At 35.8% G+C, this 57671-nt stretch carries 51 protein-coding genes (1 of these 51 only partly in view); 18 read left to right on the forward strand and 33 right to left on the reverse strand.

Annotated elements, in window-relative coordinates; translation table 11 throughout:
- From argB to ilvD, 16 genes are all read right to left on the reverse strand, one after another.
- Positions 1-704, reverse strand: the 5' portion of a protein-coding gene (gene argB / locus JJL45_RS00250; RefSeq protein WP_068601562.1) for an acetylglutamate kinase. It extends 79 nt beyond the left edge of the window; only the first 704 of its 783 coding nucleotides appear in the window; the start codon lies at positions 702-704; the stop codon falls past the left edge of the window.
- Positions 697-1635 (reverse strand): acetylornithine carbamoyltransferase, encoded by a 939-nt coding sequence (locus tag JJL45_RS00255; protein WP_068601560.1) that lies wholly within the window; start codon positions 1633-1635, stop codon positions 697-699. The genes argB and JJL45_RS00255 overlap by 8 nt, the downstream gene beginning before the upstream one ends.
- 4 nt (positions 1636-1639) lie before the next feature.
- A complete protein-coding gene (gene proB, locus JJL45_RS00260) occupies positions 1640-2404 on the reverse strand; it encodes a glutamate 5-kinase (RefSeq protein ID WP_068601558.1) in 765 nt (254 codons plus the stop codon).
- A gap of 90 nt (positions 2405-2494) precedes the next feature.
- Positions 2495-3691, reverse strand: a complete 1197-nt coding sequence (locus JJL45_RS00265) for a glutamate-5-semialdehyde dehydrogenase (protein WP_068601556.1) — start codon at positions 3689-3691, stop codon at positions 2495-2497.
- Between the two features lie 11 nt (positions 3692-3702).
- Complete coding sequence (locus JJL45_RS00270) at positions 3703-4869, reverse strand: aspartate aminotransferase family protein (RefSeq protein WP_068601555.1); 1167 nt, start codon at positions 4867-4869, stop codon at positions 3703-3705.
- Between the two features lie 240 nt (positions 4870-5109).
- Complete coding sequence (argC, locus tag JJL45_RS00275) at positions 5110-6087, reverse strand: N-acetyl-gamma-glutamyl-phosphate reductase (protein ID WP_068601553.1); 978 nt, start codon at positions 6085-6087, stop codon at positions 5110-5112.
- Positions 6087-7265: an argininosuccinate synthase gene (locus tag JJL45_RS00280; RefSeq protein WP_067144778.1), complete on the reverse strand. Its 1179-nt coding sequence runs from the start codon at positions 7263-7265 to the stop codon at positions 6087-6089. Before JJL45_RS00280 ends, argC begins: the two co-directional genes overlap by 1 nt.
- A gap of 31 nt (positions 7266-7296) precedes the next feature.
- A complete protein-coding gene (locus JJL45_RS00285) occupies positions 7297-7869 on the reverse strand; it encodes a GNAT family N-acetyltransferase (protein ID WP_202664204.1) in 573 nt (190 codons plus the stop codon).
- A 1-nt stretch (position 7870) separates the two neighbouring features.
- Positions 7871-8518: a GNAT family N-acetyltransferase gene (locus tag JJL45_RS00290; protein ID WP_067144780.1), complete on the reverse strand. Its 648-nt coding sequence runs from the start codon at positions 8516-8518 to the stop codon at positions 7871-7873.
- A gap of 477 nt (positions 8519-8995) precedes the next feature.
- Positions 8996-9499 carry an azurin gene (gene azu / locus JJL45_RS00295; RefSeq protein ID WP_068601547.1) on the reverse strand — a complete coding sequence of 168 codons (504 nt, stop codon included), beginning with the start codon at positions 9497-9499 and terminating at the stop codon, positions 8996-8998.
- Between the two features lie 144 nt (positions 9500-9643).
- On the reverse strand, positions 9644-11236 hold the full coding sequence (locus tag JJL45_RS00300; RefSeq protein WP_068601545.1) for an NADP-dependent glyceraldehyde-3-phosphate dehydrogenase: 1593 nt from the start codon (positions 11234-11236) through the stop codon (positions 9644-9646).
- 163 nt (positions 11237-11399) lie between these two features.
- Positions 11400-12662 (reverse strand): threonine ammonia-lyase IlvA, encoded by a 1263-nt coding sequence (gene ilvA, locus JJL45_RS00305; protein ID WP_068601543.1) that lies wholly within the window; start codon positions 12660-12662, stop codon positions 11400-11402.
- Positions 12663-12673: 11 nt separating this feature from the next.
- The gene (ilvC, locus tag JJL45_RS00310) at positions 12674-14149 is read right to left on the reverse strand and encodes a ketol-acid reductoisomerase (protein ID WP_068601541.1); all 1476 of its coding nucleotides are present in this window, start codon (positions 14147-14149) and stop codon (positions 12674-12676) included.
- 17 nt (positions 14150-14166) lie between these two features.
- Positions 14167-14700, reverse strand: a complete 534-nt coding sequence (gene ilvN, locus JJL45_RS00315) for an acetolactate synthase small subunit (RefSeq protein WP_068601540.1) — start codon at positions 14698-14700, stop codon at positions 14167-14169.
- Between the two features lie 106 nt (positions 14701-14806).
- On the reverse strand, positions 14807-16537 hold the full coding sequence (gene ilvB, locus JJL45_RS00320) for a biosynthetic-type acetolactate synthase large subunit (protein WP_068601776.1): 1731 nt from the start codon (positions 16535-16537) through the stop codon (positions 14807-14809).
- A gap of 68 nt (positions 16538-16605) precedes the next feature.
- Positions 16606-18288, reverse strand: coding sequence for a dihydroxy-acid dehydratase (gene ilvD / locus JJL45_RS00325; RefSeq protein WP_068601538.1), 1683 nt, complete (start codon positions 18286-18288; stop codon positions 16606-16608).
- A 628-nt stretch (positions 18289-18916) separates the two neighbouring features.
- Here ilvD and metK point away from each other — a divergent pair.
- On the forward strand, positions 18917-20170 hold the full coding sequence (gene metK / locus JJL45_RS00330) for a methionine adenosyltransferase (RefSeq protein WP_068601536.1): 1254 nt from the start codon (positions 18917-18919) through the stop codon (positions 20168-20170).
- Positions 20171-20261: 91 nt separating this feature from the next.
- Here the strand turns inward: metK and JJL45_RS00335 are convergent, their stop codons facing one another.
- From JJL45_RS00335 to JJL45_RS00385, 11 genes are all read right to left on the reverse strand, one after another.
- Positions 20262-20807, reverse strand: a complete 546-nt coding sequence (locus JJL45_RS00335; RefSeq protein ID WP_068601534.1) for a hypothetical protein — start codon at positions 20805-20807, stop codon at positions 20262-20264.
- Positions 20808-20880: 73 nt separating this feature from the next.
- Entirely contained in the window at positions 20881-21510 is a 630-nt protein-coding gene (locus JJL45_RS00340; RefSeq protein ID WP_068601532.1) for a hypothetical protein, read from the reverse strand.
- A gap of 156 nt (positions 21511-21666) precedes the next feature.
- A complete protein-coding gene (locus tag JJL45_RS00345) occupies positions 21667-22323 on the reverse strand; it encodes a hypothetical protein (protein ID WP_202664205.1) in 657 nt (218 codons plus the stop codon).
- 2 nt (positions 22324-22325) lie between these two features.
- Positions 22326-25016, reverse strand: a complete 2691-nt coding sequence (locus JJL45_RS00350) for a M23 family metallopeptidase (protein ID WP_082935839.1) — start codon at positions 25014-25016, stop codon at positions 22326-22328.
- 9 nt (positions 25017-25025) lie between these two features.
- A complete protein-coding gene (locus JJL45_RS00355) occupies positions 25026-25496 on the reverse strand; it encodes a PAAR domain-containing protein (RefSeq protein WP_067144790.1) in 471 nt (156 codons plus the stop codon).
- A 177-nt stretch (positions 25497-25673) separates the two neighbouring features.
- Positions 25674-27125 carry a TolC family protein gene (locus JJL45_RS00360; RefSeq protein WP_202664206.1) on the reverse strand — a complete coding sequence of 484 codons (1452 nt, stop codon included), beginning with the start codon at positions 27123-27125 and terminating at the stop codon, positions 25674-25676.
- A complete protein-coding gene (locus JJL45_RS00365) occupies positions 27118-30360 on the reverse strand; it encodes an efflux RND transporter permease subunit (protein ID WP_068601528.1) in 3243 nt (1080 codons plus the stop codon). The genes JJL45_RS00360 and JJL45_RS00365 overlap by 8 nt, the downstream gene beginning before the upstream one ends.
- A 22-nt stretch (positions 30361-30382) precedes the next feature.
- The gene (locus tag JJL45_RS00370) at positions 30383-31465 is read right to left on the reverse strand and encodes an efflux RND transporter periplasmic adaptor subunit (RefSeq protein WP_068601770.1); all 1083 of its coding nucleotides are present in this window, start codon (positions 31463-31465) and stop codon (positions 30383-30385) included.
- A 121-nt stretch (positions 31466-31586) separates the two neighbouring features.
- Positions 31587-31961: a hypothetical protein gene (locus tag JJL45_RS00375; RefSeq protein WP_068601526.1), complete on the reverse strand. Its 375-nt coding sequence runs from the start codon at positions 31959-31961 to the stop codon at positions 31587-31589.
- Between the two features lie 94 nt (positions 31962-32055).
- Complete coding sequence (locus JJL45_RS00380; protein ID WP_068601523.1) at positions 32056-34557, reverse strand: DUF5686 and carboxypeptidase-like regulatory domain-containing protein; 2502 nt, start codon at positions 34555-34557, stop codon at positions 32056-32058.
- Between the two features lie 64 nt (positions 34558-34621).
- Complete coding sequence (locus JJL45_RS00385) at positions 34622-35599, reverse strand: pyruvate dehydrogenase complex E1 component subunit beta (RefSeq protein ID WP_067144794.1); 978 nt, start codon at positions 35597-35599, stop codon at positions 34622-34624.
- A gap of 418 nt (positions 35600-36017) precedes the next feature.
- Between JJL45_RS00385 and JJL45_RS00390 the strand changes: the two genes are divergently transcribed.
- The 5 genes from JJL45_RS00390 (at position 36018) to JJL45_RS00410 (ending at position 41174) form a co-directional block, all read left to right on the forward strand.
- Entirely contained in the window at positions 36018-36764 is a 747-nt protein-coding gene (locus JJL45_RS00390; RefSeq protein WP_068601521.1) for an electron transfer flavoprotein subunit beta/FixA family protein, read from the forward strand.
- A gap of 154 nt (positions 36765-36918) precedes the next feature.
- The gene (locus tag JJL45_RS00395) at positions 36919-37878 is read left to right on the forward strand and encodes an electron transfer flavoprotein subunit alpha/FixB family protein (RefSeq protein WP_068601768.1); all 960 of its coding nucleotides are present in this window, start codon (positions 36919-36921) and stop codon (positions 37876-37878) included.
- 116 nt (positions 37879-37994) lie between these two features.
- Positions 37995-38618, forward strand: coding sequence for a bifunctional nuclease family protein (locus JJL45_RS00400; protein ID WP_067145570.1), 624 nt, complete (start codon positions 37995-37997; stop codon positions 38616-38618).
- 16 nt (positions 38619-38634) lie between these two features.
- A complete protein-coding gene (locus JJL45_RS00405) occupies positions 38635-40161 on the forward strand; it encodes a NupC/NupG family nucleoside CNT transporter (protein ID WP_068601520.1) in 1527 nt (508 codons plus the stop codon).
- Between the two features lie 188 nt (positions 40162-40349).
- Positions 40350-41174 (forward strand): thymidylate synthase, encoded by an 825-nt coding sequence (locus tag JJL45_RS00410; protein ID WP_068601518.1) that lies wholly within the window; start codon positions 40350-40352, stop codon positions 41172-41174.
- A 146-nt stretch (positions 41175-41320) separates the two neighbouring features.
- Here JJL45_RS00410 and JJL45_RS00415 read toward each other — a convergent pair whose 3' ends face one another.
- Positions 41321-41617 (reverse strand): isoamylase early set domain-containing protein, encoded by a 297-nt coding sequence (locus JJL45_RS00415; RefSeq protein WP_068601516.1) that lies wholly within the window; start codon positions 41615-41617, stop codon positions 41321-41323.
- Between the two features lie 302 nt (positions 41618-41919).
- On the opposite strand from JJL45_RS00415, the gene JJL45_RS00420 reads away from it, so the two are divergent.
- The 9 genes from JJL45_RS00420 to JJL45_RS00460 all read left to right on the forward strand — a co-directional run bounded on the left by JJL45_RS00420 (position 41920) and on the right by JJL45_RS00460 (position 50483).
- A complete protein-coding gene (locus JJL45_RS00420; RefSeq protein WP_068601514.1) occupies positions 41920-42840 on the forward strand; it encodes a dihydrofolate reductase in 921 nt (306 codons plus the stop codon).
- Between the two features lie 197 nt (positions 42841-43037).
- Positions 43038-43241 carry a hypothetical protein gene (locus JJL45_RS00425; protein WP_082935838.1) on the forward strand — a complete coding sequence of 68 codons (204 nt, stop codon included), beginning with the start codon at positions 43038-43040 and terminating at the stop codon, positions 43239-43241.
- Between the two features lie 314 nt (positions 43242-43555).
- Positions 43556-43816: a hypothetical protein gene (locus tag JJL45_RS00430; protein WP_068601513.1), complete on the forward strand. Its 261-nt coding sequence runs from the start codon at positions 43556-43558 to the stop codon at positions 43814-43816.
- A 277-nt stretch (positions 43817-44093) separates the two neighbouring features.
- Entirely contained in the window at positions 44094-45311 is a 1218-nt protein-coding gene (locus tag JJL45_RS00435; protein WP_068601511.1) for a leucine-rich repeat domain-containing protein, read from the forward strand.
- Between the two features lie 153 nt (positions 45312-45464).
- Positions 45465-47021, forward strand: coding sequence for an NAD(P)/FAD-dependent oxidoreductase (locus tag JJL45_RS00440; protein WP_068601509.1), 1557 nt, complete (start codon positions 45465-45467; stop codon positions 47019-47021).
- Positions 47022-47033: 12 nt separating this feature from the next.
- Positions 47034-47594: a sugar O-acetyltransferase gene (locus JJL45_RS00445; RefSeq protein ID WP_068601507.1), complete on the forward strand. Its 561-nt coding sequence runs from the start codon at positions 47034-47036 to the stop codon at positions 47592-47594.
- Between the two features lie 42 nt (positions 47595-47636).
- Positions 47637-48524: an ACP S-malonyltransferase gene (gene fabD, locus JJL45_RS00450; protein ID WP_068601505.1), complete on the forward strand. Its 888-nt coding sequence runs from the start codon at positions 47637-47639 to the stop codon at positions 48522-48524.
- A gap of 5 nt (positions 48525-48529) precedes the next feature.
- Positions 48530-49039 (forward strand): signal peptidase II, encoded by a 510-nt coding sequence (gene lspA / locus JJL45_RS00455; protein WP_068601504.1) that lies wholly within the window; start codon positions 48530-48532, stop codon positions 49037-49039.
- Between the two features lie 178 nt (positions 49040-49217).
- Positions 49218-50483 (forward strand): NAD(P)/FAD-dependent oxidoreductase, encoded by a 1266-nt coding sequence (locus JJL45_RS00460; RefSeq protein ID WP_068601502.1) that lies wholly within the window; start codon positions 49218-49220, stop codon positions 50481-50483.
- Positions 50484-50552: 69 nt separating this feature from the next.
- Here the strand turns inward: JJL45_RS00460 and galE are convergent, their stop codons facing one another.
- Together galE and JJL45_RS00470 are read right to left on the reverse strand one after the other, a co-directional pair.
- Positions 50553-51578 carry a UDP-glucose 4-epimerase GalE gene (gene galE, locus JJL45_RS00465; protein WP_068601500.1) on the reverse strand — a complete coding sequence of 342 codons (1026 nt, stop codon included), beginning with the start codon at positions 51576-51578 and terminating at the stop codon, positions 50553-50555.
- Positions 51571-52704, reverse strand: coding sequence for a DegT/DnrJ/EryC1/StrS family aminotransferase (locus JJL45_RS00470; protein WP_068601499.1), 1134 nt, complete (start codon positions 52702-52704; stop codon positions 51571-51573). Before JJL45_RS00470 ends, galE begins: the two co-directional genes overlap by 8 nt.
- 229 nt (positions 52705-52933) lie before the next feature.
- On the opposite strand from JJL45_RS00470, the gene JJL45_RS00475 reads away from it, so the two are divergent.
- The 3 genes from JJL45_RS00475 (at position 52934) to JJL45_RS00485 (ending at position 55228) form a co-directional block, all read left to right on the forward strand.
- Positions 52934-54172: a 3-deoxy-D-manno-octulosonic acid transferase gene (locus JJL45_RS00475; RefSeq protein WP_068601497.1), complete on the forward strand. Its 1239-nt coding sequence runs from the start codon at positions 52934-52936 to the stop codon at positions 54170-54172.
- A gap of 76 nt (positions 54173-54248) precedes the next feature.
- Positions 54249-54572 carry a hypothetical protein gene (locus JJL45_RS00480; RefSeq protein WP_068601765.1) on the forward strand — a complete coding sequence of 108 codons (324 nt, stop codon included), beginning with the start codon at positions 54249-54251 and terminating at the stop codon, positions 54570-54572.
- Between the two features lie 218 nt (positions 54573-54790).
- Entirely contained in the window at positions 54791-55228 is a 438-nt protein-coding gene (locus JJL45_RS00485; protein WP_068601495.1) for a hypothetical protein, read from the forward strand.
- Between the two features lie 98 nt (positions 55229-55326).
- Here JJL45_RS00485 and JJL45_RS00490 read toward each other — a convergent pair whose 3' ends face one another.
- From JJL45_RS00490 to JJL45_RS00500, 3 genes are all read right to left on the reverse strand, one after another.
- Entirely contained in the window at positions 55327-55656 is a 330-nt protein-coding gene (locus JJL45_RS00490; RefSeq protein ID WP_067144810.1) for a 2Fe-2S iron-sulfur cluster-binding protein, read from the reverse strand.
- Between the two features lie 200 nt (positions 55657-55856).
- A complete protein-coding gene (locus JJL45_RS00495; protein ID WP_068601493.1) occupies positions 55857-56099 on the reverse strand; it encodes a NifU family protein in 243 nt (80 codons plus the stop codon).
- A 4-nt stretch (positions 56100-56103) separates the two neighbouring features.
- The gene (locus tag JJL45_RS00500; protein ID WP_068601491.1) at positions 56104-57240 is read right to left on the reverse strand and encodes an Mrp/NBP35 family ATP-binding protein; all 1137 of its coding nucleotides are present in this window, start codon (positions 57238-57240) and stop codon (positions 56104-56106) included.
- Positions 57241-57671 lie beyond the last annotated feature (431 nt).

Genomic DNA, 57671 nt, shown 5'->3' on the forward strand with positions numbered 1-57671 from the left:
GCTTCAATAGCGTGGTAACAGTTTTCTAATTTAGGAAGCATCCCATCGTGAAAAACACCTTTGTGCTTTAACACTTCGTAGGTACCTGAATCCATAAAATCGATAACCGAGTTATCATCATCAACTTCCATAAGCACGCCGTTTTTCTCAAAACAGTATACCAGTTCTACTTTATATAATTTTGAAAGACCAATGGCTAATTCTGAAGCAATAGTATCGGCATTGGTATTAAATAGTTGTCCGTTTTCGTCATGCGTAATGGCACAAAAAACAGGTGTAAAATCAGCTTCAATAAGTTTATTAATGCTTGTATGATTTACCTTTTTAACATCGCCAACAAAACCGTAGTCTATCTCTTTTACCGGACGTTTTTTTGAAGCGATACTATTAATATCTGCACCCGTTAAACCGATGGCATCGGTATCCAAACTTTGCAGCTGAGCCACAATATTTTTGTTTACTAATCCGCCATAAACCATGGTAATCACTTCTAAGGTTTCGGCATCGGTAATACGACGACCATTCACCATTTGAGATTCAATCCCTAACTTTGAAGCGATGTGTGTGGCGCGTTTTCCGCCGCCATGCACTAAAACTTTCTTCCCTTCTAATTCTGAAAATTGCTCTAAAAAAGTCGCTAAAGCCTCTGGATTTTCTATAACATTCCCACCAATTTTTACTACTGATAATTTCTCTTTAGCCATTTTCTAATATTTTTTTAAGTACCAATTGTGCAGCGTAGGTTCTGTTATTAGCTTGCTGAATAACCAATGAGCTATCGCTATCTAAAACGGCGTCTTCTACAATAAGATTACGTCTTACAGGCAAACAGTGCATAAATTTGGCATCACCTAATTTTTCTTTTGTGATGGTCCAATTGGGGTCTGTATTTAACACTTTACCATAATCGTCGTAGGAACTCCAATTCTTCACATAAACGAAATCGGCATCCTTAAATGCTTTCTCTTGACTGTGAACAATAGGCGTATCTTTAGTGATCTCCGGACTTAAATTATAACCTTCGGGATTTGCAATCACAAAATCCACATCCATTTTTTGCATGGCTTGAACAAAGCTATTACCTACGGCATGCGGTAAGGCTTTAACATGAGGCGCCCAACTTAAAACCACTTTAGGTTTCTCTTTTTTGGTATGCTCTGAAATGGTTATGGCATCTGTTAAAGCTTGTAGTGGGTGCCCAGTAGCACTTTCCATATTCACCACAGGTACCGAAGCGTGCTTTACGAAGGCTTTTAAAACCTGCTCGCTTTCATCTTTAACCTTATCGGTTAAGGTTGGAAAGGCTCTTACAGCAATAATATCGCAATATTGCGACACCACGGCAGCAGCTTCTTTTATATGTTCGGCGGTGTTACCATTCATCACCGTACCATCTTCAAATTCGATTCCCCAAGCATCGCCAGAAACGTTCATCACTATTGGATCCATACCTAAGTTTAAGGCTGCTTTTTGCGTACTTAAACGTGTACGTAAACTAGAGTTAAAAAACAATAAACCTAAGGTTTTGTGTTTACCGAGTTCAACATTTTTAAGGGGATTCTGCTTTAAAGCTTTAGCTTCTTCAATCCATGTTTTGATGTTATCAATATCGTTTATGGATGTGTAATTTTTCATATTACTATGCTTTTATTTTAGTAAACGCTACTTTGTTTTCCATCGCATTAATGATGAAATGATCTTCGAGTCCGTTTACAATCCAAGTTTCTATTTTTGAGTTTTTGGCTAATGCTGCTGCTTCTACTTTTGAAGCCATACCACCACTACCATGGGTAGATTTTGAGTTTACAACCTCGGCTTTTAAAGCATCGAAATCGACAACCTCTGAAATGGTTTCTGGAGTATTATTTTCAAAGGAAGCTTTGGTATATATGCCGTTGGTATTGGTTGCTATTATAAACAAATCAACACCTAAAAGTGATGCCGTTAACGCGCCTAGTTTGTCGTTATCTCCAAATTTAATTTCGTCGGTAGCAACCGTATCATTTTCATTAATGATAGGAATGTAGTTGTTGTTAACCAAAACGTTAATCGTATTCACAATGTTTGTTTTACTTTCCTTTTTCTCGAAATCGGAATAAGACAATAAACACTGGGAACTCAACAGACCATATTCCCTGAAAATTTCTTGATAAATACGAATTAAATGCGGTTGCCCAATAGATGCTAAAGCCTGTTTAACGAATAATTCTTCTCGCTGACTTTCCAGCTTTACAAACTGTTTCGCTACAGCAATAGCTCCTGAGCTTACAATTATAAATTCGTATCGGTCTTGAAGCTGCGCGATTTGACTGGCAATATCTTCAATTTTACCTCTAGAAATATTATCGGTTTCCTTGGTAAGCGTATTGGACCCTACTTTTAATAAAATGCGTTTTTTCTTCATTTATTTAAAACTCCACTTGTGATAATTCTAAAAATTGATCTTACCACAAGTGGACGCTTATTTTTTTTTTGCTGGTATGCACAGGCATACTTATCTTATTTGTCCGTTACCATGAACATACCACTTATTGGTTACTAAGTGCTGTAAACCAATAGGGCCACGTTGGTGTAACTTATCAGTACTGATTGCCAACTCACCACCTAAACCTAACTGACTACCATCGGTAAATCGTGTTGAGGCGTTGTGATATACAGCAGCCGTATCTACATTTTCCATGAAGGTTTTAGCAACAGCTTCATCGGTAGTGATGATTGATGCCGAGTGACCTCCTGAATATTTATTAATCATGGCGATCGTATCTTCAACTCCAGCAATTTCTCCTATAACGATTTTGTAATCTAGGAACTCTTCATACCAGATATCATCAGATTCAAACTGACTAATTTCATCGTATTTAGACGTTTTTTCATCACCTAAAATTTCAACATCAAATTCCTTTAATTTAGAAATTAAGCGTTTCATGAAAGCTTCTTTTTCAGGAAGGTTTTCATCAATTAAAACTTTATCTACGGCGTTACAAGCTGAAATTTTTGCTGTTTTTCCGTTAATAATCACATCCATAGCGATATCTAAATCAGCTTTAGGATGTACATACACAAAGTTGTTTCCTCTACCACTAATAATAACAGGGCAGTTGGCATGTTTTTTTACGAAAGCGATTAAACGTTCGCCACCTCTAGGCACCATTAAATCAACTTTTTGAGTTGGATTTTCCAAGAAAGCTTGGGTTTCCTCTCTGTTGAATTGTAAATATTCTACCCAATCGGTAGAAGCACCATTGGCCTTTAAAGCCTCGTGCCACAATTCAACAATTTTTAAGTTTGAGCGTAAAGATTCCTTTCCGCCTTTTAGTAAAATTTTATTCCCAGATTTAAATGCGATTCCTGCGGCTTCAACTGTTACATCAGGACGAGATTCATATATGATTAGAACGGTTCCAAACGATGCTGTTTTATTGTAAACCTGCATGCCATTGTCGTGTTTAAAAGCAAAGCGTTCTACTCCAACAGGATCGTCTTGTGAAGCTAGATGCGTTACGGACTTAATCATTTCATCGACTTTTGAATCGTCAACTTTTAAACGATCGTACATTGAAATATCATCGCCTTTGTAAGCCTCTAAATCTTCTTTATTGATATTAATTATAGTTTCTCGTTCCTTTTCTAATAGTACGCCCATTTTAAGCAGTACTGCGTTTCTTGTTTCTATAGTTAATAAAGTGTTCATTTTCTTTTTTTTTAAATTTTTTCTGTCTGCAGTTCCTCTGCAGATTCCACCTCTGGTAACACTTCTATTAGGGCTTCAAAAAACATATTGATATGCTCTTTCCTAACGGTTAACGGAGGTAATATTCTTAATAATTTTTTGTTTGAAGCACCACCAGTAAAAATATGATTTTCATAAATCAAGCGTTTTCTTAAGTCGCCAACTTCAAAGTCAAATTCTAATCCGAGCATTAAACCTTTTCCTTTTATATTTTTTATATGCGGAATGGTTTTAGCGATTTTTATAAAATACTCAGACATCACTTGCACATTATCTATCAGTTTTTGGTCTTCAATAACCTCTAAAACTGATAAACCAGCAGCACATGCCAAGTGATTACCACCAAAAGTGGTACCTAACATACCAAATTTAGCTTCTATACTAGGGTGAATTAAAATTCCACCCATTGGGAAACCGTTCCCCATACCTTTTGCTATCGATATAATGTCTGGTGTTACATTATAATGCTGAAAAGCAAAAAACTTACCTGAACGTCCGTATCCCGATTGCACCTCATCGGCGATAAAAAACGTGTTGTTAGCTTTACAAAGTTTATCAACTTCATTGAAAAACTTAGCCGAACCTTGATCCAGACCGCCAACGCCTTGGATAAACTCAACAATAACAGCACATACATCCCCTTTTTCTAGTTCGGCTTTTACGCCAGCAATATCGTCTAACTCAAGAAAAGTCACTTCTTGTTGCGCATTAATTGGCGCTACGATACCAGGATTATCGGTCGCTGCAACGGCAGCCGATGTACGTCCGTGAAAACCATTTTTAAACGCTATAACTCTAGATTTCCCAGTTTTAAAGGATGCTAATTTTAGTGCATTTTCATTAGCTTCTGCTCCTGAATTACAGAAAAACAGTTCGTAATCTTTACATCCTGAAAGCGCTTCTAACTTATCGGCCAATTGAACCTGAAGCGGATTTTGGATGGCATTGGAATAAAATCCGAGTTCGGAAACTTGACGAGAAATAGCCTCAACATATTTTGGGTGTGCGTGCCCAATAGAGATCACAGCGTGACCACCATAAAGGTCTAAATACTCTGTTCCATTCTTATCGTAAACATAAACACCTTTTCCTGAAACTGGTGTTACATCGTACAGCGGATAAACGTTAAATAATGGCATAATTACATATTTATTAGTTGGTTTGTTTTTCAAAAGAAGTTTCCTTCTTTATTAGGAGTTATGCTAACCCCTATAATTTGTTTGGTTGTCGTGCAAAAGTAACGATTTTAGAAGGGTTTTCTGTTAATTGACTGGTTTAAAACCAACTTCAACACATCTCACAGAAAGCCTTTACTTATCATTTAAGATTTAACCCCTACTCTTTTGCATATATTTCCCTATTCTGGGAAGTTTAGCGACTTAAAAATAAGTCGCCTTTAATCCTAATCCTGTGGTTTCTTCTAAACCAAACATTAAGTTCATATTCTGAACGGCTTGTCCCGAGGCTCCTTTTAAAAGGTTATCGATAATGCTTGTTATTAAAAGCTTCCCTTCATGTTTATGCAAGTGAATTAAACATTTGTTTGTGTTTACCACTTGTTTTAAATGTAAAAAATCGTCGGCTACAAAGGTAAATTCAGCATCTTTATAATAGGATTGATACATGGCCTTCGCATCTTCTACAGAACCTTCAAAATCGGTGTAAATCGTTGCAAAGATGCCTCGTGAAAAATTCCCGCGATTTGGCATGAAAAGGATATCTGAAGCAAAATCACCTTGCAACTGTTTAACCGATTGGTTAATTTCTCCTAAATGCTGATGCGTAAAAGGCTTATAATAAGAGAAATTATTATCACGCCACGTATAATGTGTGGTCGCAGACAATGAAGTCCCTGCACCTGTTGCCCCAGTTACGGCATTAATATGCACATCGTTATTTAGCAAGTTGGCTTCCGCTAAAGGCAAAAGTCCCAACTGAATGGCTGTTGCAAAACAACCAGGATTCGCTAAATAGTTTGCGTTTTTAATAGCTTCTCTTTGTAATTCTGGTAAGCCATATACAAAGGTTTTTCCATTAAAAACTTTATCGGCTTCAAGTCTAAAATCGTTTCCTAAGTCGATGATTTTAGTCTGCTCAGAAAAGGTGTTAGCTTCTAAAAACTTCACCGAATTACCATGGCCTAAGCATAAAAACAACACGTCTACATTTGGATTTACGGTATCTGTAAATTCAAAATCTAAAGACCCTACTAAATCTTGATGTACTTTACTTATTTGATTTCCTGCATTACTGGTGCTATACACAAAGTTCATTTCAGCTTCGGGGTGATGAATAAGTAATCTTATTAACTCGCCTGCTGTGTACCCTGCGCCACCTATAATTCCAACTTGGATCATTATTTTGAATTTACTTGTTGATAGATTTTATTCTGATTACCTAGAATTTTGATAAAGCCTTTAGCATCATCAGCGGTCCATGCTTTGTTCTCCTCACCGTAGCTTCCAAATTTAGCACTCATCAAGTCATGCTCCGACTGAATACCATCTAGTGCAAAGTGGTAAGGTTTTAAAGTTACAAATACATCACCTGTAACTTTATCTTGACTGCTTGCTAAGAAAGCTTCAATGTTTCTCATAACCGGATCTAGGTATTGCCCTTCATGCAAGTGCATTCCGTAGAAACTTGACAAATATTCTTTGTGTTGTAACTGCCATTTGGTAAGCGTATGCTTTTCTAATAAATGATGTGCTTTTATAGTAATAAGCGCTGCTGCAGCTTCAAAACCAACACGTCCTTTAATACCAACAATCGTATCACCAACATGGATGTCTCTACCAATAGCATATGCCGAAGCTAAGTTATTTAGCACTTCTATATTATTTTGAGGCGCATTTTCAATACCGTTTACTGCTACTAACTCGCCTTGTTTGAAAGTTAATTTTACTTTTTCTTCCTCGGTGTGTTTCAATTGAGACGGATAAGCTTCGCTAGGTAATGCTTTGTCAGATGTTAAAGTTTCTGATCCTCCAACACTTGTTCCCCATAATCCTTTATTAACAGAGTATTTTGCTTTTTCCCAGTTCATATCGATACCATTTTCTTTCAAATAGTCGATTTCTTGTTGTCTGGTTAATTTCTCATCTCTAATTGGCGTAATAATTTTGATGTTTGGAGCCAAAGTTTGGAAAATCATATCAAAACGTACTTGATCGTTTCCTGCACCTGTACTACCATGAGCAATATATTCGGCATCGATACTTTTAGCGTATTCAATAATTTCAATCGCTTGAATGATACGCTCGGCACTTACCGATAATGGGTATGAGTTATTTTTTAATACATTTCCAAAAATCAAATACTTCACCACTTTCTGATAAAAAGTAGATACTGCATCAATATTTTTATAGGTCGTTACACCCATTTTGTAGGCGTTACTCTCTATGTGACTAATTTCTTCTTTAGTAAAACCACCGGTGTTTACACTTACGGCGTGCACATCATATTCTTTTGATAAACTTACTGCACAGTATGACGTATCCAATCCACCACTGTATGCTATTACTAATTTTTTCATTTTACTCTATTTATATAACTAATTTTCTATTCTATTTTAACTGACCTATTTCTGAAGCAAAACAGGCATTTACATAATATCTATAATTCAATTCATCACGTAATTTCCCTAATTTCTCAAGCTCTTGTACAAGTTGAGCCGACATTTTTGATAAGGTCACATGGGTCATACCAAGCAACTCATTATACTGATGAACTTTAGGGGTTTGGGCGATTGAAATGAGAAAAGTTTCACTAAAAAACTCGGTCATTCTAGCCATTAACAACAAGCCTAAATTGCAATTTCTATACGTGCTATCCACCCATAATGATGAGCGCTCATATACAAAATGTTCTTTCACCTGATGTTCATGAACAAAGATGTGTCCAATAATCTCATCATCTTTCTTTAAGATAAAACATCCGTTTTCGGCACGTTTTTTAAGCATCTCTACACTTACATAATACAATGTAGGCAATGCTTTAGATCTTTCAGAAATGATTTCTAATGATTTATTGGAAAGTTTGTAAACCAATTTGATTTCGATACCTTCTTTATCGCAAAAGGCTTCAGCCTGTTCTATAAGCTGATCGATTTCAGCATCGATATCTAGTAATGTATTCATTTTAATTTGTGTCATTGTTAGTTTGCCCTGAATCGTTATTCTTTTCAGATTTTAAAAACAGAGCGCGTTTAATTCGTTTTAATCTGGCAAACACACTATTTTTTATAGGCTTAATGTCTTTGTCTTTTGCATGGGGGTCGTATAACATACCCGTACACAAACACATTTTGCGGTTTGTTCGCGTTAAAACGTCATAGTTTTTACAAGTTTGACAACCATCCCAAAAGGTTTGATCGTCGGTTAACTCGGAAAAAACCACTGGTTTATAACCTAAGTCGCTATTCATTTTCATAACAGCAGACCCTGTGGTAATACTAAAAATTTTGGCGTCTGGAAATTTTGTTCTAGAGTGTTCAAAAACCTTGTGCTTGATAAGCTTAGCTAATCCGATACCTCTATAATCGGGATGCACAATCAGGCCTGAATTGGCCACAAATTTACCATGCCCCCACTTTTCGATATAACAAAATCCTGCGAAATTACCTTGATCTAAGGCTATGACTGCATTTCCATTTTCCATTTTAGTAGCAATATATTCTGGGGAACGTCTAGCAATCCCCGTACCCCTAATGGCGGCGGAAGATGCAATGGTTTCGCAGATGATTTCTGCGAATTTCACATGTGACTTATCGGCTATTACAACCTTCATTTCCTAGTATATATTGTTTGTCATTTATTACTCTTTTTTTTAATAGCTGAACTGGACACACCTAGTTCAAAAAATGAAATACACCCTTACGGGCGACGAAAAAAAGTACGGCGCACAGTATGAGTGTTAACTTCTACTAAATTAACCTTATTTTGAAATGCTATGAAATTATTTTTGGACACTATGAAAAAAATTAAAAACTACGTTTTGGGTTTGGGTTTACTCATCTAAATAATTAGAAGCTGCGGCGACGGCGCGCAGACAAACCGGGTGTAGAACAACGTAATGTATTTTTTAATGTTTTCATATCGTAAAATTAAAACATATTGAAGACAATAACGGACTTTCCTAATTTTAATTTTAAAAAATTATTAATATCTCTAATTTTAAAGCCTCAAAATCTCAATCTTTCAATATTTTTTAAAAAACATTAAATGATTAATTATTGAAACCGCTTAAAAACGTAAGAAAACCACTTTATTTCACTATAAATTTACCTTTCATGATCATAAAATGCCCCGGAAAGCTACATAAAAAATCATAATCACCTGATTCTGGGGCGTTAAACTCAATAGTTATAGATTCGCCACCACCAATGAGTTTGGTGTGTACAATTACATCATCTCCATCGTTAGGAATAAATTCTGAGTCGGTTGCCGTAGCAGCTTCGGTACCAAAATCGGTAAGATCCACGCCCTTTTTTAGCAAGACGAAATTATGTCCCATGACGGTTTTCGCCATTTTACCAGTATGAGTCAATGTAAGTCTTACTTTTTCACCTGCATTAACCTCAATTTTATTTTTATTGAACTGCATCCCATCGCTTGCAGTAAGGTCTATAGTTGTTATAGCTTCATCACTAGACCCTGCTTGAACTTCCGTTTGCGACGGACTCTGGCTCTGCTTTTTTTCTTTGTTTCCGCAAGCCATTAAGGTGACGCAAAAAAGAATAATCACTAAGGTATGTTTTGCTGCTTTCATCTATAATATCTTAAAAAGTTACTGCTACGCATTTTTTAAACGATTCAACCAAAGATAATCATATAATAAAAAAGCAGCATTCAATTTCAATTAAGAATGAATGCTGCTAATATTTAAATCAAGCTTTATAGGAAAGACTCTCTTTTATAAAATATAATCGGTACTGATAAAATTCGACGTTTTTCTTTCAAGTAACTCTGTTAAAATGGCATTGTTATACTCATTATCCTTAGAAGCAACAAAAGTTCTAATAGAGAAAGAACGCAACGCATCATGCACACTTAATGTACCTGAAGCCGAATCTTTTCGTCCTGTAAAAGGATAAACATCTGGTCCTCTTTGACAAGAACTATTTAAGTTTACACGACATACTAAATTCACTAAAGTATCGATAAGTGGTGATAGCGTATTAATATTTTTACCAAACAAACTCACTTGTTGTCCGTAATCCGACTCAGCCATATCATCTAAAGGCTCTTCAATATCAGAAAAAGAAATCACCGGAATTACTGGTCCGAATTGCTCTTCTTTATAAACACGCATCTCTTTAGACACCGGATACAATACCGCTGGAAAAATATAGTTCTCGGAGGTTTCACCGCCTTTTTTATTAATGATACTTGCTCCTTTTTCTAGAGCGTCGTCAATAAGTTCTTGAATGTATGCTGGCTTATCCGTTTCTGGAAGCGGCGTTAATTTCACGCCTTCTTCCCAAGGGTTTCCAAATTTAAGCTGATCAACTTTATAAGCAAATCGGCGATTAAATTCTTCAACAACCGATTCGTGAACATACAATACTTTTAATGCTGTACAACGTTGTCCGTTAAAAGACAAAGTCCCTGCAATACACTCATCTACCGCTAAATCTAAATCGGCATCTGGTAATACAATCGCCGGATTTTTAGCTTCCAAACCTAAAACCATACGCAGTCTGTTTCCTTTTGGGTGCTGTGCCTGAAGGATGTTAGCCGATTTACTATTTCCAATTAACGCCAATACATCGATAGCGCCAGATTTCATAATTGGAGCGGCTAATACACGTCCGCGACCATACACAATATTCACAACCCCTTCAGGGAAACTGCTTTGAAAAGCTTCCAATAAAGGTGAGATTAATAAAACACCGTATTTAGCAGGCTTGAAAATTACAGGATTCCCCATAATTAAAGCCGGAATCAATAAGGCAAACGTTTCATTAAGCGGATAGTTATATGGCCCTAAGCACAAAACCACCCCTAGTGGACCACGACGGATATGCGCGTAAACCCCAGAGTTTTTTTCAAATTTTGCAGAAGACCTGTCAATTTGTTTATAAGCTTCAATAGTATCATAAATGTACTCTACGGTTCTATCGAATTCCTTTTCAGAATCTGGCAAATTTTTCCCTATCTCCCACATTAAAAGTTTTACAACTTCTTCACGCTTGGTTTTCATTTGCTCCACGAAGGTTTCCATGCAAGCAATTCTATCGGCTACTTTCATTGTTGGCCACAGCCCTTTACCATGATCGTAAGCAGAAGTTGCAGAATCTAAAACTTCCATAGCCTCTTTCTCACCTAATTGCGGAATAGTCCCTAAAAGTGTTGGTTTATATTCCGATGTTGATGAAATGGTTGAGTATACCTCGGCAGTATCTCCTTCCCAACTTTTCAACTCACCATTTACCAAGTAAGTGGTTTGATGTAGAAGTGATTTAATTTTATAAGCTTCAGGAATCTCTTGAAAAGCTGTTTTCATAATAATAAGTTTATAGTAGTTGTTGTGGTTCGTTTATGTATTTGCAATAAAATCACACTTACATTTTACCTCAAAGTAAACGAAATTTACCTAAATTTAGCAGATAAACCTCTGATATTTTAAGGTATTAAAACGAAAACGATTTCGCTCCACAAAATCAATTTTAGACTAAAAACTCAAATAAATCAGGCTTATTGTTTAAATAATCTCCAAAGAAATTACGCTTTTTCATTCTAGAAATGAGTGGTTCTAGATCTTCTGAAGATTTTAGTTGTACGCCTACTACAGCCGAACCATTTTCGCGATTGGTTTTTTTGGCATATTGAAAGAAGGTAATGTCATCGGTTTCACCCAAAATATCGACCACAAATTCTTTTAAAGCCCCAGCACGTTGCGGAAAATTCACTATAAAATAGTGCTTCAAATTGGCGTATAATAAAGCACGCTCTTTAATTTCTGGTGTTCTGGTGATGTCGTTATTACTGCCACTCACCACACAAACCACGTTTTTGCCTTTTATTTCTTCAGCATAAAAATCTAAAGCCGAAATACTTAAAGCTCCTGCTGGTTCTACCACAATTGCATCTTTATTGTAGAGTTCTAGTATGGTTTCGCAGACTTTGCCTTCTGGTACGGTTACCGTATCATCGAGATTTTCTTTACATATGGCAAAATTTAAATCACCAACACGTTTTACAGCAGCACCATCGATAAATTTTTCAATCTCGTCTAAGGCTGTGTTTTTATTATTTTTAATGGAAACCGTCATGGAAGGTGCGCCTTCAGGCTCCACACCAATAATTTTAGTTTCTGGAGATAAAGCTTTAAATACGGTAGACAGTCCGGAAGCTAAACCACCTCCACCAATAGGAATAAACACATAATCGATAGGATTTTGAGCTTGCTCTAGAATTTCTAGACCCACAGTAGCTTGTCCTTCGATTACTTTTTCATCATCAAAAGGATGAATAAAGGTTTTCTCCAACTGTTCACATTCTAGAAGCGCCGCTTTACTCGCATCGTCATAAGTATCGCCAATAAGTTTGATTTCAATCAAATCCTCACCAAACATTTCAACTTGCTCTACCTTCTGTTTCGGTGTTGGTGTAGGCATAAAAATAGTGCCTTTTATCTTCAATAATTTACAAGATAACGCCACACCTTGTGCATGATTCCCCGCACTGGCACAAACGACACCACAAGCCGATTGCTTAGGCGTTAGTGAACTGATTTTATTATAGGCCCCACGAATTTTATAGGAACGGACTTGCTGAAGATCTTCACGCTTCAAAAACACCTGCGCATCAAACTGTTTAGAATACCTTAAGCTATGCCCTAAAGGCGTAACTGCCGATACGTTTTTAATCGTATCGGCAGCTACCTTTATATCACTTAACTTAGGAAAATATGTGTTTTCCTTGTTCATTGGGATAAGTTTTAAACTATTGGCTTCATAGCCGTCATAGATGATCTTAAGAATTCTCCAACTTTTTCAACTGGATGACTTCTTAATGCTTTATTAACAGCGATAAGTTTCGCGTTATCAACACCTTTACCATTATCTTTAGCATAAGCTTTACCAATCACATCGGTATTAACCGTTTTCATGAAATCAGCTAATAAAGGCTTACATGCGTGATCGAATAAGTAACATCCGTACTCAGCCGTATCAGAGATTACACGGTTCATTTCGTATAATTTCTTTCTAGCAATAGTATTTGCAATTAATGGAGTTTCGTGTAACGATTCGTAGTATGCAGAAGCATCGATAATTCCAGAGTCTACCATAGCTTCGAAAGCCAATTCAACACCAGCTCTTACCATAGCAACCATTAACACACCGTTATCGTAGTATTCTTGCTCTGTAATCTCAACATCTCCAGCAGGCGTTTTTTCAAAAGCCGTTTCTGCAGTTGCTGCTCTCCATCCCAATAAATCTTTATCATCGTTAGCCCAGTCTGCCATCATTCCAGCAGAAAAACGACCTTCGATAATATCATCCATATGCTTTTGGAATAACGGACGCATGATATCTTTTAACTCTTCAGATAATTCAAAAGCCTTAATTTTTGCAGCATTTGAAAGACGATCCATCATGTTTGTAACACCACCGTATTTAAGACCTTCAGTAATGGTTTCCCATCCGTATTGAATTAATTTAGAAGCATAACCTGGCTCGATACCTTCTTCAACCATTTTATCGAAACAAAGGATAGAACCTGTTTGTAACAATCCACAAAGAATGGTTTGCTCACCCATTAAATCCGATTTCACCTCAGCAATAAAAGAAGATGCTAAAACACCAGCTCTATCACCACCAGTTGCTACAGCATAAGCCTTAGCTTGTGCCCATCCTTTTCCTTCTGGATCGTTTTCTTCGTGTACCGCAATTAACGTTGGCACACCAAAACCTCTTTTATATTCTTCACGAACTTCCGAACCTGGCGACTTAGGCGCTACCATGATTACAGTAAGATCTTCACGAATTTGCATCCCTTCTTCAACAATATTGAAACCATGAGAATATGCTAAAGTAGCTCCTTTTTTCATTAAAGGCATAACCGCTTTAACTACATTAGTGTGTTGCTTATCTGGAGTAAGATTTAATACTAAATCTGCTTTTGGAATAAGCTCTTCGTAGGTACCAACTTCGAAACCATTTTCTGTTGCATTAACAAAAGAAGCACGTTTTTCAGCAATAGCAGCATCACGTAAAGTATAAGAAATATCTAAACCTGAATCTCTCATGTTTAAACCTTGATTTAAACCTTGAGCTCCACAGCCTACGATAACAATTTTCTTTCCTTTTAAAGCGTCCACTCCATCAGCAAATTCTGAAGTGTCCATAAATCTACATTTCGATAATTGATTTAATTTATCTCTTAACGATAATGTGTTAAAATAATTTCCCATTTTTAATTTACTTGTTATTATTGATTATTGAATGCTGAAAGCAATTCAGTTATTTTCATTTCTTCTTTGGTTACTGCAATACGTCCAGAACGCACAAATTGCATAATCCCAAAAACATTTAAATCGCGACGTAAAGATTCTATTTCATTTCTTCTACCTGATTTTTCAAGTACAAAAAACTCTTTATTTACTGTTACAATACGCGTGTTACTTTCTTTAATGATGTTTTGAATTTGAGGCTCTTCGAAAAGCAATTCCGACTTAATTTTAAACATACACGACTCGGTAAAAATCGTTTCCTCATCGGTATGGTAATACGCCTTTATGGTTTCAACTTGCTTTTCAATTTGCTTCACTATTTTTTCAGCATTGGTCTTCGTTACATTAACCACAATTACAAAACGATTAACGCCATCAATTTCCGATTGCGAAGTGGTTAAACTTTCAATGTTGATGTGTCGGCGCTGAAAAATAGCTGAGATACGATTTAGCAACCCGATATTATTCTCGGTATACACAGAAATCGTAAATGTTTTTATGTCTTCACTCATGTTTTTTAGTTAGATATTAGAAAAAAGATGATTGTTTTAAATGGCGCTTCCGCGGAAGAACACACTGGCCAGATTCATCTTTATCTTCTGATTTACATGCTTTTTATTAACTTAATCGTACATCTGAAACCGATGCTCCCGAAGGAATCATAGGAAATACATTATCTTCCTTCTCTACACAAACCTCTAAGAAGTATGAATTTTCTGAAGCAATCATTTCCTTAACAGCAGCTTCCATATCCTTACGGTTAGAAACGCGTTTCCCTTCAATATGATATCCTTTTGCAATGGTTACAAAATCTGGATTAGTCATTTCGGTAGACGCATAACGCTTATCGAAAAATAACTGTTGCCATTGACGAACCATTCCTAAAAACTCATTGTTTAAAACCACGATTTTCACAGGCACTTTTTGTTGGAAAATAGTCCCCAACTCTTGGATATTCATTTGAAAACCACCATCACCAATAATCGCAACAACCTCACGGTTTGGAGCTGCCATTTTAGCACCAATAGCTGCAGGAAGCGCAAAGCCCATAGTTCCTAATCCGCCAGAAGTAATATTACTTTTAGACACATTAAAATCGGCATAACGACAAGCAATCATTTGATGCTGTCCTACATCCGATACAATAGCGGCATTACCTTCAGAAGCGATATTAATTTGCTTAATAACTTCTCCCATAGTTAAACCTTCTTTCGTTGGATTAACATCTTTATCGATAACGCTATCAAATTCTATTTGATATAAATCTTTAAACTCCTGTAACCAAGCCTCATGAGAATTTTCATTTAAAGCGTCTAGCAACATGGCCAAACTCTCTTTAGAATTCCCTAGTACAGCTACATCAGATTGTACATTTTTATTAATTTCAGCTGGATCAATATCAAAATGAACCACTTTAGCTTGTTTTGCATAGGTTTTTAGATCGCCTGTAACACGGTCGTCGAAACGCATTCCAATAGCGATAAGTACATCACATTCATTGGTTAATTTGTTTGGTCCGTAGTTACCGTGCATACCAACCATACCAACGTTTAATGGGTGAGAAGATTCTAAAGCCGAAGCTCCTAGAATAGTCCAAGCCGATGGAATTCCAGCCTTTTCAACAACCGCTTTAAGCTCCGCTTCAGCTTCACCTAAAATCACGCCTTGTCCCCAAACAATCATTGGTTTTTTCGCAGCATTAATCAATTCCGCGGCAGCGTTAACAGCATCCTGACTCGTTTTTGGAACAGGCTGGTAACTTCTTACGCCTTTGCATTTTTCGTATTTAAAATCCAATTCTCCAAACTGCGCATCTTTAGTAATATCAACTAACACAGGCCCTGGTCTTCCGCTTTTAGCGATATAAAAGGCTTTAGCGATCGCTGCAGGAATATCTTCTGCTTTAGTAACCTGACAATTCCATTTTGTAACTGGCGTAGAAATACCTACGATATCAGTTTCTTGAAAAGCATCACTACCAAGCAAATGCGATGCCACCTGACCCGTAATACATACCACAGGGGTCGAATCGATTTGTGCATCGGCAATTCCAGTAATTAAATTGGTTGCTCCAGGACCAGAGGTCGCTAGCGCGACACCAACGCGGCCAGAAATTCTTGCAAAACCTTGGGCTGCATGCGCTGCACCTTGCTCATGACGTGTTAAGACGTGATGAATTTGATCTTGAAATTTATATAATTCGTCGTAAACCGGCATAATAGCACCTCCAGGATATCCGTAAAGAATATCAACACCTTCAGCTATTAAAGACCTTACAACTGCTTCGCAACCTGTAATACGCTGTGTTTTTTCTGCCACTTCTTTTTTGTTTAATGTTTTTGTTTCCATAGTTCCCATTATTGAGAGTTCCCATTTATTGAGATTTCCGACTTCACGGAAATGAAAAAATCTACTACTTATGCATCTGTAACACAACCTTTTGAAGCCGATGCTACCGTTTTTGCATATTTATACAAAATACCTTTTTTGTGTTTTAATTCTGGCTGTACCCATGCTGCTTTTCTTTGCGCTAATTCTTCTTCAGAAATTAACACATTAATAGAGTTATCTTCAGCACTAATTCTAATAGTATCTCCAGTTTTAATAAGTCCGATAGCCCCACCAGTTTGTGCTTCAGGCGTAATATGCCCTACCACGAAACCGTGTGTTCCACCAGAAAAACGACCGTCGGTAATTAATGCTACCGATTTCCCTAAACCAGCACCCATAATTAATGAGGTTGGCTTTAGCATTTCTGGCATGCCTGGACCACCTTTAGGTCCGACATAACGAATAACAACGACATCACCTTTAGCAACTTCACCGTTTGAAATCCCTGTATTTGCCGCTTGTTCACCATCGTAAACCACTGCTTTACCTTCGAATAACAAACCTTCGTTTCCAGAAATTTTTGCAACCGCACCTTCTTCAGCTAAGTTTCCGTAAAGGATTTGTAAGTTTCCAGAAGATTTTAAAGCCTTATCTTTAGGGAAAATCACATCCTGATCATCTTCAAACGTTAAGGGCTCTACATCCGCTAAGTTTTCCGCTAAGGTTTTTCCTGTTACGGTCATACAATCACCATGTAAGAAACCTGCATCTAATAAATATTTCATAACTGCTGGCGTACCACCAATACCATGAACATCTTCCATTAAATATTTACCACTAGGTTTTAAATCGGCAATTAATGGTGTTCTGTCACTTACACGTTGAAAATCTTCAAGTGTAAATTCGATATCAGCTGCATGAGCAATCGCTAAAAAGTGAAGTACGGCATTAGTAGATCCTCCAAGGGCGTTTACCAAAGCAATCGCATTTTCGATAGATTTTTTAGAAATGATATCTAAAGGTTTTAAATCTAATTCTAAAAGATTTTTAATCGCACGTGCTGTTCTTTCACTTTCCGATAATTTATTCGGATTTTCAGCAGGAATTGAAGAGTTATAAGGTAATGCAAACCCCATACACTCTATAGCCGAAGCCATAGTGTTTGCTGTGTACATACCACCACAAGCTCCAGCACCTGGAATCGCACTTTTTATAATTTCTCTGTATTCTTCTTCGTCAATTTCTCCGGCTACTTTTTGTCCTAGAGCTTCAAAAGCAGAAACAATATTTAATTTACGTCCTTTATATTTCCCCGAAGCAATAGTTCCACCATACATCATAATAGACGGACGGTTTAAACGTAGCATCGCAATTACGGCACCAGGCATGTTTTTATCGCATCCTACTACAGAAACCAACGCATCATAACTTTGTGCATTCATTACAGTTTCAATAGAATCGGCAATAATATCACGAGAAGCTAAAGAGTAATTCATCCCTGAAGTTCCCATTGAAATACCATCACTAACACCAATAGTATTAAATCCTAAACCTACTAGACCAGCTATATTACACTCTACTTTAACCTCATCTTTCAATCCGTTTAAGTGCATGTTACACGGGTTCCCATCATAGCCTGTACTAGCAATTCCAACTTGAGCTTTGTTCATATCCTCATCCGTTAATCCTACGGCATATAACATGGCTTGAGATGCTGGCTGCGATTGATCTTGCGTTAGCCTTCTACTATGTTTATTAAGTTCTTTCATATTTATTGCAAATAATTTTATGCTTTTTCTTAATTTATGTCACAATCCTAAGCTTTTTAGACTTTTCAATAAAAACTCTTCAAAACCCAAAATAAGATTCGAAAGTAATTTATTAAGGCCTCAATTCACTTAACCTTGATTTTTTCTAGTTAAATTCACAATCACAAAAAATAATTCAATATACTGATTTACAGCATTTTAAATCGATATTTTTATGATGTTCAAAAATGAAAAAAAGTGCATAAAAAAAGCCTTCCGTTTTGGGAAAGCTTTTTAATTTATATGTTTTAAATTATTGCATTCCCTAGCCTTGTGAAATAATCACAATAACAATAATAGAAATGACTTGTATAATTTGTTTTCTCATCTTGATGAAACAAATATTCGAAATTAATATGTAACCACCAACATATTTTGTTTAAAAAATAAAAAAGCCATGTTCATTTTCTTTTATTTTTTTACTTTTGCGGCACAAAACAACAGAGGAAAGATTTGACTGATTGCAACCTCTTTGTGTTAAACGGAATTTCATAAAATACATGAAACACCTTAACCCAAGAAAAAATGCTAAAGGCAGTGTAAACTTCCTTCGACGTTATCGTCAAATCTTACTATAATTTAAATTATTATGGCTTATTTATTCACTTCGGAAAGTGTTTCTGAAGGGCATCCAGACAAAGTAGCAGATCAAATTAGTGACGCTTTAATAGATAATTTTTTAGCTTTTGACACCGATTCAAAAGTAGCATGTGAAACCTTAGTAACAACTGGACAAGTAGTACTTGCGGGAGAGGTTAAATCGACAACCTATTTAGATGTTCAAAAAATTGCTCGTGACACGATTAATAAAATTGGATATACTAAAGGTGAATATATGTTCGACGGAAATTCATGTGGTGTATTATCTGCTATTCACGAACAATCGGAAGACATTAACCAAGGTGTAGATCGTGGTAGTAAAGAAGAGCAAGGTGCTGGTGACCAAGGGATGATGTTTGGTTATGCGACTAATGAAACGGAGAATTTTATGCCGTTAGCCTTAGATTTATCGCATTTAATTTTAAGAGAATTAGCTGATTTAAGACGTGAGAACAACGAGATTACTTACCTAAGACCAGATTCTAAAAGTCAGGTAACGATTGAGTATGATGATGATAACATCCCACAACGTATTGAAGCTATAGTGGTGTCTACTCAGCATGATGATTTTGCTGATGACGAAACGATGTTAGCGAAAATTAGAAAAGATATCGTGGAGATATTAATCCCACGTGTGATTTCTAAACTTCCAGAAGCGATCCAAAAGTTATTTAATGACGATATTAAATACCACATTAACCCAACTGGGAAATTTGTAATTGGTGGTCCTCACGGTGATACCGGATTAACAGGACGTAAAATTATTGTAGACACTTACGGCGGAAAAGGTGCTCATGGTGGTGGTGCTTTCTCTGGGAAAGACCCAAGTAAAGTTGATAGAAGTGCCGCTTATGCTACCAGACATATAGCCAAAAACTTAGTTGCTGCAGGTGTTGCCGATGAAGTTTTAGTACAAGTAAGTTATGCCATTGGTGTTGTAGAACCTATGGGTATTTTTATTGATACTTATGGTACTTGTCCGTTTAACATGACCGATGGTGAAATCGCGGAAAAAGTAAGTCAGATTTTTGACATGCGTCCGTTTGCTATTGAAGAACGTTTAAAATTACGTGCACCTATTTACAGTGAAACCGCAGCTTACGGTCACATGGGACGTAAAAATGAAACGGTTACCAAAACCTTTACCCAGCCACAAGGTGATAGTGTAACCCTAGACGTAGAATTATTCACTTGGGAAAAACTAGACTATGTGGACCAAGTAAAAGCCGCTTTCGGATTGTAAATTCGAGTAGTTTTTAGATTGATATATTTAAAAGCCCTGCAGTTATTGCAGGGCTTTTTATTTAGACATAAACAAAGCCTCCCTACAATTTTTATTGTTTTGATATTTCCCCTGATTTAGTAATTGTATACTTTGAAATATTTGCCTGTGTTATTTCTCCATACTCAATAATTTCTTCTTTAACTTTTATATTAAACTTATCATCAATAGAGAAAGTCTCTTTTTTGAAATATTCATTTTCATTACCAGGCTCATACCATTCACTTTCAATAATGAGCTTATCAACAATCTTATTACTTGCATTAATAACTTGCAAACTAACAACATTAAAATCACCGCAAATATCTTGACTAATAATAGCTTTATTTGATTTTTCAAACAACAAATAAAAATTTGGCGATTCTACTCCATCACAAACAAAACTTATAAGATTAATAGGAGCATTCGTCTTATCGAATGCTATTTTTTTTAATTTTTCATTGTAATTATTACTACCTACAATTTCTCTTTTAACCAGAATCGTATCTTTAACAAATTCATGCCCTTCTTTAGCCGAATTATCTGTAGAGGAAGTGGGACTTTCATTATTGGTTTTACACGAAAAGCAAAGAAGTATTATTAAGATTATTTTTTTCATAAATTAAATTAATTACTTTAAGAATCACTGGGGATTCAATGTTATATATATCTGAAGTTCATGAAATTTTTATTTAGTTTTCTTCCAAAATTATCTTACCACTATCATTCACTATATAACTAGACCAATCGACAACATTCACTCCAGCTTCATCAATGTTAAATTTTAATATCCACAAATAATTACCCTCTAAATAAAAGTATTTGTTTTTTTGGACTAAAGCCTCTATATAATTTTCATAGCTATATATTCTAATTGAATCTGTGAAAACGTCACCTTTCTTTAATATTAAATTTTTTATAATAAAATTATCAGCGTCAGATGTCTCTTTAGATTGCCTAATATGATAGCTTATGTTATTAAAATTTTGAATTTCCTTATCATCGATGCTATTTAAATTTTCATAGATGAATTTTATTTTAAAGAAATTACATTTGCTTTTGTAAGTGTCAGAAATTTCTAAATCCCCGTTCGAAATACATGTTGCGTTAATTTGATTTATAAAATTTCTATCCGAAATTAAAGAATCTCCAACTAATAAAGTTTTCTTTTTCTTAGAACTTATTGTGTTTTTTAATGTACTAGGAATAGTTTGACTATTAAAGCTAAGAGTAGTGTTTTCTAATTTATTGCTATAAGGCACTATGAGTGCGACCACACCAGTAATAGCTACTATAACAAGAATAAATAGAGAATTTTTCATAATTATTTTACTATTTCACGCGATCAGGAATTATGATAATTTCAACATTTTCCAATATGCCTTTTTATATCTTCCGTATTTTATTCTTTTTTATCACTAAAGAATTCAGCACTACATACTTCTTGATATTAATTTATACACATTGTAAAACATTACCTAATAATACCTTTTATTGAACCCATCTAAATAAGTAACTCTCCATGTATTATTTTCTTTTTTGACTTCCATTGGATAACTAAAACCATTACTCCATTTAGTGTTTAGACCCCAATTCCAAGTCAAACTAACCTTATTACTACCTATTACTTTAATATCTTTTATCTGTATATCATTCCAATAATAATCATTAGGTGTGTCTTGACAATGACACCACTCATTTACACCTGTACCAAAAGGAGGATATTCCCCTACTACCCAGTCATAATCGTATTCTTTATTTTTGACTTTTTCATCAATTTGCTCAAGTACTTTTCGATAAGAAGCAATAAAAATATCAGAAAACATACCGCTTTTTTTTAATAATTCTTTGTTATCTTCATAAATATCCCAATCAATACCAATATACTTTTCCCCATTTTGATCTTCAACTCCGACATCAAAATAATATGCTATATTTTTTTCATTCCATTCATAAACATTTCTGACTAGCTTCTCTATGAGTAAGCTATCATCCTTTGTGATTGCATATGATATAACTACGTGTTTATTCTCAGTTACCTCTATTCCTTTATTAACATCATCATCTTGTTGCTTTTTTTTGTTACAACAAATTAATAAATTGACTGAAATAACTATTAAAATTATTTTTTTCATAATTACCATCTATATATATTGAAACTAGGTTTAAACGCCCTATAGTCTCCTCCTGCCCAGAACCCTCTTTGTTTGAAATCTGATATCCATTTCTCTCCATCGTACATTTGAATATGACCGTATTGATGAGTCTTTATTACTCCTTGGAATGCAACAAACACAGCAATATCTCCTTTCATAGGTGCATATTCTTCTAAATTAGAAATATCATCCAACAAATAGAACTTTTTCTTCCTCAAAAAGGTGTCATAATCTTTTGCAGCACCAGGAGTCTTACCAAGTAAACCGTTTCGCTCTAGACTAAAACCAGCTTCCAGTGCGTACCTTACAAACCTCCCGCATTTCCCAAGAGGTTTCGGCTTGGCATTTTCTTGTAATTTTTTAACTGCTAAATCTATGTTATACCCAGATCGAATACCATATTTCCCAACAACCATCTTCATCTGCTCCACAAAAGCAATGGGATGAAAATGATACACTTTCGAGTCTTTTGGAAATTGTCGTTTTATACGTTTTTCTTCAAGTAAATCAAACTCCCAACCTAGTTCCATTTCCTCTTTAGTTGGCAAACCAAAATTTCTATATTTTGAACAAGTAAAACTATTATTATAAATATAATCTTGCCTACGTTCTGTAACTGGAACCAACTCTCCTGATTCAATTTCATCCCAAAAACATAAGTTGTCGATCTTATCTTTTAAAACAGAAATTTTATCTTCACGTTGCTTTTCGAGCTTTTGCTTTTTCTCAAAATCCTCTTCTTCATTAATACCTTTTTCGAAAAGACTACATAATTCTGTTTCAAATTCAGCAATTTTTTTTCTCATATTCCACTCACTTTCATGCTTACAAATCAGCTTGGATATGGATTCTAATTGATCTCTGTTTTGCATGACTTGTTGTAACTCGAAATTAGACAATACCTGATCTGCATTGGTATCGGCTTGCTGCCAAATTTGTTCTACGAAAGCATGTGGACTACTTTTCTCCACAAATTCCCCAAACATGTAAAAGTATTGATCACCAGTATTATCGAGGACCTTCCAACCGAAATCTGACCAATTATACGGCGTCTTTTCTATAAGTTCACTTTTTTTAATCCAACCTTCAAGGTCACCTGTTTTTATTTGCCACCATTCCGTGTTTTGATCATCTCTGGTGACAGCAACTTTTCTGGCTTGAGACGTTTTTTCCACGAGAACATCTTTATTCTTCAAATCGGGATTTGTGTCATAAACCTCATTAATATTCAAGGTTAAAGTCACCCATTCGCCCGTTTTACCCGTGACCATACTAGATTTCACCCAATACTTTTCACCTGATCTATTCATTTTATAAGCGACAACTCTGTCGTTACCAATGGTCTCTTTATAATACAATCTAGATTTATCATTAGGAAGTACATTTTTCATCTGAAGGTTTATTTCTTCGAAAAATTCGGGTATTACAGTATAATGATTATTGTGATACACCAAATGACTCCTTTTAATTACACCACGAACATTTTCAAATCCTATTTGAGTATAACCTCCATCAGATTCATAAATTTTCACTTTAGTGTTGGCTTTTAAAAAATTACATGGCTTGGCTGCTTGAAGAACTTTACCTTTTGCTACTTCAAAAGTCGATTTATCTTTATCTTTTGTATTATTAATAAACTCAGAAAGATTAGCATCGTCTGTAAACACTTCTAAATGCAATGCATTATAAGCATTACGGTTTTCAGAGTCATACTTTCCAAGACCTCCAATAATTTGTCCTGCCGTTATAGGCATATCGTCATTTACTACCTTATTTAATTCTACACCATCCTTTATTTTTTTTCTAATACTTGTAAAGTCTTGAGCTAACACAAAATGATTAATGTTTTTAATTTTGTACCAATTTTTATTTTTTGTGAATTCTATATCCAGTTCAACATCTTTGCATTCCATACCTATATAGTTACCTTCAATACCGTCGAACAGCATAGTTCCTTTAGAGGTTTCCGAACCAAAAACATTAAGCTCCTTTGCTTTATAATGATCTATTTTAACATACCCATCAACCTCTTCAGTTAAGTAACCTTTATATACACAGAATACTTTATTGTTATAAGAACAAAAAACATATGAAGGATTACCACACATCCAATGCTCTTCTGGAAGGCATATATCATACTCCATTTTCAGCTTGGTTCCTTTAGCAAAAAAATGGGTTTCTTTTTTCTGTTTTTCAAAAATTTCAGGGATATACTCACGAACTTTCAATCCCATTTCCCTAGAATTCAATTTTGTTTTTACAACATACTTTGCATACAAATCGGGAATGTTTTCCCCTGCTTCACTCGCTTCCATTTCTATTTTAGGCTGTAAGTGCATATACAAGCTATAAAATCGGAGTTTTACTTTTTTAGGCGTTTCAAAATCATGTTGGATGAGAATAAAACCGTTGGAGTATTTAGCATCGGTGCTATACTTTTCAAGAATATAATCTTCTGGAATGCGGTAAGCTATAATACGACCATCGGCAATGGCTCTTACTTTAGTGCCTATACCTTCAAGATGAATCCCACCATGCCAAGTATTATGAACACCTAAAGGAAAAAATCCCGCTCGGTTATAATGTCCGAAATAACGCTCTATCGTTTTGGACTTATCAGCTTCGGTAGCAGCATTGGCATACTCAGGGAGAATAGGATAATCTACTTTCATTGGGTTTTACTAAATACTAAAATCGACTTCAACTAAATAACCACGCTTCTTAGAAGCTTCCTGATTTCTCTCAGCAACTTTAAGGCTTTCACCCTGACCAACAACGACAGATTTTAAGCGGTCAATTGTGCTAATTTTAGGAAATGGAATTTTTTCGGCAGGCAAGACCTTTGATGGTTCCACCACACTGCTTCCGATTAAAATATTAGCTTCTCCCATAACCACAATTCCCCCGTGAGCCGATGAATCCCCCACGCAAGCCATAGGTTTACCATTTATCAAAACCGAGGGGTTCCCAGAAATAATAGTATCAGGGCCACCTACACAAGTACATAAACTACCCAAAGTAGCTGCAGGTTTACTATTAAACAATACATTAACCTCTCCTTTAATTACGGGTCCGCCCACATGAGGCGTCGTACCACTACACATGGGACACGTATGATGACTTCCTAAAGTTGCGGCTGGTTTTCCAGGCATGATTTATACATTTGATAGATTTGAATCGCTCAAATGTAAGTATATTTCTATAAATGTAAGATTATACGCATGTGTTTTTTTGTGGCCATCTATTTTATTGTATAAAAAAAACCCTCCTAAGCATAACACTTAAAAGGGTTTACATAAAACCAATTAATAACTATAAAGGCAAAACGTTTAGTTCCAACCACCTCCAAGAGCCCGATACATATTAACCATGGCATTCATTTGTTCTTTTTTGGTTTCCACCAATTCAAACTTAGACTCCAAAGCGTCTCTTTGAGTTAACAGCACTTCCATATAATCGGCTCTTGCCGATTTAAAAAGCGTGTTAGAAATTCCAATAGAACGGGTAAGCGCATCTACTTTCTTTGATTTTAAATCGAAACTCTGTTCTAAATTACTAATATTAGAAAGCTGATTGGCAACTTCTAAATAGGCGTTTAAAACAGTACGCTCGTAATTAAAAACGGCCTGAATTTGTTTGGCACTTGCATTGTAGTACAGTGCTTTTATTTCATTTCTATTGATTAATGGTCCGGCAATATCGCCTACCAAAGAATAAATTAAAGATGCCGGAGTTTCCAATAATAATGAAGGATCAAATGCATCGAAACCTACACCCGCTGAAATACCTACCGAGGGATAGAACCGAGCTTTAGCTACTTTAATATCTAATTTTGCAGCTTCCAATTCTAACTCGGCCTCTCTAATATCTGGACGATTATCTAACAACTGTGCTGGCACACCAACCAAAAACGTATCTGGAACCAAATCGTAAAAAGATTCTGAACTACGTTCAATTGGCTGCGGATAACGCCCTACTAAAAAATTAATTTTATTTTCAGTTTCGGTAATCTTCTGCTGAATATCGAATTTCAAACTCCTAGTATGCCATACTTCAGCTTCAAACCTACTAACTGCGAGTTGTGTTACTCGAGCTGCAGCTTTTTGTAGCTTAACAATTTCTAAAGCGTTACTTTGAATCTTGATGTTCTCCTGAACAATTGCCAATTGATTATCAAGGGTAAGTAATTCGTAATATGAATTAGCAATTTCAGCAACTAAATTAGTTACTAGGAAATTTTTACCCTCAACAGAAGCAATATAACGTTGGTAAGCCGCTTTTTTAGCATTGCGCAATTTCTTCCAGATATCTAGCTCCCATCTGGCTTCAAGTGCGATACCATAATTTCCTAATGGCTCTGGAAATTCTTTACCTGGTTTAATATCGTTATTCGCATCACTAGCACCTTGACTGGTATATCGACCAACTTTTTCAACTTCGGCACCAGCACGTATGTCTACAAAAGGAAGATATTCTCCTTTTTTAGCTCCTACTTCATTCCTTGCCATTTCAACTTCTTGCAAGGTAATATTCAACTCTTGGTTATTCTTAAGGGCTTCTTCAATAAGTGCACTCAAATAAATATCAGTAAAAACGTCATTCCACTTCACCCGTGCTGTATTTACGGTATCCAATGTTTGGTTTTTAAACTGATTAGGCACAGCCTTATGTTCTTGCATAACTTCCAAAGAAGGTACACAAGAATAAAGGCTTGTTAGCAGAATAACGCCAAGAAAAACTGTTTTTTTATACTGGCGCACCATGGCTTTTTTCTTATTCATCTTCTGATTTTTTAGTTATTTTTTTCAAAAGCTTTTTAATTTTAGAAAGCTCTGTTTTAACCTCTATATTATTTTCACTAGCACGCATAAACTCTTCTGAGACGGTTTCTACTTTCTCGTCTTTTATAAGCGTGCGTCCATCTGCCATTTTTGCAAAAATGTAGTATAACCCAGGAATAACTAATACCCCTAGAAGCGTACCTATAAGCATGCCACCCATGGCCGAACCACCAATGGTCCTGTTTCCAATAGCGCCTGCCCCTGTGGCTATCACCAAAGGAATTAACCCTGCTACAAAGGCAAAGGAGGTCATTAAAATTGGTCTAAACCTTACTTTGGCACCTTCTATTGCGGCCTCAAGAATGGTTGCCCCTTCAATCCGTTTTTGTACGGCGAACTCAACAATTAAAACAGCATTTTTACCCAATAATCCGACTAACATGATGACCCCAATTTGAGCATACACATCGTTTGCAAGCCCCATCAATTTTAATAATAAAAAGGAACCAAAAACTCCAACTGGTAGTGATAGAATAACAACTAAAGGCAACAGAAAGCTTTCATATTGCGCTGCTAATACGAGGTACACGAAGATTAGAACCACCATGAAAATATATAGCGACTCATTACCTCTTGAAGCTTCATCGTAAGACAGTCCTTCCCATGCAATATCATAACCTCTTGGCAATTTTTCTTTCGCTACTTCTTGAATGGCCTTAATCGCATCACCGCTAGTAAAACCTGCTGCCGGAAGTCCCCTTATGGCTGCCGAGTTATAGAGATTATATCGCGTAATCTCATTAGGCCCTAATGTTTTTTCCATGGTCATGAATGACGAATACGGCACCATTTCACCATCTTCATTTTTAACAAAAAGCTTTTCTAAATCCGATGGCATACCTCTATATTCTGGAGCCGCTTGTGTATAAACCTTGAAGAACCTACCATATTTAATAAATCCTTGTTCATAGGTACTACCAATTAAAATGTTAAGATTTTCCATAGCTTTCCCTATCGAAACCCCTTTTTGCATAGCCACCTTATTGTTAATTTTTAATTTATACTGTGGATAATTAGCAGCATAGAAAGTGAATAATCCCGCTAGTTCTTTACGCGCTCTTAAAGCATCCATAAACTGCGTATTGATATTCTCAAACTCATGATAGTCGGTGGAGTTTGTTTTATCAAGTAAGCGTAAGGCGAAACCTCCCGAGGATCCAAACCCTGGTACCGCTGGTGGTTCGAAATATTCTATTACAGCACCTAGGTCTTTAGTTTCCTCCTCCAATTCTTCCATGATTTCATGAACAGAATGATGACGTTCCGACCAAGGTTTCAAGTTAATCAAACAGGTTCCTGCGTTAGAACCACGACCTTCGGTCATAATTTCGTAACCCGCTAAAGAAGACACCGACTCTACACCTTCAGTCTCTTCACAAATTTTTTGAAGCTTGTGAGCCACCTCGTTGGTACGTTCTAGAGTAGCTCCTGGTGGTGTTTGCACGATAGCATAAATCATCCCTTGATCTTCATTTGGAATAAAACCTGCTGGAAGCACTTTATTGGTTAAAAATATACCTACACAGAAGGCTATTAATAGTCCAAATGTAATGACACGACGGTTTACAATAACTTTTAAAACCTTCACATATGCACCAGTCAGGGTATCAAATTTGGAATTAAACCAATCGATGAACCTGTTTATAGGTGATTTTTTCCTTGGCTTTCCATGATTATTCTTTAACATCATAGCACATAATACTGGCGTTAATGTAAGTGCTACAATGGCCGATAAAATAATGGCACCAGCCATAGTTATTGAGAATTGACGGTAGAATACCCCCACTGGACCAGACATAAAAGCTATTGGAATAAACACCGAAACCATAACCATGGTTATGGCTAGAATAGCACCACCAATCTCGCCTAAAACAGCATAAGCCGCTTTATAAGGTGAAAGGTTCTCTTCCTCCATTTTAACATGGACGGCTTCAACGACGACAATGGCATCATCAACCACAATACCAATGGCTAAAACTAAAGCGAAAAGAGTAATAAGGTTGATTGACAATCCAAAGAGCTGCATAATAAAAAATGTTCCGATAAGCGAAACGGGAACAGCAATAATTGGAATGAGGGTCGATCGAAAATCTCCCAAAAATAAGAATACCACGATGGCTACCAATATAAAGGCATCGCGTAGGGTATCGATAACCTGTTCTATGGAGGCATCTAAAAAGTTAGAAACATCATAACTTATTTTATAATCTACATCGGGAGGTAAATCTTCTTTAAGTTCTTTTAATTTTTCTTTTACAGCATCGATAACATCACTACCATTACTTCCAAAAGTTTGTTTCAACACGATAGAAGCCGATGGTTGTCCGTCGAGATTGGAATAAATATCAAAAAACTCACTTCCTAATTCGACATCGGCAATATCACCTAATTTCAAAATTTCACCTTCTTCGGTAGCCTTAATGATAATATCTTTATACTGTTCGGGTTCATTATACCGCCCTTCGTATGTTAAAACATATTCTAAGGACTGTGCTTTTTTACCTGAGCTTCGTCCTAAACGGCCAGGCCTAGCAATAATGCTTTGCTCATCCATAGCTTCAAGAACGTCTTCTGCTGAAACTTTATAAGCACGCATACGATCTGGTTTTAACCATACACGCATGGCGTACTTACGACTTCCTAGAATTTGAGCACTTGCAATACCTTTAATTCTTTGAATTTCGGGTACTATTTTAGTGTAGGCATAATTATAAAGAAATTTCTCGTCGTTATCCTTTTTCTTACTATACAGATTGACATACATTAACATACTCGGCTGCACAGGAGTGATAACCACACCCTCTCGCTGAACCAGTTCTGGCAGTAAAGGCATGACTTGATCGACCCTAGTTTTCACCCTGACTACGGCTTGATTAGGGTCTGTTCCTGGTTCAAAAATTATACGTAACGTCCCTTCACCAGCACTGGTGGCATCCGAAGCAATATAACGCATATCTTGTACGCCGTTAATTGCTGTTTCTAAAGGAATTAATGTGGATTTAACGAGCACATCGGCACTCGCTCCTGGATAGGCAATAAATATATTAACAGTCGTTGGAGCGATTTGGGGAAACTGAGAGATAGGCAATCGATTTATTGCCAATAACCCTGTAAATACAATGATTACCGATATGACAATAGCCAACACGGGTCTTTTTATAAATTTACTAAACATCTTGTTATTTTATAAGGGATTATTACTCAGCGTACATTTCTAAGTGCTTTATAACGGTATGGCCATCTTCCACTTTATAATGGATTTTTTCTCCATTTTTAACCATACGAATACCTTCTAACAAAATCTTATCTTGTACAGAAAGTCCTTGATCGACAACAAAAAGTTGAGGTAACTCACCTCGAAGTGTGATTTCTTGTTGTTTTACTGTATTGTTCTCATCGATGACAAAAACATATTTTTTGTCTAAAACTTCGAAGGTTGCTTTTTGAGGGATGATAATAGCATCTTTAAATGGCACTTCCATAAGAATACTACCGGTTTCACCATGTCGTAGAATGCCTTCTTCATTTGTAAAAACGGCTCTAAAGGCAATGTTTCCTGTTTGATTATTAAATTCACCCTCTATAGTTTCTACAATACCTTTATGAGGAAACACCCGATTATTAGCCATTAACAGACTAACTTCTTGGTCCTTATTTCGGTCTATATTGGTAATAAAATCTAAATATTCAGCTTCCGACACATTGTAATACACCCACATTTTACTGTTATCAGATAAAGTCGTAAGCAGTTCGCCTTCATCTAAAAGACTACCGCCTCTAACATGTAAATGCCCCATAATACCATCAAATGGTGCTTTAATATTTGTAAAACCTAAATGGGTTTGCGCTAAAGACACTTCAGCATTTGCTTTCTCTAGTTTTGCTTTAGCCATGTTTAACTCATTTTGAGAAATCACATCCTCATCGGCTAACATTTTTGTGTTTTGGTATTCTATCTGAGCTACATCGGCCTCTGCTTTAGCCTTTTGTAAATCGGCTTGATAGACATTCGGCATAATATCGAACATTTTTTGTCCTTTTTTAATGGACTGGCCTTCATCAACATAAATGGTTTTTAGATAACCTTTTTCTAATGCTCTTACTTCAATATTTCTAATGGAATGGATTTGACACACATAATCTTTAGTTATTGTGGTGTCTATTTTTATCGGATTTGTAACTAAAAACTCGATTTCCTTTTCGTGTTTTTTCTTTTCCGATTGGCAACTTGTGCTTAATAATAGCATACACAAGCCCGCCAAAAGAAGACTCTTTTGTATCATAATTAAAATATAAAATATTTGGGTTTTGGTTTGTTTTGAGAAATGTAAACACATCTCTTTTACCCCATAAAGACTAAATCTTATGGGTTTTAATAGACAATTAATGACTACTAAAGTTTCATAACCTATAAACCTGGAATAAGATATATCGCTTATTCGATACTTTTAGTGGAAGGATATTTGAAAAGAGTGGTGTCCCTTTTTCAAATGTGATAAATGCTATAAAGGCTTCAAACCATGTAGTAAAATCGTATTGAAGACTTGTTTTTTTACGAAGACTATTCTTGTATTCTTCAATTTCAATTTCATCAACTTTTATATCAAGAAGATGTGTTGATGAATGTGATTTTGAAAAAAGTTGTGATTCTTTTGAAAAAGTCTTTGAGGTAGATGCACTGGCCTCCTGTTGTCTTACCTCAGCAAACGAGGTACTCTGACCAACAAGTAAGAGTGCAAAAAGAAAAATGAAGTATTTAAAAAATGACTTTTTCATTACAGCGGTTAAAAGTATAGTAACTTAAATGCTTTAACAAGTAATTTATATTAAAAATTTATTAAACATACTGTTCTTAGAACTTAGCTCTATCTTAAAAACTAAATCCAAACGCGCCAGTAATACCAAATTGTCGGACATTCGGATTTTTAACTTCATCTAGATAATTGCCTCGGAAATTGAAGTCCAAACGGAAGACTTTAAAAATATTCCCGATACCGAAACTGTATTCATAATAAGGTATTTCAGACGGTGCTTGATACACTAATCCTGAAGCATTCAAGTCGATATTATCTTGGGAAATGCTTCCTATAACGGTTCTAAATCCTGCGATGGCTCTTAAATTTAATTTTTTAATTAAAGGAATTCTAGAAAACAGGCGGCCGTTAAAATTGTGTTCCACATGTACCGAAGTGTAGGCATCGGTTACAAATTCATAAAAATCAATTTGCGAGAAAGTATTATAAATCGAGAAATAACTCTGATTTCCTGGAATCACACTTAACAGACCGAGTGGTACGGTTCCAAAGGTTTTTCCCGCTTCAATGGTGGTGTAAAGTCTTCCAAAACCACCAACTTGCCAAGGTTGAACATAGCGAAATTGAAGTTTAGTATAATCAAAATTATCGTTGTGTCTACCTTTCACACCTTTGGTAATTAAAGCAAATATTTGCGCAAAATCGTCGTTCGCAGCTGTACGTTCCACCCCGAAACCCGTCATTTTTCGATTTGGAAAAAAAGACATTAATAATTCGGTTTCATATTGTTTAATTTCAGAAGAAATACCTGTTGGAGAATTGGGATCGTAATAATCTAAACTAAAGGTATCTGAAGCCGACTCCAAGGTTCTGTAACTCCCACCTAATCTCAACGTGAAATTTTTCGCAGGTTCAAGTTCGAAAGCTAAAGTGGTTAAATTGATATTGGTAAGTTTATCGTTGGTAGCGGTTGTAAATATTCCAGATGATGCAAAACTACGTCCCAGTACGTCAGTAGAATTGGTTAAACTCGCCCCTATTTGTTCGATATCACGACGGTTACCTCCTGAAATAATCAAACGCGTTTTTTTGTCTAACAGAACTTTTCCTGAAATACCATACTTAAACTTATCATCTCTAAACCCATAAGCCATAAAGCCTTCAATACGCCATAAATCGTTTCTGCCAAAATACGTACGACCACCAACACGGGTTCTAAACCCCTCAACTTCGTTATATCCAAACGATGAAAATACAGGTCCATAATCCAATGGCAGAGTATTAAACTCATAATAGCCAGAGGCCAAAACAGTACCAGCGCTATATAGGTTTTTAAATTTTTTAACCGTTTTTAAGGTATCGAGCATTTTGTAAACACCTTTTTCGTCCTTACTCAGCTGCTCCATGCGATTTTCATCCCAAAAGGCATCATCACGGTTATAAACATCCTTATCGTAGTAGTTTACTTCTTTCTCGTAAAATTTCTTATCCTTCACGATGTCGAACTCGTAATTATCAAAGAGCGTTGTACGCTTTCCGTAAAGTCCGCGAGACTTCTCCTTTTTACTCGGCGCAAAATCCGACATCATATAATCCCGTTTCACTAGGAATAACGAATCGTTAAGCACTTCAAACTCCTGCTCGATATAAATTTCTTTTACCCAGTTTATATTAGCACTTTTTGAAGCCTGCAGGTTTATTTCCTTGATAGCATACGTGGTATCGGCTACCCAAAAATCACCTTTAAAAGTGAGTTCATTTTTTCGCCTTGGGTAGTAAATAATATTATAACACCACTTATTATCAATATAAGCACTATCGGCTAAAACGTAGTTATAGGTATTAATCCCTGTTCTTGACAGCGGACTAACAAAACTTTTATCGAAAAATTTAAGGTAATTATCATACACATTGATATCAGCATACAAATCCTTTACAAAATCGATGAGACTCTGGTTATCACTAAATCCCGAGTTTTTATTCCCTTGAAGAATTTCTTTGTATTTCTTCAATACATTATCACCATATACTTTAGAAGCAGCTTCATTCACAAAAATGGGCAAATAGGTTTTTCCCGTGACTTTAGAAGTATCTACCTCTTCGAAAACAAACTCCATACCCTTAAATAATTTGCTTTTTATAAGCGCACTGTCTATGGTATTGATATCAAATTCGAGTTTTTCGTATTTGTTATATTGATATTGATTGAATTGTTTTAGGCCATTACTACGTTTATGCTCCCATATTTTGCGCAGTAAATCTATAGCGGGATTATTCTTTTTGGGCTGCTTTCCGGATACAATAAAAACTTCGTTTAACTGAGATGCAGCCTCTACTAGTGTGAATTTTAAATCGTAGTTTATTCTTTTTTCTAACTGGATTTTTAAAGTTTCATAACCGATAAAAGAAACGGTTACACCAGACCATGTTTCATCCGACTCTAAGTAAAAACGACCATCTTCATTGGTGATGGTTCCTTGAGTAGAACCACTGAAAATAACGTTTGCAAAGGCAATAGGCTCCTTATTTTCATCAAAAACATAACCACTAACTTTGGTTTGCGCATACACTGCGCAAAAACATGTAAAAAATAAAGCTAGAAAAAGTCTTATCCTCATAATAAAAAAAACTTCACCAACATAAAATGTTGATGAAGTTTATATTATTGTAATAAATTACAATTTATTTATACATCACCTTTTTTACCGCTTTGATTACCTCATCTTTGTTAGGCAACCATTCTTCCAATAATACTGGAGAATACGGTGCAGGTGTATCTGCTGTGTTTATTTTAACAACTGGAGCATCAAGATAATCGAAAGCTTCAGATTGTACTAAGTACGTAATTTCAGTAGCAACACTTCCAAAAGGCCATGCTTCTTCTAAAACAACTAATCTGTTTGTTTTCTTTACAGACTCTACAATCGCTTTTCTATCCATTGGACGTACCGTACGTAAGTCGATAATTTCACAAGAAATACCTTCTTTCTCTAATTCGTCGGCTGCTTTGTAAGCTTCTTTAATGATTTTACCAAAAGACACGATAGTAACATCGGTACCTTCACGCTTAATATCTGCAACACCTAAAGGAATGATGTACTCACCTTCTGGTACTTCACCTTTATCACCGTACATCTGCTCACTTTCCATGAAAATAACTGGATCTTCATCGCGAATAGATGCTTTTAATAAACCTTTTGCGTCGTAAGGGTTTGATGGCACAACCACTTTTAAACCTGGTGTATTTGCAAACCAGTTTTCAAAAGCTTGAGAGTGTGTCGCACCTAACTGACCAGCAGAGGCTGTAGGACCACGGAAAACTATCGGACAATTAAACTGCCCACCAGACATTTGTCTGATTTTAGCCGCGTTATTTATAATTTGATCAATTCCAACTAACGAAAAGTTAAAGGTCATATACTCTACAATAGGTCTGTTTCCAGTCATTGTAGATCCTATAGCAACACCAGCAAAACCAAGCTCTGCAATTGGTGTATCAATAACACGTTTGGCACCAAACTCGTCTAACATGCCTTTAGATGCTTTATAAGCACCATTGTACTCTGCTACCTCTTCACCCATTAAGTAAACGCTCTCATCTCTGCGCATTTCTTCGCTCATTGCTTCGCAAATAGCTTCTCTAAATTGAATTGTCTTCATTAAAGTTTATTTTTATTCGAGTAGCAAAAATAATAATTATTGCCCATACTATACTATAAAAAGCATATGTAAAATTCAGGAAAAATTATTTTTAGTAAAAAAACAGAAATAACTCACAATAAATAGGAATATATGAAAAGGCCAATCCCTTTTATTTTAATTTTAGATTATCCAATTATTAATCCCTTCAAATTTTGTATATCATTTTATCAATTCACAAAGTTTAACGGGCTTATTTTACCTATTTACTAGAGTGCCATATCAAATAATCAGAATAAAATAATTAACTTCGTATCCTGAATTTTTCAGACGATTTTACTTAAAACTTCTTAAGACGATACCTTAAATCACGATTTGTATGATTATACAGATAATTCGGGTATGACATTGAGATCTAATCATTATAAAATTTATACAAATGAAAATATTAGTGTGTATAAGTCATGTTCCAGACACTACTTCGAAGATTAACTTCACCGACGACAACACGAAATTTGATTCGACTGGTGTACAATTTGTAATTAATCCTAATGATGAGTTCGGCTTAACCCGTGCCATGTGGTTTAAGGAAAAACAGGGCGCTCAGGTTACCGTAGTGAATGTTGGTAATGCCGACACCGAGCCTACTTTACGTAAAGCCTTGGCTATTGGTGCCGATGAAGCCATCCGTGTGAACACTACAGCTACCGACGGTTTTTCAGTAGCTAAACAATTAGCACATGTAGCTAAAGAAGGAGCTTACGATTTAGTTATTGCAGGGAGAGAATCTATCGATTATAACGGTGGTATGGTTCCTGGAATGCTTGCCGGACTTACCGACGCTAATTTTGTAAATAACTGTATTGGATTAGAAGTTGAGGGTACTTCCGCGAAAGCGATAAGAGAAATAGACGGTGGTAAAGAAACCGTTTCTACGGCATTACCTTTAGTTATTGGTAGCCAAAAAGGTTTAGTGGAAGAAAGCGATTTACGCATACCGAACATGAGAGGGATTATGATGGCCAGAAAAAAGCCTTTAACTATAGTAGAACCCGTAAGCTCGGAGGCTGAAACTACCTCTGTAGCCTTCGAAAAACCAGCACCAAAAGGCGCGGTAACTTTAGTTTCCCCAGATAATTTAGACGAATTAGTAAACTTACTTCATAACGAAGCTAAGGTGATATAAACCTCCCCTAGTTCTTCTATATGAAGGTAAATGATTAGGAAGATGTTCGTTAAAACATCGAAATTATCATGAGATCCTGAAACAAATTCAGGAAAACAAAACAAAATTCATTAATGAAATTTTCGCTTTCGCGGAAATGAAAAAAAGTATATTTATGTCCGTTTTAGTATATACAGAATCAGAACAAGGCAAACTAAAAAAGGCTGCTTTCGAAGTGGCATCTTACGCTAAAGCCGTTGCCGATCAACTAGGAACAAGCGTTACAGCTATTGCTATTAACGCTAACGACACTGCCGAACTTGGTAAATATGGTGTCGATAAAGTGCTTCAAGTTAATCAATCGGAACTTGATAAATTTACAGCAAAAACTTATGCCGCTATCATTAAGCAGGCTGCAGAAAAAGAGGGCACTAAAGTAGTCGTTCTAAGTTCTAGCGCCGACAGCAAGTATTTAGCACCGTTATTAGCGGTTGGCTTGTCGGCAGGTTACGCTTCAAATGTTGTTGAAGTCCCTTCAAACACCAATCCATTTACTGTAAAACGTACCGCGTTTACTAATAAAGCTTTCGAATCCACTCAAATCAATACCGATGTAAAAATTATAGGTGTTTCTAATAATGCCTTCGGATTGGTTGAAAATAGTGCTAGTGCTTCCGCGGAAGACTTCTCGCCTGAATTACCAAGTGCTGGTGTTACTGTAGAGTCGGTAGATAAAGCGACAGACAAAGTTACTATTGCCGATGCTGAAATCGTGGTTTCTGGAGGAAGAGGATTGAAAGGTCCTGAAAACTGGGGTATGATTGAAGAATTAGCTGAAGTTTTAGGTGCTGCAACTGCTTGCTCGAAACCTGTTTCCGATTTAGGATGGCGCCCACATGGCGAACACGTTGGACAAACAGGAAAACCTGTTGCTTCTAATCTATATATTGCTATTGGTATCTCTGGAGCTATTCAGCATTTAGCTGGTGTTAGTGCTTCAAAAACTAAAGTGGTGATTAACACCGATCCTGAAGCACCTTTCTTTAAGGCTGCCGATTACGGTGTTGTAGGCGATGCCTTTGAAGTGGTTCCTGCCTTAATAGAAAAATTAAAAGCTTTTAAAGCTCAACAATAATTTATTTTTTATAAATTGTGTAGTCCTAAAGAACTGCTTAATTTAGCATTTTATACCAAATGGGTACGCTCGGTTGGTTAAGTTCTAAATTAAGCGGTTCTTTACGTTTTAAATATATGAGTTTAGTAAGATTAAATATAAAAGGAATTTCCTATAGCCAAACGCAAAATGGCGCATACGCATTAATATTAAATGAAGTTGACGGCGACCGCAAACTCCCTATCGTTATTGGTGCTTTTGAAGCGCAGTCTATCGCCATTGCTTTAGAAAAAGAAATTAGCCCGCCAAGACCCTTAACACACGATTTATTTAAAAATTTTGCCGACCGATTTGATGTGGTGGTTAAACAAGTGATTATACACAAACTTGTTGATGGCGTTTTTTATTCTAGCTTAATTTGTGAGCGCGACAAAATTGAAGAAATCATAGATGCCAGAACCAGTGATGCTATCGCTTTGGCTCTACGCTTTCAAGCACCTATTTTCACTTATAAAAACATTCTTGATAAAGCGGGAATCTACTTAAAAGTAAATCCTAAAAAAGAAGATGAAGATCAAGAAGACAGTGTTATTTTAGATGAACTTGTCGCCAATGAAATGGAACCTAATCCTAATGAGCAACGCGAAACCTATAAAGGTAAAACCATAGAGGAACTTCAAAAATTATTAGAAGAAGCTGTTGCTACAGAGGACTATGAGAAAGCAGCTCATATTCGAGATGAAATTTCCAAACGTGAGTAATCCTTATTTTTAGACTATGAAAAAGTTGTTTTTGTGTATTGTCGCCATCTGTTTATTTACGTCGTCACAAGGGTTTTCCCAAGAAACACAAAACAACATTGTTACTGATTCCGTACAACATAGTATTGCTATAGATTCTACACGTACTCTTGTAGAGCATATCAATGAAGAAATTGGACAAACAAGTACCCCCGAAGCCACAGAATCTAGTGTAAATAGCGCTATTCATCCAAGTCAAGGTTTTTCCATGAACAGCTTATGGCGTGGTATCCTAGGCATGATTTCACTTATTGTTATTGCTTTTTTATTCAGCAGTAACCGTAAGGCCATCAATTGGAAAACTGTTGGTATCGGTTTAGCATTTCAACTTATTATCGCTATTGGCGTATTAAAAGTGCCTTTCATTCAAAACATCTTTAAATATCTAGGAAAGGCTTTTAATAAAATTCTCACTTTTACCGAAGCTGGTACCGAATTCTTGTTCAAATCATTTATATCTGGCACCATTGAAAGTCCGCTTATAAATTTTGCGGTCACCATATTACCTACTATTATATTCTTTTCTGCCCTAACCTCGGTGCTATTCTACCTTGGAGTCATACAAAAAGTAGTAAAGGCCATGGCTTGGTTACTTACCAAACTATTAGGTATTTCGGGAGCAGAAAGTTTAAGTGTTGCAGGTAATATCTTTTTAGGTCAAACCGAAGCGCCTTTAATGATAAAAGCTTACCTGGAAAAGATGAATAAATCGGAAATTCTTCTGGTAATGATAGGTGGCATGGCTACGGTTGCCGGTGGTGTGCTTGCAGCTTATATTCAGTTTTTAGGTGGTGATGATATGCAACTACGTGAGTTTTTCGCCAAACATTTACTTGCCGCATCGGTTATGGCAGCACCTGGCGCTATAGTTATTTCTAAAATATTATATCCACAAACTGAAGCTATTGAAACGGATGTCATGGTTTCTAAACAAAAAATTGGCGACAATATTCTTGATTCTATCGCGATTGGAACAACCGAAGGTTTTAAACTTGCAGTCAATGTGGCGGCCATGCTTTTAGTTTTTGTAGCCTTTATTGCCATGATAAATTATGGCCTTTTAAAAATTGGTAGCCTTGGTAATTTTAACTTGTGGGTTAGTGAAAACTCACCATACGAAGCCTTGTCACTTGAAGCCATTTTAGGAACTGTTTTCTCTCCACTAATGTGGCTCATAGGGGTCGCTAAAGAAGACATTATGATGATGGGACAATTGCTAGGCATTAAGTTAGCAGCAAGTGAATTTGTAGGCTACATACAACTTAGTGAATTAAAAAATACAGCAAACGCGATCCATCTTAATTACGAAAAATCGGTGATCATGGCTACGTACATGCTTTGTGGTTTTGCAAATTTTGCTTCTATCGGCATCCAAATTGGAGGCATCGGTTCCTTAGCTCCTGGGCAACGTAAAACCCTATCTCAATTTGGCATGAAAGCTTTAATTGGTGGTACTATCGCTTCTTTAATTTCGGCTACTATTGCAGGGATGATTATTGGGTAACTACTTCATGCAAAAGCAGAAAAGGCCTTCATCCACATCAAAAATCCATAGCCCCAGGTAACTTTTAACACCTAAAGTATCTAAAACCCATTATAAAAAAATTTAATTACTTAAATTCGCAGACGAGATAAAAGCAAATCACTTTTCAAATTTCAACTTTAAAACCACCTGATTCCCAGGGCTGCATTATGAAGCAATATCACGATTTAGTTAAGCACGTTTTAGAACACGGAAACTTAAAAGAAGACCGCACAGGAACGGGAACAAAAAGTGTGTTTGGTTACCAAATGCGATTCGATTTAAGCGAAGGTTTCCCTATGGTTACAACCAAAAAGCTACACTTAAAATCGATTATTTATGAGTTGCTTTGGTTTTTAAAGGGCGATACTAATATCAATTACCTTACGGAAAACAGTGTTAGAATTTGGAATGAATGGGCTGATGAAAATGGTGATTTAGGTCCTGTTTACGGACACCAATGGCGTAACTGGAACAGTGATGAAATAGACCAAATTAAAGAGGTGATTAGTAGTTTAAAAAACAATCCTGATAGTCGACGTATGCTCGTTTCGGCCTGGAATCCTTCAGTTTTACCAGATACTTCAAAATCTTTTAGCGAAAATGTCGCAAACGGAAAAGCAGCACTTCCACCGTGTCATGCTTTTTTTCAGTTTTATGTGGCCAACGGAAAGCTATCTTGCCAACTCTACCAACGTAGTGCCGATATATTTTTAGGCGTGCCTTTTAACATTGCATCGTACGCATTATTCACCATGATGATGGCACAAGTTTGCGGTTACCAAGCTGGAGAATTTATCCACACCTTTGGTGATGCCCATATTTACAACAATCATTTTGAACAGTTAAAACTGCAATTATCACGAGAGCCAAGGCCGCTTCCTACCATGAAAATTAATCCGGAGGTCAAGGATATTTTCGACTTCAAGTTTGAAGACTTTACGCTTGAAAATTACGATCCGCATCCACACATTAAAGGTCAGGTCGCGATATAATTGTAAACCAACCTAAAGAGGCGCTCATTAAATATATTTGTCAGCTTGAACCTGTCGAATCTCATTAGGCACCTAGGTATATCACGAGATTTCGACAGTTCCAGTACGACACACCATTTACCGGTTTAATAGTCTTTTATTATATCTTACAAATTTAAAACGCTGTTTTCCGCACCTGCATAATCATTCCATGCATAGGCGTCAGCTTCGGTATCATTTACATAAACACCATCAACCAGATATTTAAACTCATACGAGTTTCCTGCATCCAAGTCGACAGTCCCTTTAAAAGTTCCATTTTTAAGCTTTTTTAAGACTGCTTTTTTCTCATTCCAGTCGTTAAAAGTTCCTACAACAGAAACTTTTTTTGCTGCTTCTGCCTCAAGCGCAAAAGTTACTTTACATACTGGTTTTGTTTTTAAATATTGTTTTTTGATAGCCATAATTAAAATTTTCTGTGTTGTTATAGCTACTAATTTATAAAGATTTTAGCACAAAAATTGATTTAGATATCTCATAGTGAAAGAATTATCATTTTAATAATTTCGGTTCAAAAAAAATAATACTTACTAAATATTTCAATCATAAATTTATCGTATTACCAACAGCTATAGCAGGTTAAAACTTTATTTTCAATAACTATTATTCCTTCAAATATTAAAACAAATTAGAAATAGTCATTATTAATTAAACATTTTAAACTCAATAAAAAAGCACTAACTTTACGGTTATTATTTTTATAATTATGTTCGGCAAAAAGAAATCCATACCAGAAATAGACAAAGAGCAATTAGAACTTATTAAAAATGCTCAAAAACGTATTAAACAAAAAAAGAGACTGTATTTCCACTTTGTTTTATTTTTAATTGGTAGTGCCTTTTTAATTCTTGCCAATACGGTATTGGGTATGGGTACCGAATTAACTCAAATACTGGGTGCCGAATGGTTTGTTTTTGCGATTCTTATATGGTCATTTATTTTTGTTTATCATGCGTTTAATGTGTATGTCACTCATAGATTTATGGGTAAGGACTGGGAACAAAAGCAATTAGCTAAGTTAGTTGACAAACAGAAAAAGCGTATTGAACAACTTCAGGCGGGATTACCTAAAGAAGAGGTTATAAAGAAAACCCCAGTGACTAAAGCAGCTATCGCACCAACAACCACGACTCCAAACCAAGAGCTTACTATTATTGTCGCTGCCGCGGAAAATAACGCTATAGGAAAAGACAACACATTAATCTGGCATTTAAGTGACGACTTAAAACGTTTCAAAAATTTAACGAGCGGGCATCATATCATTATGGGGCGTAAAACGTTTGAAAGCTTCCCAAAACCACTACCAAATCGTACACACGTTGTGATTAGCAGACAACAAGATTACGAGGTACCAGAAGGTGTTATTGTGATGAACAGTCTTCAAGAGGCTATTGATTTTTGTAAAAACGACCCACAACCTTACATTATTGGTGGTGGCCAAATTTATAAACAAGCTTTAGATTTAGCCGATAAAATTGAATTGACCCGCGTCCATGAAAACTTTGAAGCTGACACCTTTTTCCCTGAAATTGATAAAAAGATTTGGAAAGAAACCGAACACAAGTTCCACCCGACCGATGATAAAAATGAATATGAATTTTCGTTTATCACTTACGTTAGAAAATAATAACCTTAAACACTTTGGAAATAGATAAAACAGAAACTTCATTGCAAAAATTCAATTATAAATTCGAGAGAAAGCACGATAAGCTTATAGTTGAATCTGATTTTTCATTAAGAGTTATTGCCGACTTTTCTAACCCTAATAAAATTATATTATCCGATCGCTTAGTAGGTTGAAATTTCTTGAAAGGACTTATAGAAATGAGCCTTAAAACTGCCATGATTTACAATTTTATTGGCGGACTTATTCTTGTACTATTTTATATCTACATGCCTACTGTTTTTAATCATTTAACAACAAACATCCTTTGTATAGGCATCCTCTTCTGGATTTTAATTTGGACTGTGTATTATTTGATAATAGCAGAAGGTATTAAACGCACATTAACAGTTTGGAACAAATAATAATTTACCGGATTACTACTTAATATGACGAAGTTATAAATGCCCCACTAAACCTAAATAAGCTTGCAAACCTTAATGATATTCAAAATAGCGAATAACCCCTTATAAGCAGCTATAAAAATCACTCATTCATACCTGATTTCTCAAAAAAAACATTAAAAAAACATATAAGTCCTATTTTTTTTAGAATAAAATTGTATTTTTCTGAACTGGTTAACCAATTTCACATTAAACTATAATTGGTATAACTCACTTAATTTCTTAATAAAGACCTTAAATAAGCTCAAATTATAGAAAAAAAATACTCAAACAAAATGTCTAAAAAACTGGTAAACTGTAGTGAGGTCATGACGTCTTCACCTACAGGATATTTAAAATTTCCACAAGCTTACGAATTCTCCTCTGGTTACCGATATGGTGAAGCAAATACTACTGAGCCTTATGCTTATCTTAGCATGAAAGCAGCGTACTTAAAAGGTTTTCCAGACAATATACCCAAAAAAAGAATCACTCAATTTTCGCATAAATATTGGTTAAGTACCAAACAAATTATTTGTGCTAATATAAATTCATGAAAAAGCATCACCAATTTGAACAAGGTAATCCTTCTGTAGCCAGAAAAAACTAATAGCTAGCATTTCACCCTAAAAAAGGTGAGTAATACAATTTATTCTCATGATAACCAGCATAAAAACCATCGAAATAAGCATCCTTAAAAAAAATTACAACTTCTAAAAAACCAATAAAACAGAAATTTTTATAACCATCTTTTTTAAAAGTCTATAAAACGATTTTTATCACCACAAAAGATATTTTTTTAACCACCTAAACTAAATTTTAAACTTTATTATTATGAAAACAAAACTAACTTTATTAATTGCTTTTTTAAGCCTAAATGCGGTCTGGGCACAAGATTTTACTGCTGGCAGTATTAATTATAATATTACTTCAGGTACTACCGTAGAAGTTGCAAAAAATGACGTAACCATCTCCGGCGACATTACAGTACCAGAAAAAGTAACAGACCCTAATTCAAGTATTGAATATACCGTAACAGCGCTTGCAGAGGAAGCATTTAGACAGTGTAATTTAGTAACCAACATCACACTTCCTGCTAGTATTACAGCTATTGGAGACAAAGCCTTTTATTTATGTGAAATATTAGAAACTGTTAATATTCCAGATGGCATCACTGAAATTGGACCTCATACATTTTATAAATGTTACCAACTTACCGGAGTAACCTTTCCTAGTAGTGTAACTGCAATTGGAGAAAACGCTTTTGACCAGTGTTATTTATTGGAAAGTGTTAACATCCCTGATGGTGTCACTGAGATAGGGAATAAAATGTTTTATAAATGTTATGCTTTAAAAAGCATCACGATTCCAGATTCTGTAACCGCTATTGCTGATGAGGCTTTTTACCAATGTAAAGCTTTAGAAAGCATCACAATTCCAGATTCTGTAGCCTCTATTGGGGAAAAAGCATTTCAGGAATGTGTTTTAGCAACCGCCATTAATATTCCTGATGGTATCACTACAATTGGGTATAGAACATTTTATAAATGTTATGTATTAAAAAGTATAACAATTCCAGATTCTGTAACCGCTATTGGCGATGAAGCTTTTCTTCAAAGTGAAGACTTAACCGATGTTATCGTAAAAGCTGCAGATCCTACAACGATAACCTTAGGAGCCACCATCTTTAGTACAGCAACTACAGATACAGCAACTTTAACTGTGCCTAATGGCAGTCTAACGGCATACAGCACTGCATCACAATGGGCAGATTTTGTAAATATGCAAGAAGACTCTACTTTAAGTAGCCCTAATGATTTATCTATAGCTTCTTTTAGCGTGTATCCAAACCCATCAAACGGCACATTTACCTTAGACTTGGCAGGTATTACGCCTACTAACATTCAGGTTTACGATATGCATGGTCGTTCGGTAAAAACTTTACCAAATTACAGTAAGCAAATTCTAAATTTAAATATTACAAGTGGTATTTATATTTTAAATATCGAATCTACTCAAGGTGTAAAACAATTAAAAATTGTAGTGGAGTAATAAATTAAATCATACAATTAACTTAAAAACTAAAGTCCTGTGAATTTTACTATTCATAGGACTTTTTTCGATTTGGGATATATCAATTAAAAACAAAACAGATGATGCATATCATTTATTTAAACTCAAAACAATTTTCATTAATTTCGCAGTATGGTAAAAGAAATTCAACTTCGTATCACGCTAGCAGAGGAAGAGCGTAGCGATATTCTAGTGTTAAAATCGGCCGTAAAGCTTGATATAGACAGAGAAGACATTACTGGCGTAAAAGTGTTACGAAAATCCATTGATGCTCGAAAACCAAAGATCATTTTCAATTATAAAGTGGCGGTATATATTCGCGAAGCGTTACCTAAAACCTCCGAATATCAGTTTGACTACAAAGATGTTTCAAAAGCCAAATCGGTTCATATTATTGGATTTGGTCCAGCAGGCATGTATGCAGCTTTACGCTGTATAGAGCTTGGCATGAAACCTATTGTATTAGAACGCGGTAAAAATGTACAAGATCGTCGTAGAGATTTAAGAGTTATAAATCAGGAGCACTTTGTAAATGAAGATTCCAATTATTGTTTTGGTGAAGGTGGAGCAGGAACTTACAGCGACGGTAAACTATACACCCGAAGTTTAAAGCGTGGCGATGTGAGGCGTATTTTTGAAAACCTTGTGTATCATGGCGCCACCGATCAAATTTTAATTGATGCACATCCACATATTGGCACCAATAAATTACCTAAAGTGGTTCAAAACATTCGTGAAACCATTCTTAAATATGGTGGAGAAATTCATTTTGAAACTCGAGTAACAGATTTCAAAATAAAAAATAATAGCATCCATGCCGTTCAACTTCAAAACGGCGAAGAACTAGCGGTTGAAAAAGTCATCTTAGCAACGGGACATTCAGCACGAGATATCTTTTATTTACTACATGATAAATCCATCGCATTAGAAGCCAAATCATTTGCAATGGGTGTTCGCGTAGAGCATCCTCAACATATTATTGATTCTATTCAATACCACTGCTCTGGAGAACGAAGTGAATTACTTCCCGCAGCTTCTTACGGTTTAGTACAACAGGTAAACAACCGAGGAGTATATTCATTCTGCATGTGTCCTGGCGGATTTATTGTTCCTGCTGCCACAGCCAATGGTGAGGTGGTTGTAAACGGTATGTCGCCGTCAAAACGGAATAATTTATATGCCAATTCGGGTATTGTTGTTGAAATTAATGTAGACACAGATTTACCTAAGTATGAAAAATTCGGCGTATTAAAAGGCCTAGAATACCAGAAAAACTTAGAGCGATTAGCATTTACGGCAGGCGGAAGAAGTCAGGTCGCTCCAGCACAACGTTTAACCGATTTCGTGGAAGGCAAGTTTTCAAACAGTTTGAATGACTGCTCTTATCAACCCGGATTAAATTCGGCGCCGCTTCACTCCTTACTTCCAAAATTTATTGGTGGGAGATTACGAAAAGGTTTTGAGGCCTTCGGACAAAAAATGAAAGGTTATTATACTGAAGAAGCCAATATTGTTGGGGTAGAATCTAGAACTTCATCGCCAGTTTCCATTCCTAGAACCGATCATTTAGCACATCCACAAATCACCAATTTATATCCTTGTGGCGAAGGTGGTGGTTATGCTGGAGGTATTGTTTCAGCAGCCATGGATGGTGAACGCTGCGCTGAAGCTGCTATCGCTACTTTCTAAACAAAAATAGCTATGACTGAAAAAGATAAAATGTTAGCTGGAGCCATGTACAGCCCTTCCGATCCCGAATTGGCCAAAGCACGACATTTGGTACGTTTGTTATTTCATAAATTCAATAGTTTAAGCGAATTAGACCTAGAAGAACGTCAGGCCACCTTATATAAAATCCTACCCAACGCCGGAGAAAACCTGTTTATTGAACCACCTTTTCACTGCGATTATGGAAGTAATATCAAAGCAGGGAAAAATCTATTTATGAACTTTAACTGCTGTATTTTAGATGTCGCTGAAGTTTCCATTGGCGATAATTGCATGTTTGGGCCACATGTACAAATATACACCGCTACACATCCTTTAGAATTTAAAGCTAGAAACAGCGGCAAAGAATACGCTAAACCGATCACCATTGGCGATAATGTATGGATCGGTGGCAACGCTACCATTTGCCCAGGCGTAACTTTAGGTAATAATGTTGTTGTTGGCTCTGGAGCCGTGGTGACTAAGAGTTTTCCTGATGATGTTGTGGTTGCTGGAAATCCTGCTAAAATTATTAAAAGCATAGATAACGACTAAATTTATAATGCTTATTTTTGCAGCTCTAAAAAATTAAAAACAATGAATGCATATATTTTTCCTGGTCAAGGCGCACAGTTTACTGGAATGGGTTTAGATCTTTATGAAAACTCTGCCTTAGCACAAGAATTATTTGAAAAAGCCAATGATATTTTAGGTTTTAAAATTACAGACACCATGTTTGAAGGTTCTGCTGAAGACTTGAAGGAAACCAAAGTAACTCAGCCTGCTATCTTTTTACATTCAGTGATATTAGCAAAAACATTAGGAGATAGTTTTAAACCAGATATGGTTGCAGGACATTCTTTAGGAGAGTTTTCAGCCTTAGTTGCAAATGGTGCTTTAACTTTTGAGGACGGATTAAAACTTGTATCTCAACGTGCTTTAGCCATGCAAAAAGCTTGTGAATTACAACCAAGTACTATGGCTGCTGTTTTAGGTTTAGAAGATAACCTGGTTGAAAATATTTGTAAGCAAACCGATGGTGTTGTAGTTGCAGCTAACTACAACTGCCCTGGGCAATTAGTGATTTCAGGTGAAATTGAAGCTATCAATAAAGCTTGTGAAGCCTTAAAAGATGCTGGAGCAAGACGTGCTTTAGTACTACCTGTTGGTGGTGCTTTTCATTCACCACTTATGGAACCTGCACGCGAAGAACTTGCCGCAGCTATAGAAAACACAACTTTCAGCAAACCAAACTGCCCTATTTATCAGAATGTAACAGCAAACGCTGTAAGCGATGAAGCCGCTATAAAAGCAAACTTAATTTCTCAGTTAACAGCTCCTGTACGTTGGACGCAGTCTGTTGAGCAAATGATTGCCGATGGTGCCACTTTATTTACTGAGGTTGGTCCTGGAAAAGTTTTACAAGGTTTGGTTAAAAAGATTAATAGAGCTTCTGAAACTGTTTCGGCTACTTTTGAAAATTAATTTAGATGAAAATTACTAAACGTTCCATCTACATTTTTTTGGTTATTTTTCTAACCATTGCTGCCGATCAAATTTCAAAAGTGATTGTTAGAGCAACCATAGTTGGTAGAACCGATACACAGCCTGGCGAACGCATTCCTATTATTGGAGACTATTTCACTCTTATGAATGTGGAAAACACAGGCGCCTTTTTAGGCATGGGAAGCGATTTGAATCCAACCCTTCGTATCATTCTTTTATTAATACTACCTATTGTTGTATTAGGTCTTGTTTTAAGTCACATTTTAAAAGACAAAACACTAGATAATTGGTCGCTTTTTGCATTTTCCAGTATTATTGGTGGTGGTATCGCCAATGTTTACGATAGAATTGTATATGGCTCAGTAACTGATTTTTTGTTTATAGACTTGGGTGGCGTTTTTAAAACGGGCATCTTTAATTTAGCCGATATGTCGGTGAGTGCTGGTATGATAATTTTACTATTAATGAGTTTTAAAAAGCAGAAATCGGCTTAAAAACACAGCATATATAAAATTTGTAAACGGACTAAAAATCAACTTTTTTTAGTCCGTTTTTGTATTTATAAAACGCTAGAATCTAACAAATTTTATCAACTCCTCTCTTATATTTCATAAAAAACACACGTATCTTTGTAACAACTAAACATTGTTACACAACTACCAAAATTGTTCTATGAAAAAAGAAAAAACCATTATTATTGTTGGTGGAGGCTTTGCTGGTTTACAACTGGTCGATCAACTAAAAAATCAAAGTCATTTTAAAGTCATTTTAGTCGATTTAAACAATTACAACTTCTTTCCGCCACTTTTATACCAAGTTGCTGCAGGATTTATGGAACCTTCGGCTATTAGCTACCCCTACCGAAAAATATTACGAAACAAAAACGTAGGTTTCCGAATGGGCGAACTGCAAGAGGTTATCCCTGAAGTAAACAAAATCATTTTAAGCAACGGTGAATTGCACTACGACATTTTAGTCATGTCTACAGGTGCTGAAACCAATTTTTTTGGCAATGAAAATATTGCCAAACTTAGCTTACCCATGAAAACCATTTCGGATGCTCTCGCGCTTCGAAATTTAATTTTTACACGACTCGAACGCGCAACACGTATTAGCGACCCCAACAGAAGAAAAGCCTTATTATCTTTTGTTATTGCCGGAGCGGGCCCTACAGGCGTAGAACTTTCAGGGTTATTTTCTGAAATGCGTGCTCATATTTTAGCGAAGGACTACCCCGAATTAGACACCTCCGATCTTGGTGACATTTATTTAATTGATGGGCAAGATGCTGTATTGGCTGCCATGTCTAAAAAAACACAAGAATACACCTATGATAAGTTAAAAGACTACGGCATCAATATTAAACTAAACACCTTTGTTAATGACTTTAAAGATGATGTGGTTTACCTTTCTGATGGTACAGAAATTCATTCTAGAAATTTAATTTGGGCCGCGGGAATTTCAGCAAGAACCTTTAAAGGATTTAAGGAAGCATCTTATGGCCGCGGGAAACGTTTAAAAACAAACGGTCATAATTTAGTGGAAGGCTACAATAATATTTATGCGATTGGAGACGGATCTATAGTTATGGATGACGAAAAATATCCTGATGGGCATCCACAATTGGCACAAGTAGCCATTCAACAAGCGCTTAATTTAGGAAGAAACCTATTATCTAACGATTGGAAAGCCTTTAGTTATAACGACAAAGGATCCATGGCTATTATTGGCACCAACAAAGCAGTTACCGATGGTCCTAACCAAAAATTCTTCCTAAAAGGATTTATAGCCTGGTGGGTTTGGATTTTTGTACACATCATGTCTTTAGTTAATTTTAGAAATAGAATGCGTGCCTTTTACGATTGGATGGGCTACTACATCAACAAAGACCAATCTTTTAGAATGATTATTCGTCCGAAGGAAAAGAGTCAGAAATAGATATAAAAAAAGCATTAAAACTTCAACTTGAGGTTTTAATGCTTTTTTAATTTTAGTAAAAACGGAAGCTTACTGTTCCGCTCTTACTTTTTGTTCCCACTTCCAAGCCGAACGCATCGCATCGTCTAAAGAAAGTTTTGTTTTCCAGCCTAACTCATCGTTAGCTTTATTCGTATCGGCATAAGCAGAGATAATATCTCCTGCTCTTCTACCTACGATTTTATAATTTAATTTTTCACCAGAAACTTTTTCAAAGGACTTTACAACTTCTAAAACCGAGCTACCCGTTCCTGTACCTAGGTTAAAGGTTTCATAATTCGCTTTGTTTTTTCCTTCTAACAAACGTTGTAAAGCTACCACGTGTGCTTTAGCTAAATCTACCACGTGAATATAATCACGAATACAGGTACCATCTGGCGTAGGGTAATCATCACCAAAAACAGATAATTGCTCACGTAAACCAATGGCTGTTTGGGTAATAAACGGCACTAAGTTTTGAGGTACTCCAATAGGAAGCTCTCCTATTGCAGCAGATTCATGAGCTCCAACAGGATTGAAATAGCGCAGTGCTATAGCTTTTAAGCTTGGAACCACTTTACAGGTATCACTAATAATTTCTTCTCCTATTTGTTTGGTATTTCCATAAGGGGATTCAGCTTGTTTTACAGGGGCGTTTTCTGTGATTGGTAGCTCATCTGCCTGACCGTAAACCGTACAAGAAGAACTAAAAATAAAAGAGGCTTCAGGTAGTTTTTTCAACTCTTTTAAAAGATAAACCAACGTGCTTATATTGTTTTCATAATACAATAAAGGCTCTTGTACACTTTCGCCAACAGCTTTACTCGCTGCGAAATGTATCACACCTTTGATGTCGTTATGTTTAGCAAAAAAAGCTTCAACGCCAGCCTTTTCTTTTAAATCTAACTTTTCAAAAAGTGGTGTTTTACCTGTTATGGCTGTGATGCCGTCTAATACTTTTTCAGAAGAATTCGATAAATCATCAATAATTACGACTTCATATCCTTCATTCTGAAGTTCTACTACAGTGTGCGAACCTATAAAACCAAGGCCGCCTGTGACTAAAATTTTACTCATTTAAATAGCTTATTATAGTTGTTGTTATAAAATGTATTTGTTCGTCGTCCAATTCGGTGTGCATAGGTAATGAAATCACTTCCTTAACCAATTGATTAGTCACTTCAAAATCGGCTTCATTATAACGCTCATCTACATAGGCTTTTTGTCTATGCAGTGGAATTGGATAGTACACACCACAAGGAATGTCATTTTCATTTAGGTGCTTTACTAAGGCATCACGATCTACACCCTTAACTTGTAAAGTATATTGGTGAAATACATGATTATCTATATCGCCATAACGATAAGGCGTAACAATATTTTCAAGACCGTTAAAAGCCGCATCATATTTATTTGCAGCTTCAATTCTACGATTATTATACTGATCTAAAAGTGGTAGTTTAGCATCTAAAACCGCAGCCTGAATACTATCTAAGCGCGAATTAACCCCAACGACATCATGATGGTAACGTTCGTACATCCCGTGATTTACAATTCCGCGAATGGTATGAGCTAAATCATCATCATTTGTAAAAATAGCACCACCATCGCCATAACACCCTAAATTCTTAGATGGAAAAAAAGAAGTCGCACCAACATCGCCAATAGTCCCTGCTTTTACTTTTGTACCATCGGCATAGGTATAATTGGCTCCAATAGCTTGGGCGTTATCTTCAATTACAAATAAATTATGAGCTTTTGCTAGCTCCATAATCGCTTCCATATTGGCACATTGCCCAAAAAGGTGCACTGGTACAATCGCCTTGGTTTTTGGCGTAATAGCGTTTTTAATCGCTTCTATATTAATATTGAAATCATCTGCATTAACATCAACTAAAACGGGTGTTAATTGAAGTAAGGCAATCACTTCAACCGTGGCTGCAAAGGTAAAATCGGCTGTAATCACCTCATCCCCTGGCTTTAATCCTAACCCCATCATAGCAATTTGAAGGGCATCGGTACCATTGGCACACGGAATAACGTGCTTTACGTCTAAATAAGTTTCTAGGTTTTTCTGAAATTCGTGAACTTTAGGACCGTTTACAAAGGCGGTGTTTTCTATAACCTCTTGAATGGAAGGATTAACAATATCTTTAATCTCACTATATTGACCTTTAAGGTCTACCATTTGAATTTTTTTCATCTAAAAAAGAGTTGAGCCTGCTAAATCATAAGATTAGCAAAGACTAATTTTAATGAAACTCAAACTGAGTTTACAGTACACAAATTTACAAAATGATTGGGTTTCTAGGGCCTTATAAAAAGAATAATATGGATGATGTCTAGTTAAATTCCAGTCATGAATTTTAATAAATTTTGCTTTTAATTCCTATAATATTTTAAAGTCATGTATTTTAGCACAAAGAAAAATAGTGGATTTACTTTATAATATAGGCACCCAAATAACCAACGCGGTATTACCGCTTAGCGGCATTTTTAGTGATAAGCTAAAAAAAGGCGTTATTGGTAGGAAAAACACCTTTTCTATATTAAAAAACGAATTAAACCCCGGCGATAAAACCCTTTGGTTTCACTGCGCTTCCTTAGGTGAGTACGAGCAAGGCCTCCCGGTTTTTCAAGCGTTACGCCAACACTATTCGGAACATAAAATAGTGCTGAGTTTTTTTTCACCATCGGGCTATGAAATTCGCAAAAACAGTCCCATTGCCGATGTTGTCGTTTACTTACCTATAGATACGAAGGCCCATGCTAAACGCTTTTTAAACCTTGTAAATCCTGAGCTTACTATTTTTGTTAAGTATGATATTTGGCCCAATTACTTAAAAAAATTAAAAAAACGTCAGGGTAAAGCTATTTTAATCTCGGCGGCTTTTCGAGAAAACCAGCCTTACTTTAAATATTATGGAAAACCTTTAAGAGATGCCTTATTTGCTTTCGAGCATATTTTCACTCAAAACGAAGTCTCTCAAACCTTGCTTCATTCTATAAACTACCGAAATACTACTATTACTGGCGACACAAGGTACGATAGGGTTTACAACCAATTAAGCATCGATAATACTTTAGATTTTATTGAAACTTTTAAAGATAATAAGTTGTGCATTGTTGCCGGTAGCACTTGGCCTGAAGGCGAAGCACTGTTAATAAACTTCATCAATAACCATAGTAATAAAGACATCAAGTTTATCATTGCGCCCCACAATATAAAATCTGATCAGATAAATCATATTCAAAAGCAAATTAAAGCACCAACCGTACTTTTTTCTAACAAACAGCATAGTGATTTGGTTCACGCCAAAGTATTTATTGTAGACACCATTGGCATACTCACAAAAATATACAACTATGCCGATATCGCTTATGTAGGCGGCGGTTTAGGCCATACGGGGTTACACAACACTTTAGAGCCAGCTGTTTTTGGAATTCCAATAATTATTGGAAATCACTACGATAAATTTCCTGAAGCCAAAGCGCTCATAGAAAACGGAGGGATGTTCTCAATTGCCACCCAAAATCAATTTGACGCCATTTTAACAGAATTGATTGAAAACCAAAAAAAGCGACACGCTACAGGCCTTTTAAACGAAGCCTTCATAAAAAAGAATAAAGGTGCAGTAATCCAAATCTTAAATTATCTACGTATATTATAGCGTTTAACGCAATGCTTTTTTTGTTATTGTGTTAAATGCATGTTTAAAACTAAATATTAACACCAAACCCGAAAAAATGAAAAAAGTAATTTTAAGTACCGTTTTATGTGCCGTTTTATCTTTAAGTTTCACCTCTTGTAGGGATTCGAAAAAAGCAGAATCTGCAAAAGAAGCCATGCATGAGTCGGCAGATAAAGCAGGTGAAGCCATTGAAGACGCTGCTGATGCTACAGGCGAAGCGCTAGAAGATGCAGCTCACGCTACGGAAAATGCCGTTGAAAACGCTGTAGATGCCACTGGAGAAGCTTTAGAAAATGCTGCTGATGCTACAGAAGATGCCGTTAAAGAAACGTCAGACAAAGTAAAAAAAGAAGTTAATAAAATTGGTGACGACAAATAAAACACCATCCTTATTTATATTTAACCTTATAGGATTAACCTATTAAACACTATTAAATTCAGGCTATGGTTTCTTAATATGAGATACCATTAATTTCGTATTATGTCGTTCTTTTATTTCATTACAACGTAAATGAATAAGGCCAATTTTATGGTTAAAAAAAAGTTATTAATTTAGCCCTAAGAAATAATCAAACCAATATTACAAATTTCAAAATTATGAAAAAATCAATTTTAAGTACTTTAGCTCTTACAGCTTTAATCGTATCATTTACGTCATGTAAAGATAATGCCAAAGCAGCTGAACCTACTCCAACAACTGAAGAACCTACAGAAGAAGTTGTTGTTGTTGAAGAAGAGGAGATCGTAGTGGAAGACGCCACTGAAAACTCAGAAGAGACTACAGAAGAAGCAGGTACGGTAGAAAAAGCCCATTCAACATCTTCAAGTGATGCTCCATTAAATCACGATGGATCTTACGGCGATGTTAAGGATGCAGAAACTGTAGAAGTTACTTACTCTTACACAGTAATGGGAAAATCAATCTCTGGATCTAAAACTTTTTCAGGACACCAAAAAGAAGTAGAAACTGCTGTTCAAAAGTTTGGTGATTCCCTTAAAAAAATTGATCCAAATATCAAGATTACTTCAAAATAATTGTCTTATTTAATAGGAGACAAATACTTAAAAAGCCCCTAAATAAGGGGCTTTTTAAATTATAATAGCTTTATATACTATAATGGCATTTTAAAAAATTAACTCTCTGGAGCTAATTCAACTTCAAGCCCTTCCATTTCAGGAGTTATTTGAATTTGACATCCTAAACGGCTATTGTCTTTAACGTCGAATGCCTCAGAAAGCATTGCCTCTTCATCATCACCCATTTCAGGCAAAACGGTATCACTTAAGACGTAGCATTGACACGAAGCGCACATAGCCATACCACCACAAACCCCAATGGTTCCTTCTGGAGCTAATTCATAGGACCTTACCACTTCCATAAGATTCATTGCCATATCGGTTGGCGCAACAATCTCATGTGTAACACCATCTCTGTCTGTTATTTTGATATTAATATCTTCCATTACTTAATTTTTGTTCGTGCAAACGCACCTCACATTAATTTTGAATACAAATTTAAACGAAGCACCTTTATTATTATAAGTTTTATAAGGGTAATTAAAAAAAGTTTCTAAAAAATATTAAATTTTTAAAATTCTATATTTTTTAGAAACCCTTTTGCATTGAAACAATAATTTAATTGAGGCTTTAATAGCTCTTTAAATTAATCTTCAATATTAATAACCTGCTCAATTTGAGGCGCATATTTTTTAATAGTCATTTCCACACCAGATTTAAGTGTCATTTGATTCACACTGCACCCTACGCAAGCACCTTCCAAACGTACTTTTACCAAATTATCATTTTCAATAGATAGCAATGAAATATCACCGCCATCACTTTGTAAAAAAGGACGAATTTCTTCAAGTGCTTTTTCAACATTCATTTTTAACTCTTCTGATGTCATATTCTTATTTTTTAACCGCTGCACAACCAGCCATTGTTGTTATTTTAATAGCCTCTGTAGGCGGTAAATCATCGTTTCTTCGAACTACTTCCTGAACCACATTCTGTGTGATTTTTTCAAATGCTTTTTCTAGAGGTGCTCCTGTTTGAAGCGCTGCAGGACGACCAACGTCTCCAGCTTCTCTTATACTTTGTACCAGAGGTAACTCACCTAAAAACGGTACTTTTAAATCCTCTGCTAGGTGTTTCGCACCTTCTTTTCCAAATATGAAATATTTATTATTTGGTAATTCTTCTGGTGTAAAGTACGCCATATTTTCAATCAATCCTAAAACAGGCACATTGATACTGTCTTGTTGAAACATCGCAACTCCTTTTTTAGCATCAGCTAATGCCACATTTTGAGGCGTGCTTACAATAACAGCCCCAGTTATAGGCAGCGACTGCATGATACTTAAATGAATATCTCCAGTTCCAGGAGGTAAATCTAACAATAAGAAATCTAGTTCTCCCCAGTGGGCATCAAAAATCATTTGATTTAAAGCTTTGGCGGCCATTGGTCCTCTCCAAACTACCGCTTGGTTAGGCTGTGTAAAAAAACCAATAGATAACACCTTTACGTTATAATTTTCGATGGGTTTCATTTTCGATTTCCCCTCAACATTAACAGCTAAAGGTTTTTCGTTAACCACATCAAACATGATAGGAATTGAAGGCCCGTAAATATCGGCATCTAAAACACCAACTTTAAAGCCCATTTTCGCTAATGATACGGCTAAATTTGCTGTAACGGTAGATTTCCCAACACCACCCTTACCGGATGCCACAGCGATAATATTTTGAATCCCTGGAACAGGTTTACCTTTAATCACATTTGGTTTTGGAGTTTCTGGCGCTTCAACTTTTACATTGACTTTAATTTTAGCCTTCTCGTAAACCTTTTCGTGAATGGTTTTTAAAATATCAACTTCAGTACGTTTTTTCGCCTGCAGACTTGGGTTCTTTATGGTAATTTCAACAATAACTTCGTCTCCAAAAGTTACCACATTTTTAACAGCCCCACTTTCAACCATGTTTTGTCCTTCTCCTGGAACTGTAATGCTTTCGAGTGCTGTTAAAATATCTTTCTTATTAAGCTTCATTTATTCAAATTAATTCTAACTACAAAGATAATTAATAATGCGCTAAGACGGAAGTGCTATCCTATAAGTTTTGTTTATAATTAACTTTAGTTTAAGGTTCTAAAGCCGTAAGTTTTGTAGCCAATTAATTGCTAATTGACTAATTATACTATTACCCACTTCATTTGCAAAGCTTAAAACTTCATATAAACAACGGTTTTATTGCTAATTTTCACCTGTTAAAAACAGCAAATTCTAAAAGGAGATCATGATAAATTACGAAGAATGCATTAAAGATTTTTTTATGCATACATAACATACTTGTTTAAAGAATTTCGTATCTTAGTAAAGACCAAACTAGTATAAAAACAGCTATTTTCAATATAACCCAAATCGTATATTGAAGTTTTTATTACTTACATAGGTTCGTACAACCTAAGGCACCTACATAA

The organism is Tamlana sp. s12 (assembly GCF_016767215.1).
GTDB lineage: Bacteria > Bacteroidota > Bacteroidia > Flavobacteriales > Flavobacteriaceae > Pseudotamlana > Pseudotamlana agarivorans.

Excerpts from the sequence above, each read along its gene's own strand:
- JJL45_RS00300 (WP_068601545.1), bottom strand. The coding sequence starts at position 11,236 with ATGAAAACAGCTTTTCAAGAGATTCCTGAAGCTTATAAAATTAAATCA.
- JJL45_RS00420 (WP_068601514.1), top strand. The coding sequence starts at position 41,920 with ATGTTCGGCAAAAAGAAATCCATACCAGAAATAGACAAAGAGCAATTA.
- argC (WP_068601553.1), bottom strand. The coding sequence starts at position 6,087 with ATGATCCAAGTTGGAATTATAGGTGGCGCAGGGTACACAGCAGGCGAG.
- JJL45_RS00375 (WP_068601526.1), bottom strand. The coding sequence starts at position 31,961 with ATGAAAAAGTCATTTTTTAAATACTTCATTTTTCTTTTTGCACTCTTA.
- JJL45_RS00270 (WP_068601555.1), bottom strand. The coding sequence starts at position 4,869 with ATGCCATTATTTAACGTTTATCCGCTGTACGATGTAACACCAGTTTCA.
- ilvC (WP_068601541.1), bottom strand. The coding sequence starts at position 14,149 with ATGGGAAATTATTTTAACACATTATCGTTAAGAGATAAATTAAATCAA.
- galE (WP_068601500.1), bottom strand. The coding sequence starts at position 51,578 with ATGAGTAAAATTTTAGTCACAGGCGGCCTTGGTTTTATAGGTTCGCAC.
- JJL45_RS00390 (WP_068601521.1), top strand. The coding sequence starts at position 36,018 with ATGAAAATATTAGTGTGTATAAGTCATGTTCCAGACACTACTTCGAAG.
- azu (WP_068601547.1), bottom strand. The coding sequence starts at position 9,499 with ATGAAAGCAGCAAAACATACCTTAGTGATTATTCTTTTTTGCGTCACC.
- JJL45_RS00360 (WP_202664206.1), bottom strand. The coding sequence starts at position 27,125 with ATGAATAAGAAAAAAGCCATGGTGCGCCAGTATAAAAAAACAGTTTTT.
- JJL45_RS00480 (WP_068601765.1), top strand. The coding sequence starts at position 54,249 with ATGAAAAAAGTAATTTTAAGTACCGTTTTATGTGCCGTTTTATCTTTA.
- JJL45_RS00380 (WP_068601523.1), bottom strand. The coding sequence starts at position 34,557 with ATGAGGATAAGACTTTTTCTAGCTTTATTTTTTACATGTTTTTGCGCA.
- JJL45_RS00485 (WP_068601495.1), top strand. The coding sequence starts at position 54,791 with ATGAAAAAATCAATTTTAAGTACTTTAGCTCTTACAGCTTTAATCGTA.
- ilvN (WP_068601540.1), bottom strand. The coding sequence starts at position 14,700 with ATGAGTGAAGACATAAAAACATTTACGATTTCTGTGTATACCGAGAAT.
- JJL45_RS00365 (WP_068601528.1), bottom strand. The coding sequence starts at position 30,360 with ATGTTTAGTAAATTTATAAAAAGACCCGTGTTGGCTATTGTCATATCG.
- JJL45_RS00425 (WP_082935838.1), top strand. The coding sequence starts at position 43,038 with ATGAGCCTTAAAACTGCCATGATTTACAATTTTATTGGCGGACTTATT.
- JJL45_RS00335 (WP_068601534.1), bottom strand. The coding sequence starts at position 20,807 with ATGAAAAAAATAATCTTAATAATACTTCTTTGCTTTTCGTGTAAAACC.
- JJL45_RS00470 (WP_068601499.1), bottom strand. The coding sequence starts at position 52,704 with ATGAAAAAAATTCAAATGGTAGACCTTAAAGGTCAATATAGTGAGATT.
- JJL45_RS00395 (WP_068601768.1), top strand. The coding sequence starts at position 36,919 with ATGTCCGTTTTAGTATATACAGAATCAGAACAAGGCAAACTAAAAAAG.
- JJL45_RS00355 (WP_067144790.1), bottom strand. The coding sequence starts at position 25,496 with ATGCCTGGAAAACCAGCCGCAACTTTAGGAAGTCATCATACGTGTCCC.
- JJL45_RS00285 (WP_202664204.1), bottom strand. The coding sequence starts at position 7,869 with ATGAATACATTACTAGATATCGATGCTGAAATCGATCAGCTTATAGAA.
- JJL45_RS00265 (WP_068601556.1), bottom strand. The coding sequence starts at position 3,691 with ATGAACACTTTATTAACTATAGAAACAAGAAACGCAGTACTGCTTAAA.
- ilvA (WP_068601543.1), bottom strand. The coding sequence starts at position 12,662 with ATGAACAAGGAAAACACATATTTTCCTAAGTTAAGTGATATAAAGGTA.
- metK (WP_068601536.1), top strand. The coding sequence starts at position 18,917 with ATGGCTTATTTATTCACTTCGGAAAGTGTTTCTGAAGGGCATCCAGAC.
- JJL45_RS00435 (WP_068601511.1), top strand. The coding sequence starts at position 44,094 with ATGAAAACAAAACTAACTTTATTAATTGCTTTTTTAAGCCTAAATGCG.
- JJL45_RS00405 (WP_068601520.1), top strand. The coding sequence starts at position 38,635 with ATGAAAAAGTTGTTTTTGTGTATTGTCGCCATCTGTTTATTTACGTCG.
- JJL45_RS00415 (WP_068601516.1), bottom strand. The coding sequence starts at position 41,617 with ATGGCTATCAAAAAACAATATTTAAAAACAAAACCAGTATGTAAAGTA.
- ilvB (WP_068601776.1), bottom strand. The coding sequence starts at position 16,537 with ATGGAAACAAAAACATTAAACAAAAAAGAAGTGGCAGAAAAAACACAG.
- ilvD (WP_068601538.1), bottom strand. The coding sequence starts at position 18,288 with ATGAAAGAACTTAATAAACATAGTAGAAGGCTAACGCAAGATCAATCG.
- JJL45_RS00445 (WP_068601507.1), top strand. The coding sequence starts at position 47,034 with ATGACTGAAAAAGATAAAATGTTAGCTGGAGCCATGTACAGCCCTTCC.
- JJL45_RS00400 (WP_067145570.1), top strand. The coding sequence starts at position 37,995 with ATGAGTTTAGTAAGATTAAATATAAAAGGAATTTCCTATAGCCAAACG.
- JJL45_RS00495 (WP_068601493.1), bottom strand. The coding sequence starts at position 56,099 with ATGACATCAGAAGAGTTAAAAATGAATGTTGAAAAAGCACTTGAAGAA.
- JJL45_RS00280 (WP_067144778.1), bottom strand. The coding sequence starts at position 7,265 with ATGAAAAAATTAGTAATAGCATACAGTGGTGGATTGGATACGTCATAC.
- JJL45_RS00345 (WP_202664205.1), bottom strand. The coding sequence starts at position 22,323 with ATGAAAAAAATAATTTTAATAGTTATTTCAGTCAATTTATTAATTTGT.
- JJL45_RS00255 (WP_068601560.1), bottom strand. The coding sequence starts at position 1,635 with ATGAAAAATTACACATCCATAAACGATATTGATAACATCAAAACATGG.
- JJL45_RS00500 (WP_068601491.1), bottom strand. The coding sequence starts at position 57,240 with ATGAAGCTTAATAAGAAAGATATTTTAACAGCACTCGAAAGCATTACA.
- JJL45_RS00490 (WP_067144810.1), bottom strand. The coding sequence starts at position 55,656 with ATGGAAGATATTAATATCAAAATAACAGACAGAGATGGTGTTACACAT.
- JJL45_RS00440 (WP_068601509.1), top strand. The coding sequence starts at position 45,465 with ATGGTAAAAGAAATTCAACTTCGTATCACGCTAGCAGAGGAAGAGCGT.
- JJL45_RS00340 (WP_068601532.1), bottom strand. The coding sequence starts at position 21,510 with ATGAAAAATTCTCTATTTATTCTTGTTATAGTAGCTATTACTGGTGTG.
- lspA (WP_068601504.1), top strand. The coding sequence starts at position 48,530 with ATGAAAATTACTAAACGTTCCATCTACATTTTTTTGGTTATTTTTCTA.
- fabD (WP_068601505.1), top strand. The coding sequence starts at position 47,637 with ATGAATGCATATATTTTTCCTGGTCAAGGCGCACAGTTTACTGGAATG.
- JJL45_RS00290 (WP_067144780.1), bottom strand. The coding sequence starts at position 8,518 with ATGAAGGTTGTAATAGCCGATAAGTCACATGTGAAATTCGCAGAAATC.
- JJL45_RS00460 (WP_068601502.1), top strand. The coding sequence starts at position 49,218 with ATGAAAAAAGAAAAAACCATTATTATTGTTGGTGGAGGCTTTGCTGGT.
- proB (WP_068601558.1), bottom strand. The coding sequence starts at position 2,404 with ATGAAGAAAAAACGCATTTTATTAAAAGTAGGGTCCAATACGCTTACC.
- JJL45_RS00410 (WP_068601518.1), top strand. The coding sequence starts at position 40,350 with ATGAAGCAATATCACGATTTAGTTAAGCACGTTTTAGAACACGGAAAC.
- JJL45_RS00350 (WP_082935839.1), bottom strand. The coding sequence starts at position 25,016 with ATGAAAGTAGATTATCCTATTCTCCCTGAGTATGCCAATGCTGCTACC.
- JJL45_RS00430 (WP_068601513.1), top strand. The coding sequence starts at position 43,556 with ATGTCTAAAAAACTGGTAAACTGTAGTGAGGTCATGACGTCTTCACCT.
- JJL45_RS00385 (WP_067144794.1), bottom strand. The coding sequence starts at position 35,599 with ATGAAGACAATTCAATTTAGAGAAGCTATTTGCGAAGCAATGAGCGAA.